51 protein-coding genes and 2 pseudogenes are annotated in these 51,637 nt (G+C 72.7%); 28 read left to right on the plus strand and 25 right to left on the minus strand.

Annotated elements, in window-relative coordinates; genetic code table 11:
• Positions 1–365 precede the first annotated feature (365 nt).
• On the minus strand, positions 366–788 hold the full coding sequence (locus tag ABT297_RS29165) for a hypothetical protein (RefSeq protein WP_350555369.1): 423 nt from the start codon (positions 786–788) through the stop codon (positions 366–368).
• 90 nt (positions 789–878) lie between these two features.
• On the opposite strand from ABT297_RS29165, the gene ABT297_RS29170 reads away from it, so the two are divergent.
• Positions 879–1,484 carry an MBL fold metallo-hydrolase gene (locus tag ABT297_RS29170; RefSeq protein ID WP_350555371.1) on the plus strand — a complete coding sequence of 202 codons (606 nt, stop codon included), beginning with the start codon at positions 879–881 and terminating at the stop codon, positions 1,482–1,484.
• 197 nt (positions 1,485–1,681) lie between these two features.
• Here ABT297_RS29170 and ABT297_RS29175 read toward each other — a convergent pair whose 3' ends face one another.
• A complete protein-coding gene (locus ABT297_RS29175; protein ID WP_502885662.1) occupies positions 1,682–2,947 on the minus strand; it encodes an RNA polymerase sigma factor in 1,266 nt (421 codons plus the stop codon).
• Positions 2,948–2,985: 38 nt separating this feature from the next.
• Positions 2,986–3,321, minus strand: coding sequence for a YciI family protein (locus ABT297_RS29180; RefSeq protein ID WP_350555375.1), 336 nt, complete (start codon positions 3,319–3,321; stop codon positions 2,986–2,988).
• A gap of 194 nt (positions 3,322–3,515) precedes the next feature.
• Between ABT297_RS29180 and ABT297_RS29185 the strand changes: the two genes are divergently transcribed.
• From ABT297_RS29185 to ABT297_RS29200, 4 genes are all read left to right on the plus strand, one after another.
• A complete protein-coding gene (locus ABT297_RS29185; RefSeq protein ID WP_350555377.1) occupies positions 3,516–3,944 on the plus strand; it encodes a DUF4247 domain-containing protein in 429 nt (142 codons plus the stop codon).
• Between the two features lie 29 nt (positions 3,945–3,973).
• Complete coding sequence (locus ABT297_RS29190; protein ID WP_350555379.1) at positions 3,974–4,741, plus strand: hypothetical protein; 768 nt, start codon at positions 3,974–3,976, stop codon at positions 4,739–4,741.
• A 105-nt stretch (positions 4,742–4,846) separates the two neighbouring features.
• Positions 4,847–5,722 (plus strand): hypothetical protein, encoded by an 876-nt coding sequence (locus ABT297_RS29195; protein WP_350555381.1) that lies wholly within the window; start codon positions 4,847–4,849, stop codon positions 5,720–5,722.
• Positions 5,723–5,794: 72 nt separating this feature from the next.
• Positions 5,795–6,412, plus strand: a complete 618-nt coding sequence (locus ABT297_RS29200; RefSeq protein ID WP_350555383.1) for an L-threonylcarbamoyladenylate synthase — start codon at positions 5,795–5,797, stop codon at positions 6,410–6,412.
• Positions 6,413–6,435: 23 nt separating this feature from the next.
• Here ABT297_RS29200 and ABT297_RS29205 read toward each other — a convergent pair whose 3' ends face one another.
• The 3 genes from ABT297_RS29205 to ABT297_RS29215 form a co-directional block, all read right to left on the minus strand.
• Entirely contained in the window at positions 6,436–8,916 is a 2,481-nt protein-coding gene (locus tag ABT297_RS29205; RefSeq protein WP_350555385.1) for a glycoside hydrolase family 2 protein, read from the minus strand.
• Positions 8,917–8,953: 37 nt separating this feature from the next.
• Positions 8,954–9,781: an ATP-grasp domain-containing protein gene (locus ABT297_RS29210; RefSeq protein WP_350555387.1), complete on the minus strand. Its 828-nt coding sequence runs from the start codon at positions 9,779–9,781 to the stop codon at positions 8,954–8,956.
• A gap of 185 nt (positions 9,782–9,966) precedes the next feature.
• A complete protein-coding gene (locus ABT297_RS29215; RefSeq protein ID WP_350555389.1) occupies positions 9,967–12,408 on the minus strand; it encodes a GcvT family protein in 2,442 nt (813 codons plus the stop codon).
• Between the two features lie 349 nt (positions 12,409–12,757).
• Between ABT297_RS29215 and ABT297_RS29220 the strand changes: the two genes are divergently transcribed.
• Positions 12,758–13,051, plus strand: coding sequence for a DUF4193 domain-containing protein (locus ABT297_RS29220; protein WP_350555462.1), 294 nt, complete (start codon positions 12,758–12,760; stop codon positions 13,049–13,051).
• Here ABT297_RS29220 and ABT297_RS29225 read toward each other — a convergent pair.
• From ABT297_RS29225 to ABT297_RS29240, 4 genes are all read right to left on the minus strand, one after another.
• Positions 13,048–13,944 carry a ribonuclease Z gene (locus ABT297_RS29225; protein WP_350555464.1) on the minus strand — a complete coding sequence of 299 codons (897 nt, stop codon included), beginning with the start codon at positions 13,942–13,944 and terminating at the stop codon, positions 13,048–13,050. The two genes, ABT297_RS29220 and ABT297_RS29225, sit on opposite strands and share 4 nt — an antisense overlap.
• Before the next feature lie 83 nt (positions 13,945–14,027).
• A complete protein-coding gene (locus tag ABT297_RS29230) occupies positions 14,028–14,660 on the minus strand; it encodes an HNH endonuclease family protein (protein WP_502885663.1) in 633 nt (210 codons plus the stop codon).
• A 182-nt stretch (positions 14,661–14,842) separates the two neighbouring features.
• Positions 14,843–16,069 (minus strand): phosphoglycerate dehydrogenase, encoded by a 1,227-nt coding sequence (gene serA / locus ABT297_RS29235; RefSeq protein ID WP_350555391.1) that lies wholly within the window; start codon positions 16,067–16,069, stop codon positions 14,843–14,845.
• 4 nt (positions 16,070–16,073) lie between these two features.
• Positions 16,074–16,280, minus strand: coding sequence for a hypothetical protein (locus ABT297_RS29240; protein ID WP_350555393.1), 207 nt, complete (start codon positions 16,278–16,280; stop codon positions 16,074–16,076).
• A 20-nt stretch (positions 16,281–16,300) separates the two neighbouring features.
• Between ABT297_RS29240 and ABT297_RS29245 the strand changes: the two genes are divergently transcribed.
• From ABT297_RS29245 to ABT297_RS29260, 4 genes are all read left to right on the plus strand, one after another.
• Positions 16,301–16,939 carry a hypothetical protein gene (locus tag ABT297_RS29245; RefSeq protein WP_350555395.1) on the plus strand — a complete coding sequence of 213 codons (639 nt, stop codon included), beginning with the start codon at positions 16,301–16,303 and terminating at the stop codon, positions 16,937–16,939.
• Positions 16,940–17,037: 98 nt separating this feature from the next.
• Complete coding sequence (locus ABT297_RS29250; RefSeq protein WP_350555397.1) at positions 17,038–17,574, plus strand: hypothetical protein; 537 nt, start codon at positions 17,038–17,040, stop codon at positions 17,572–17,574.
• Between the two features lie 10 nt (positions 17,575–17,584).
• Positions 17,585–18,259: a GNAT family N-acetyltransferase gene (locus ABT297_RS29255; protein WP_350555398.1), complete on the plus strand. Its 675-nt coding sequence runs from the start codon at positions 17,585–17,587 to the stop codon at positions 18,257–18,259.
• Between the two features lie 53 nt (positions 18,260–18,312).
• Positions 18,313–19,509 carry an EAL and HDOD domain-containing protein gene (locus ABT297_RS29260; protein ID WP_350555400.1) on the plus strand — a complete coding sequence of 399 codons (1,197 nt, stop codon included), beginning with the start codon at positions 18,313–18,315 and terminating at the stop codon, positions 19,507–19,509.
• A gap of 60 nt (positions 19,510–19,569) precedes the next feature.
• On the opposite strand, the gene ABT297_RS29265 is transcribed toward ABT297_RS29260, so the two are convergent.
• The gene (locus ABT297_RS29265; RefSeq protein ID WP_350555468.1) at positions 19,570–19,773 is read right to left on the minus strand and encodes a hypothetical protein; all 204 of its coding nucleotides are present in this window, start codon (positions 19,771–19,773) and stop codon (positions 19,570–19,572) included.
• A gap of 125 nt (positions 19,774–19,898) precedes the next feature.
• Positions 19,899–20,210, minus strand: a pseudogene (locus ABT297_RS29270) (MFS transporter); the annotation flags it as partial.
• Between the two features lie 113 nt (positions 20,211–20,323).
• Between ABT297_RS29270 and ABT297_RS29275 the strand changes: the two are divergent.
• The gene (locus tag ABT297_RS29275; RefSeq protein WP_350555402.1) at positions 20,324–21,265 is read left to right on the plus strand and encodes a phosphatase PAP2 family protein; all 942 of its coding nucleotides are present in this window, start codon (positions 20,324–20,326) and stop codon (positions 21,263–21,265) included.
• Between the two features lie 71 nt (positions 21,266–21,336).
• Entirely contained in the window at positions 21,337–21,540 is a 204-nt protein-coding gene (locus ABT297_RS29280; protein WP_350555404.1) for a hypothetical protein, read from the plus strand.
• 147 nt (positions 21,541–21,687) lie between these two features.
• Here ABT297_RS29280 and ABT297_RS29285 read toward each other — a convergent pair whose 3' ends face one another.
• Positions 21,688–22,278, minus strand: a complete 591-nt coding sequence (locus tag ABT297_RS29285) for a TetR/AcrR family transcriptional regulator (RefSeq protein ID WP_350555406.1) — start codon at positions 22,276–22,278, stop codon at positions 21,688–21,690.
• A gap of 68 nt (positions 22,279–22,346) precedes the next feature.
• Between ABT297_RS29285 and ABT297_RS29290 the strand changes: the two genes are divergently transcribed.
• The gene (locus ABT297_RS29290; RefSeq protein WP_350555408.1) at positions 22,347–23,300 is read left to right on the plus strand and encodes an NADP-dependent oxidoreductase; all 954 of its coding nucleotides are present in this window, start codon (positions 22,347–22,349) and stop codon (positions 23,298–23,300) included.
• Positions 23,301–23,375: 75 nt separating this feature from the next.
• Here ABT297_RS29290 and ABT297_RS29295 read toward each other — a convergent pair whose 3' ends face one another.
• Together ABT297_RS29295 and ABT297_RS29300 are read right to left on the minus strand one after the other, a co-directional pair.
• Positions 23,376–24,431, minus strand: a complete 1,056-nt coding sequence (locus tag ABT297_RS29295) for a hypothetical protein (RefSeq protein WP_350555410.1) — start codon at positions 24,429–24,431, stop codon at positions 23,376–23,378.
• A gap of 355 nt (positions 24,432–24,786) precedes the next feature.
• Complete coding sequence (locus ABT297_RS29300; protein ID WP_350555412.1) at positions 24,787–25,698, minus strand: septum formation family protein; 912 nt, start codon at positions 25,696–25,698, stop codon at positions 24,787–24,789.
• Between the two features lie 55 nt (positions 25,699–25,753).
• Between ABT297_RS29300 and ABT297_RS29305 the strand changes: the two genes are divergently transcribed.
• The 3 genes from ABT297_RS29305 to ABT297_RS29315 all read left to right on the plus strand — a co-directional run bounded on the left by ABT297_RS29305 (position 25,754) and on the right by ABT297_RS29315 (position 27,106).
• Positions 25,754–26,047 (plus strand): tyrosine-protein phosphatase, encoded by a 294-nt coding sequence (locus tag ABT297_RS29305; RefSeq protein ID WP_350555414.1) that lies wholly within the window; start codon positions 25,754–25,756, stop codon positions 26,045–26,047.
• Positions 26,047–26,748: an HAD family hydrolase gene (locus tag ABT297_RS29310; protein WP_350555416.1), complete on the plus strand. Its 702-nt coding sequence runs from the start codon at positions 26,047–26,049 to the stop codon at positions 26,746–26,748. The genes ABT297_RS29305 and ABT297_RS29310 overlap by 1 nt, the downstream gene beginning before the upstream one ends.
• Before the next feature lie 196 nt (positions 26,749–26,944).
• Positions 26,945–27,106, plus strand: coding sequence for a hypothetical protein (locus ABT297_RS29315; RefSeq protein WP_350555418.1), 162 nt, complete (start codon positions 26,945–26,947; stop codon positions 27,104–27,106).
• Positions 27,107–27,331: 225 nt separating this feature from the next.
• Here ABT297_RS29315 and ABT297_RS29320 read toward each other — a convergent pair whose 3' ends face one another.
• From ABT297_RS29320 to ABT297_RS29330, 3 genes are read right to left on the minus strand one after another with little or no spacing between them, the layout of a single operon-like run.
• Complete coding sequence (locus ABT297_RS29320; protein WP_350555420.1) at positions 27,332–29,743, minus strand: ABC transporter permease; 2,412 nt, start codon at positions 29,741–29,743, stop codon at positions 27,332–27,334.
• Entirely contained in the window at positions 29,740–30,417 is a 678-nt protein-coding gene (locus ABT297_RS29325; protein ID WP_350555422.1) for an ABC transporter ATP-binding protein, read from the minus strand. Before ABT297_RS29325 ends, ABT297_RS29320 begins: the two co-directional genes overlap by 4 nt.
• Positions 30,414–30,938 carry a PadR family transcriptional regulator gene (locus ABT297_RS29330; protein ID WP_350555424.1) on the minus strand — a complete coding sequence of 175 codons (525 nt, stop codon included), beginning with the start codon at positions 30,936–30,938 and terminating at the stop codon, positions 30,414–30,416. Before ABT297_RS29330 ends, ABT297_RS29325 begins: the two co-directional genes overlap by 4 nt.
• A 350-nt stretch (positions 30,939–31,288) precedes the next feature.
• Here ABT297_RS29330 and ABT297_RS29335 point away from each other — a divergent pair, with 350 nt between their 5' ends.
• Positions 31,289–33,061: a glycoside hydrolase family 9 protein gene (locus tag ABT297_RS29335; RefSeq protein ID WP_502885661.1), complete on the plus strand. Its 1,773-nt coding sequence runs from the start codon at positions 31,289–31,291 to the stop codon at positions 33,059–33,061.
• Here the strand turns inward: ABT297_RS29335 and ABT297_RS29340 are convergent.
• Together ABT297_RS29340 and ABT297_RS29345 are read right to left on the minus strand one after the other, a co-directional pair.
• Positions 33,052–34,029, minus strand: a complete 978-nt coding sequence (locus tag ABT297_RS29340) for a small ribosomal subunit Rsm22 family protein (RefSeq protein WP_350555426.1) — start codon at positions 34,027–34,029, stop codon at positions 33,052–33,054. The two genes, ABT297_RS29335 and ABT297_RS29340, sit on opposite strands and share 10 nt — an antisense overlap.
• 53 nt (positions 34,030–34,082) lie before the next feature.
• Positions 34,083–35,816 carry a GTP-binding protein gene (locus tag ABT297_RS29345; protein WP_350555428.1) on the minus strand — a complete coding sequence of 578 codons (1,734 nt, stop codon included), beginning with the start codon at positions 35,814–35,816 and terminating at the stop codon, positions 34,083–34,085.
• A 181-nt stretch (positions 35,817–35,997) separates the two neighbouring features.
• On the opposite strand from ABT297_RS29345, the gene ABT297_RS29350 reads away from it, so the two are divergent.
• Together ABT297_RS29350 and ABT297_RS29355 are read left to right on the plus strand one after the other, a co-directional pair.
• Positions 35,998–37,419 carry a WGR domain-containing protein gene (locus ABT297_RS29350; RefSeq protein WP_350555430.1) on the plus strand — a complete coding sequence of 474 codons (1,422 nt, stop codon included), beginning with the start codon at positions 35,998–36,000 and terminating at the stop codon, positions 37,417–37,419.
• A gap of 130 nt (positions 37,420–37,549) precedes the next feature.
• Positions 37,550–37,744 carry a hypothetical protein gene (locus ABT297_RS29355; RefSeq protein WP_350555432.1) on the plus strand — a complete coding sequence of 65 codons (195 nt, stop codon included), beginning with the start codon at positions 37,550–37,552 and terminating at the stop codon, positions 37,742–37,744.
• Positions 37,745–37,762: 18 nt separating this feature from the next.
• Here the strand turns inward: ABT297_RS29355 and ABT297_RS29360 are convergent, their stop codons facing one another.
• Positions 37,763–37,897, minus strand: a complete 135-nt coding sequence (locus ABT297_RS29360) for a hypothetical protein (RefSeq protein WP_350555434.1) — start codon at positions 37,895–37,897, stop codon at positions 37,763–37,765.
• 91 nt (positions 37,898–37,988) lie between these two features.
• Complete coding sequence (locus ABT297_RS29365; RefSeq protein WP_350555436.1) at positions 37,989–38,393, minus strand: DUF2203 domain-containing protein; 405 nt, start codon at positions 38,391–38,393, stop codon at positions 37,989–37,991.
• A gap of 97 nt (positions 38,394–38,490) precedes the next feature.
• Between ABT297_RS29365 and ABT297_RS29370 the strand changes: the two genes are divergently transcribed.
• From ABT297_RS29370 to ABT297_RS29380, 3 genes are all read left to right on the plus strand, one after another.
• Positions 38,491–38,817 carry an STAS domain-containing protein gene (locus ABT297_RS29370; RefSeq protein ID WP_350555438.1) on the plus strand — a complete coding sequence of 109 codons (327 nt, stop codon included), beginning with the start codon at positions 38,491–38,493 and terminating at the stop codon, positions 38,815–38,817.
• Positions 38,810–39,202, plus strand: a complete 393-nt coding sequence (locus ABT297_RS29375; RefSeq protein ID WP_350555440.1) for an ATP-binding protein — start codon at positions 38,810–38,812, stop codon at positions 39,200–39,202. The genes ABT297_RS29370 and ABT297_RS29375 overlap by 8 nt, the downstream gene beginning before the upstream one ends.
• 197 nt (positions 39,203–39,399) lie before the next feature.
• Positions 39,400–40,404 carry a LacI family DNA-binding transcriptional regulator gene (locus ABT297_RS29380; protein ID WP_350555442.1) on the plus strand — a complete coding sequence of 335 codons (1,005 nt, stop codon included), beginning with the start codon at positions 39,400–39,402 and terminating at the stop codon, positions 40,402–40,404.
• 159 nt (positions 40,405–40,563) lie between these two features.
• On the opposite strand, the gene ABT297_RS29385 is transcribed toward ABT297_RS29380, so the two are convergent.
• Positions 40,564–41,664, minus strand: a complete 1,101-nt coding sequence (locus ABT297_RS29385) for a carboxylate-amine ligase (RefSeq protein ID WP_350555444.1) — start codon at positions 41,662–41,664, stop codon at positions 40,564–40,566.
• A gap of 302 nt (positions 41,665–41,966) precedes the next feature.
• Between ABT297_RS29385 and ABT297_RS29390 the strand changes: the two genes are divergently transcribed.
• A complete protein-coding gene (locus ABT297_RS29390) occupies positions 41,967–42,803 on the plus strand; it encodes a class II glutamine amidotransferase (RefSeq protein ID WP_350555446.1) in 837 nt (278 codons plus the stop codon).
• On the opposite strand, the gene ABT297_RS29395 is transcribed toward ABT297_RS29390, so the two are convergent.
• On the minus strand, positions 42,743–44,305 hold the full coding sequence (locus ABT297_RS29395; protein ID WP_350555448.1) for an acyltransferase family protein: 1,563 nt from the start codon (positions 44,303–44,305) through the stop codon (positions 42,743–42,745). The two genes, ABT297_RS29390 and ABT297_RS29395, sit on opposite strands and share 61 nt — an antisense overlap.
• Positions 44,306–44,499: 194 nt before the next feature.
• Here ABT297_RS29395 and ABT297_RS29400 point away from each other — a divergent pair, with 194 nt between their 5' ends.
• The 3 genes from ABT297_RS29400 to ligA all read left to right on the plus strand — a co-directional run bounded on the left by ABT297_RS29400 (position 44,500) and on the right by ligA (position 47,857).
• Positions 44,500–44,808: a PadR family transcriptional regulator gene (locus ABT297_RS29400; protein ID WP_350555450.1), complete on the plus strand. Its 309-nt coding sequence runs from the start codon at positions 44,500–44,502 to the stop codon at positions 44,806–44,808.
• On the plus strand, positions 44,805–45,635 hold the full coding sequence (locus ABT297_RS29405; protein ID WP_350555452.1) for a hypothetical protein: 831 nt from the start codon (positions 44,805–44,807) through the stop codon (positions 45,633–45,635). Before ABT297_RS29400 ends, ABT297_RS29405 begins: the two co-directional genes overlap by 4 nt.
• 149 nt (positions 45,636–45,784) lie before the next feature.
• Positions 45,785–47,857: an NAD-dependent DNA ligase LigA gene (gene ligA / locus ABT297_RS29410; RefSeq protein ID WP_350555454.1), complete on the plus strand. Its 2,073-nt coding sequence runs from the start codon at positions 45,785–45,787 to the stop codon at positions 47,855–47,857.
• Positions 47,858–47,955: 98 nt separating this feature from the next.
• On the opposite strand, the gene ABT297_RS29415 is transcribed toward ligA, so the two are convergent.
• Entirely contained in the window at positions 47,956–49,905 is a 1,950-nt protein-coding gene (locus ABT297_RS29415) for a DUF6311 domain-containing protein (protein ID WP_350555456.1), read from the minus strand.
• 179 nt (positions 49,906–50,084) lie between these two features.
• Between ABT297_RS29415 and ABT297_RS29420 the strand changes: the two genes are divergently transcribed.
• The gene (locus ABT297_RS29420) at positions 50,085–50,744 is read left to right on the plus strand and encodes a methyltransferase (RefSeq protein ID WP_350555458.1); all 660 of its coding nucleotides are present in this window, start codon (positions 50,085–50,087) and stop codon (positions 50,742–50,744) included.
• A gap of 154 nt (positions 50,745–50,898) precedes the next feature.
• Positions 50,899–51,637: pseudogene (locus ABT297_RS29425) on the plus strand (hypothetical protein); the annotation flags it as partial.

Raw genomic sequence — 51,637 nt, forward strand, 5'->3', positions numbered from 1 at the left:
CGAGGACGTGGTGACCTCGGGGCCAGGTTGCGCTGTCGGGGCGCCGAGATTGCGGGCCGCCGGGTCGTGTTCGTCGAGGACGTGGTGACCTCGGGGCCAGGTTGCGCTGTCGGGGCGCCGAGATTGCGGGCCGCCGGGTCGTGTTCGTCGAGGACGTGGTGACCTCGGGGTAATGGGGGTAACGGGCCAGGTTGCGCTGTCGGAGCGCCGAGCTGTGCGCGCTCGGCGCGCGGGTCGAGCACGCGCTGTGCGTGATCGACCGCCAGGAGGGCGGCGCTGAGGCGCTCGCCGCCGACGGCATCGCCCCTGCACGCCCTGCTCACCCGCGAAGAACCTCGACGCCGCGGGCTGAGCGGCCGGGGGCCTCAGTCGGTGAGGCGGATCCGCAGGTATCCGAGGTCGAGTTCGCCTTGGCGCAGGCGGTCCAGGTCGGTGCGGTAGGCGTCGACCGGGATCAGCAGCGCGTGCCGGGTCGACTCCGGGCGGACCTCGGGCCGGCGCTTCGGCGGTGGCCCGGACGGCGTCCGCGCGCCGTGCGGCTCCGGGCGGCCCGAGCCGAGGCGCTGCCGTACGTCCGACCAGCGCGCGGCCGGGAAGCGCAGCGACTCGTCGGCGAGGACCAGGTCGTACGGGATGCCCTTCTCGTCGCGCAGCGGGAACGCGACCAGGGTGCGGTCGCCGACGAGCTCGGCCAGGCCGAGCATGCGCAGGCCGTCGCGGCGGGTGACGACGAGTTCCTGCGCCCGGGTGAGCACCGCGCCGCGCAGCGGGCGCGCCGGGCGCAACACGCGGTAGGCATACGAGCCGACCTGCACGTCGTCGCGGCGCGTCGGGCGTTGGCGAGCCTGGCCGCGCGCTGCCGAATAGGCTTTGGACCCATGGTGCGCATCGAGCGGTTGGTCACGTCGGGCACGTTCTCGCTCGACGGTGAGACCTTTGACGTCGACAACAACGTCTGGATCGTCGGGGACGGCGCGGAAGCGCTCGTCATCGACGCCGCGCACGACGCCGGGGCGATCGTGGAGGCGCTCGGCGGCCGCCGCGCCGTGGCCATCGTGTGCACCCATGGTCACGACGACCACATCGATGCCGCGCCCGAGCTCGCGCTGCGCACCGGCGCGCCGATCCTGCTCCATCCGGACGATCTGCCGCTGTGGCACATGAGGCACCCCGATCTCGAACCGAACACGCACCTTACCGATGGCCAGACGATCGGGGTAGCCGGCACCGAGCTGCGCGTGCTGCACACGCCGGGGCACAGCCCGGGTGCAGTGTGCCTGCACGCGCCGGAGCTGGGCGTGGTCTTCTCCGGCGACACGCTGTTCCAGGGCGGCCCGGGCGCGACCGGCCGATCGTTCTCGGACCGGCCGACGATCCTGCGCTCGATCCGCGAGCGACTGCTGCCCTTGCCGCCGGAGACGGTCGTGCACACCGGCCACGGCCCGGACACCACGATCGGCGCCGAGGCCGGCTCGATCGAGTAGGCCGCCGGCACCCCGGCCCCGGCCCGCGTCCTGGCACCCCGGCCCGCACCCGGCCCCGGCCCCGGCCCGCACCCGGCCCCGGCCCCGGCCCGCACCCGGCCCCGGCCCCGGCCCGCACCCGGCCCCGGCCCCGGCCGCACCCGGCCCGCATCCGGCCCCGGCCCGCACCCTGACCCGTGGCGGCCCGCGTGGAAGGGTCAGGGCGCGTTCTCGGCGGCCCGTTCCAGCAGGGCGTCGCGCTCGGCCGGGCTGTGCGCCAGGTCCGCGGCGCGGCGGAACAGGTCGGCGGCGTGCTCCCGGTCGCCGGCCCGCGCGATCAGGCCGGCCTCGGCGGCGAGCGCCAGCGGGTAGTCGTCGAGCGCGCCGCCGGCCCGGGCCTCGGCGAGCAGGGCGAGGCCGGCGCGCGGGCCGCGGGCGTAGCCGTGCGCCACCGCGCGGTTGAGCGCGATCACCGGCGTCGGCTGTCGCAGCCACAACTCGTCGTAGCAGTGCGCGATGCGCGGCCAGTCGGTCGCGGCGACGGACTCGGCGGTGGCGTGGCAGGCTGCGATGCGGGCTTGCAGCGCGTATGGGCCGTCGCGATGGGCCGGTTCCGCGTCCAGGGCGGTGAGGATCGCGACGCCCTCCGCGATCGCCGCGCGGTCCCAGTGCGAGCGGTCCTGCTGCTCCAGGGTGCGCAGCCGCCCGTCGTCGTCGCGCCGCGCGTCACGGCGGGAGTGCTGGAAGAGGAACAACGCGAGCAGCCCCGAGATCTCCGAGGAGTCGGGCCGCGGCCGCAGGGTGGGCAGCAGGTCGGCCAGCAGGCGGGCCAGGCGGATCGCCTCGTCGGCGAAGGCGGGGGAACCGTCGGCGTTGTAGCCCGTCGTGAACAGCACGTACAGCACGCCGAGCACGCCCGGCAGGCGCTCGGGCAGGGTGGTGCCCTCGGGGACGCGATACGGGATGCCGGCCTGGGCGATCTTCGTCTTCGCGCGGGTCAGGCGCCTGGTCATGGTGGCCTCGCCGACCAGGAACGCCCGGGCGATGTCGGCCGTGCGCACGCCGCAGATGGTGCGCAGGGTCAGCGCGACGCGCGCCTCCAGCGGCAGGGCCGGGTGGCAGCAGGTGAAGATGAGGCGCAGCCGGTCGTCGGGGAAGCCACCGGACTCGGGCGGGGCCGGGTCGCCCCGCTCCAGCACGGCCAGCTCGCGCAGCTTGGTGCGCTCGACCGTGGCGCGGCGCAGGACGTCGATCGCGCGGTTGCGGGCCGCGGTCATCAGCCACGCCGCCGGGTTGTCGGGGACGCCCGCCGACGGCCACCGCTGCAGCGCCGTGGCCAGGGCCTCCTGGGCGCAGTCCTCGGCCAGGTCCCAGTCCCCGGTGATGCGGATCAGGGCGCCGACGATGCGCGGGTACGCCTCGGCCGCCGCGGCGGAGGCAGCCGCGGCGGTGGCCGAGGCCGCCCCGGACGTGGCAGCGGCCACGTCCGGGGCGGGGGAGCTCACGCCGTGGGTGTGGGCGGTCACTGCTCGAAATCGGCGAACGGGCGGATCTCGAGGCGGCCGTCGCGAGCCATCGGGTGGGCGCGGGCGACCGCGATCGCCTCGTCGAGGTCGGCGCACTCGAGCAGGTCGAAGCCGACGATGACCTCCTTGGTCTCGGTGAACGGGCCGTCGGTGACGAGCAGCTCGCCGTTGCGGACGCGGACCGTCGTGGCCGCCGAGGGCGGGGCCAGCACCGCGCCGCGCACCCGGCGGCCCGCGGCGTCGTTCTCCGCCACCCAGACGTTGATGTCCGGCTCGTCGGTCTTGTCGGTGTCGGGCTCCTGGTCGCTGCAGACGAACATCATGTACTTCATCGGGACTCTCCTCTGCTGATGGTCTCGACCCTAGTGACGAAGGGGTCCGCCGGATCCGGACAGCCCGATACGGTCCGTTGTCCGACGAAACAGGGCCGGCGCGTCCGGGGATTGCTACGTTCATCGGCCAGTCCCCCAGAAGGACCCCCGCGGACCGGCGAGCTGGTCCTGACCGAGACGACGGTGACGCTTCCATGCGACGCATCTGCTACCTCGTGGCCGGCTGCCTGGCAGCGGTGGGCCTGGTCATCGGCGGCATCGCGGCGTTCTCCGGCAGCTTCTCGCCCCGCTCCTACGTGGACAAGCACTATCAGCGCGCGGCGTCGCGCGACATCGGTACCGACGCGCGCGCCTACCTCAGCGCCAAGCCCCCGTCCCGGGTCGCGGACGAGATCTCCCGGGCCTGGTCGCCCGCCGGCCGCCACGCCGACGGCTCCGGCGTCTACCTGCGGTACTCCACCGACTCCGTCGTGCTCAAGCCCAACGACACCGGCACGCTGATCCTGGTCGAGGCGTTGCGGACCGCGTACAGCCGCTACTCCGGCACGCTCGGCGGCAACGGCTGGGCCGGGTACGGCGAGGGCAACAGCGGCCGCCGCGGCGGCCCCGGCAGCGGAAAGTAGCCCCCAATGCTCAAACTGGTCACGGACTGATGCCGGGCGGCAGCCCGCGGGTCAAGGCGCCCGCGGTATCGCAGCGGAACAGGAAGCGGCTGATCGACGCGATCTGGCTCGGCGTCCTCGCCGTGGTGACGCTGTTCGCGGTCACGTACTGCTCGCAGGACTCCGGCGACGCCGTGGCCGTCGACGAGGCCGGCGCGCAGACCGTCGCCGCCGACCTCGCCCGCGCCTCGGCCGTGCACGGCATCTGCTACGGCTGGCAGCTGCTGGACTCGACCACCCCGGTGAGCTCCGGCTCGAACCTCGGCGTCGGCGTGCGGGTGACCGACAGCCCCGAGCGGTGCCCCAAGTTCGTCGAGGTCCGCGGGACGTACCACTACTACCCGAACAGCAGCGACTTGGAGGACTACGCGCAGTACAACATCGTCAGCAACATCGGGCGCTCGACCCGGATCGATCCGGCGGGCCTGGAGCGGCTCGGCGTCGGCGCGAATCGGCTGCTGGACGACCCGGCGGCGGTGATCCTCGATGCCGCCGAGGCGCTGCCGCTGCTGGCGCTGGAGGCCGGCGCGGCCGAGGGCCCGGTGCCGGGGCCGAGCGCGACCGGCACCCCGCTGCCGGTCCGGGAGGGCGGCAGCGACTTCCTGCGGGACCGCTGGGTGCTGCTGGTGATCAGCGGCTCGTTCCTGCTGGCCGCCGCCCTGACCGTGGTCCTCGGCCTGCTCGTCGCGCGCATGCTGGACAAGGTGGACAAATCAGATAAGGCGAAGAAACGTCAGAAGTCGGGCAAGCCGGCGTGACGGCGTGGTGAATCCGATCCGAACAGCCGGGTGGATCGGCCGTTGCGGCGCAGGCGGCGGCGCGGTCGCGGGGACTAGACTAACGATCTTGTGTCGATGCCTTGTGTGACGTGTGGTGCTTCCGGACACGACACCGGCGGGACGTTCCTCTGCATCCGGCACGGCGGGGTGCCGTCCGCGGCGTTCGTGGCCGCCCTCGTCGGCGGGGCGGACGCCGGCGGCCAGCGGCGGGCACCGGGCCGCACGCCGGCGGAGCCGGGCGAGCCCGACGTGGGCGGCCCGTGGCTGCCGGACCTGCCCGATGGGGCTCTGCCGCGGTGGCCGGACGCGCGGGTCGACGAGGCGCCCGGTGTCGCCGGCCGGGCGGCGATCGGCCCGGGCGCCGGCGAACCGGACGGCGTCGCGGAGGAGATCGAGGAGATCGAGGACCGGCCGCCGGCCGGGATGCGGGTGTACACCTGGCTGTTCGTCGCCGTCACCGCCCTGCACGCGGTGCTGCTCGTCGTCGCCGTGCTGGTGCTGCGGCGGGAGGACGAGGTGCTGCGACGGTACGCCGCCGAGCCCGCCTCCATCGACCGGCCCTCGGCCGCGGCCGTGTTCGAGCTCGTCGACCGGGTGGCCGGGGCGGTGACGGTCGCGCTGTGGGTGACGCTGCTGATGTTCGCCGTCTGGTTCGGGATCGTCGGGCGGGTCGCAGACCGGCAGGGACGCGACCGGCGGGCGTTGCTGCGGCACTGGACCTACCTCGGGTGGCGGCTCGCGCTCGTGCCGCTGGTCGTGTACCTGTTCGTGGAGGCGGCGCGGGACGAGACCGGGCCCGCCGACCGCACGGCGTTCGTGGCCGAGGCGCTGACGGCCAACCACACCGCCGCCGTGTTCGCCTGGCTGCGGATCGTGATGCTGGCGCTGCTCACCGCGTTTGTCGTGGTCGTCTGGCGGCGGCTCAACCCGCGCGAATCGGCCATGCCGCCGCGATATTAGCCGCTGTGCCCCACCCGGCGGGTCACCGCCTCCAGATCCGTCACGGGCTATCCCTACACGTAGGCTTTGTCTGTGGCGAGGTACTTCGACGTGCACCCGGACAACCCGCAGCCCCGGCTGCTCCACCAGATCGTGGCGCTGCTGCGCGGGGACGGCCTGGTCGCCTACCCGACCGACTCCTGCTACGCGCTCGGCTGCCAGCTCGGCAGCCGCCCCGGGCTGGAGCGCATCCGGGAGGTCCGCCGCCTGGACGACCGGCACCACTTCACGCTCATGTGCCGCGACTTCGCGCAGCTCGGGCAGTTCGTGCAGATCTCCAACGCGGTGTTCCGGCTGGTCAAGGCGGCGACGCCGGGCAGCTACACGTTCATCCTGCCGGCCAGCCCGGAGGTGCCGCGGCGGCTGCTGCACCCGAAGAAGCGCACCGTCGGCGTGCGCATCCCGCAGCACACGGTGACGCAGGCGCTGCTGGCCGAGCTGGGGGAGCCGCTGCTGTCCAGCACGCTGCTGCTGCCCGGGCAGGACGAGCCGATGACGCAGGGCTGGGAGATCAAGGAGGCGCTCGACCACCAGCTCGACGCGGTCGTCGACGGCGAGTGCGGCACCGAGCCGACCACCGTGGTCGACCTGTCCGACGACGAGCCGGAGATCCTCCGCGTCGGCGCGGGAGACCCCAGCCGCTTCGAGTGAGCGCGCGGCCCCGCCGACGGCCGTCAGCGGGTGACGAGGTCGTTCGCGCTGCGGAGCACCGGGGCCGACGACCACGCGGCCGGGTCGGCCTCGGCGGCGCCACGCACGCGCAGCGTCACCGACTCGCCCGGCAGCAGGGTCACCAACAGGTCGTCCACGGTCGCGGCCGGGTCGAGGCGGTCCGGGAACACCGCCAGGTCGCGCACCAGCGTCCGGGCTGTGACCTCCAGCTCGACGCCGCCCTGGGGGCCACGGACCGGCCGCGCGACGACATCGGTGACCGCGCGCGGGTAGGCCAGGTCGACGTCCTCGGCGAAGAACCACACCGCGCGCCCGCCGTCGCCGTCGGCCACGATCAGCTCGGCCGTGCCGTTGTCCGGCGTCGCGACGTCGGGCGGCAGCGGTACCGTCACCGCGGACAGCGCCGGCACCCGCACCGTCAGCGTCGCCTCGGCCCGCGCGCCGCCGTCGAACGACACCCGCCGCACCCGCAGCTCGGCCCGCCACGGCCCGGGGGTGTCGTTGACGGCGACGAGCGCGGGCGCGCCGTCGCGGGGCTGGATGGTGACGAGCCGTTCGGCGAAGGCGCGGCGCAGCGCATACCACAGCGGCTTGCGCCGGCCGTCGCCGTCGACCGCCGACCACGAGGTGACCGGCCAGTTGTCGTTGAGCTGCCACATGATGGTGCCCATGCACAGCGGCTTGAGCGAGCGGAAGTGCTCGATGCCGTACGCGATGGCGCGGGCCTGGTTGAGCTGCGTGGCCCAGTGCCAGTCGTCGAAGCCGGCCGGGGCGGGGAAGTGCCCGTGCAGGCCGCGGAGGAGCTTGTCGTTGCCGCCGGTGGCCTTCTGGTGGTGCAGCACGCCGGGGGAGTCCGGGGTGAGCGGATCGTCGCCGACGGCGCGGCGCAGCGTGGCGTATGCCGGGGGCGCCTGGAAGCCGAACTCCGCGACGAACCGGGGCCGGTACGTGCCGTAGTGGCGGTAGTCGTGGGTGTTCCACACGTCCCAGATGTGCGTCGTGCCGTGCGCCGGGTCGTTCGGGTGCAGGGCTCGGCCAGAGGAATCGACACCGCCGGAGTAGGGGCTGCCGGGCCAGTACGGGCGGGTCGGGTCCAGCTCGCCCACGATCCGGGGCAGAACGTCCAGGTAGTAGCCCTCGCCCCAGGTGCGCCCGGCCAGCTCCTCCCGCCAGCCCCAGTCGTGGTAGCCCCAGATGTTCTCGTTGTTGCCGACCCACATGACCAGGCTGGGGTGCGGCATGAGCCGGGCGACCTGCTCGCGCGCCTCGGCGGCGACCTCGGTGGCGAGGGGCTCCTCCTCGGGGTAGGCGGCGCAGGCGAAGGGGAAGTCCTGGCCGACGAGCACGCCGAGCTCGTCGGCCAGGTCGTAGAGGTCGTCGCTCTCGTACCGCCCGCCACCCCAGACGCGCAGGTAGTTGACGCCGGCGGCGACGGCCTGGCCGATGCGGTCGGCGTAGCGGTCACGGCCGACGCGGGTGACGAACGCGTCGTCGGGGATCCAGTTGACCCCGCGCACGAACACCGCGGTTCCGTTGACCTTGAGCACGAACCGGCTGCCGTCCTCGTCGCGCCCGGTGTCCAGCTCCACGCCGCGGAACCCGATCATCCGCCGCCAGGTGTCCAGCGCCGTCCCGTCGGCGGCGCGCAGGGTGAGCTCAACCTCGTAGCGGTGTGGGTCGCCGTGCCCGCGCGGCCACCACCGCCGCACCCCGGGCACCTCGACGAGCACGGTGACCCGGGTCGCGCCCGCCGGCACGCCGACGGTCGCCTCGCGGCCGTCGACGACGGCGGTGACCGTCACCGGTGCGTCGGTGGCGCGCTCCAGCACGATCCGCAGCTCGACCCGGCCGGTGTCCCCGGCGGTGCCGTCCCCGGAGACGGTCACGAGGGGCCGGACCTCGGCCAGCCGCGCCCGCGACCAGGCGTGCAGCCCGATCGGCCGCCAGATTCCCGCCGTGACGACGGTCGGTCCCCAGTCCCAGCCGAAGTTGGCCGCCATCTTCCGGATGTACTGAAACGGTTCGTCGTACGCGTTCGGCCGCGCCCCGAGCTCGTCCCGGACGCGCTCCGCGTATCCGTACGCCGAGTCGAACCGCACGGCGAGCTCGTTTCCGGCCGGGCGCAGCAGCGCCGTCACGTCGAAGCGGTACCCCCGGTGCATGTTCGCCGTCCGCCCGACCTCGACGCCGTTGAGCACGACGGTCGCGACCGTGTCGAGCCCGTCGGCGACGAGGTCCACCCGGTCACCGCCGAGCCCGTCCGCGTCGAACGTCGTCTCGTACCGCCATGCGGTGCGCCCGATCCAGTGCAGCCGCGTCTCGTTGTCGTCGAGGAACGGGTCCGGGATGGCCCCGGCGGCGAGCAGGTCGGTGTGCACGCATCCCGGCACGGTGGCGGGGAACTCCCGCCCGGCGACGACCTCGGCGGCCGGCTCGACGGCACGCACGCTCCAGCCGCTGTGGAGGGGACGCAGAACATGCATGCGTCAGGTATACCCGGAATCAGGCGTATGCCCGGCCTCAGGCGCCGAGCGCCGGGGCCGGCTGCCAGCGCCAGCGCGGGTCGCAGTCGGGGTCGTTGGCCGCGAGCACGGCGTGCAGCACGCCGTCGGGGTCGCAGCTGTACAGCCCGGAGCTCCACACGTTGTTGACCTCGAGGACCGCGAACTGCCCCGAGTCGGTCCGCCCCACGTCGATCACGGCCGTGGGGGGCACGTCCGCGGCGGGCAGGTCGGCGAGCATCAGCGAGATGAAGGCGGCCGCCTCGTCGTGCCACGACGCGCGGTGCGTGCGCAGCGAGGGGCTCCACTCCTCGCCCTCCACCAGATACGGCGACCACGCCACCGGCTGCCGTCCCATGGTGAACACGCGATACTCCGAGGCGAGGTCGAGCCAGTGGTCCATGATGATCAGCGTGCTGTCCGCGGGCAGCCGGGCGGTGCGCAGCCGGTTGCGCAGGTCGTCGGCGTTTCGCACCCAGGCGGCGGAGAACGCGGGATGCTTCTCCTGGGCGAGCTTGGCCACCGCCGGGCGCGGCCCGACGACGTCCGGCGCCTCGCCGACGCTGACGAGCCGGATGTCGCGGCCGGTGACGTCCTTGGGCAGGGCGGCGAACCACGACGGGGACGCGCCGAAGAGGCGGATGTCGGCGCCGCCCGCGATGAGCATGGTGAGATATCCGCCGGCGGCCCGCCAGGCCACGCGTTCGGCGGAGTTCAGCCAGGTCACCTCGGCCGGGTCGCCCGGCAGTTGCACCACCGGCAGGCCGATGCGGTGGGCGGCGTGCGTCAGCGCCGCGCTTGCCTGGGGGGAGCGCACGCGCATTGCCAGGGTCCGGAACTGACGCACCCTCATATCCTGCCAGCGAGCTTCGTCAGTGTCGTTGGCGGAGCCCGCAGACGGCACATCGCCCGGGGCCGGCGTTCACCGAGGGTAATCGGGGAAACGCCTTAGTGGACATTAACGTCGACCAAAAGTCACAAATCGTGCACGGTGTGTCCTTGGCCACCGGTGTTCCGGCACGGTCCGAGCGGTCAGAGGCGCACGCGCTCGCCGGACGGGTCGTACAGGGGGCGCAGGGAGGCGCGCGCCGGGTACGTCGCGCCGGCGATCTGCACGGTCAGCTCGCCGGCGTCCAGCCAGGCCTGGTCGAGCGGGTCGGTGCCGGTGTCGAGCATGGCCAGGCCGACCGCGCCGCCGAGCGTGTGCCCGTAGGAGGCGGCCCGGACGTACCCGACGTCCCGGCCGTCGCGGCGCACGATCTCGCCGTGGAACATCACCGCCTTCGGGTCGGTGACGAGCACCTGGACCAGCCGCCGGGTGAGCGGGCCGCGGGCGCGGCGGGCCAGCACCGCCTCGCGGCCGATGAAGTGCTCCTTGTCCAGCGCGACGGCGAAGCCCAGCCCGGCCTCGAGGACGTCGTCGGTGTTGTCGATGTCGTGGCCGTAGTCGCGGTACCCCTTCTCCATGCGCAGGCTGGCGAGCGCCTTGAGCCCGGCGTGGCGCAGCCCGTGCTCGAGGGTCCGCGAGCCGGCGGCGACGAGCCGGTCGTACACGTGCACGGCCTGATCGGCGGGGACGTAGAGTTCGTAGCCCAGCTCGCCGACGTACGTGATGCGCAGGCACAGCGCCCGGGCGTAGCCGATCTCGATCTCCGCGGCGCCGCGGAACGGCAGCGTGATCTCGGCCCCGGCCGCGGCCGACAGCACCGCCCGCGACCGTGGGCCCTGGAGGTTGATCTGCGCCCAGCCGGAGGTGACGTCGGTGACGAAGGCGTGGCGCTGGGGAGCGCGGCCGAGGTGCCGGCGCAGCCGGGTCAGCACGTGCCGGTGCGCGGTGTCGGAGGCGACGACCCAGAACCGGTCCTCGTCGAGCTGGGTGACGGTCAGGTCGGCCTCGATCGTGCCGCCCTCGTTGAGCCACTGGGTGTAGGTGACCCGCCCCGGGTGGCACACGCGGTTGGCGGACAGCTCCTCCAGCACCGCCCCGGCCTCGCGCCCCTGGACCAGGAACTTGGCCATGAACGACATGTCCATGAGGATCGCGTCCTCGCGGGCCGCCCGGTGCTCCGCCGCCCAGGTGCCGAACCAGTCCGGCTTTCCCCACGAAGGCGTGAAATGTCCCGAAAAGTCGTAGAAATCCGGCATCTCCCAGCCCGACACGTCCCGCCGGTACGGCCGCAGCGGCTCCAGGCGATCGTGCAGCGGCGAGCGCCGCGCGTCCCGGGCCGAGGTGAGCGCCTTGTCCGGGTAGTGCGCGGCGTAGACCCGCCCGAGCGCCTCGACCGTCCGGGCGGCGCGGTAGTCGCGATTGCGCTGGTACGGCTGCAGCCGGTCGATGTGCATCCCGGTCACGTCGACGTCGGGCCGCCCCTCGGCGATCCACGCGGCGAGGGCCCGGCCGATCCCGCCCCCGGTCAGGATGCCGATCGAGTTCATCCCCGCCGCGACGAAGTAGTTGCGCAGCTCCGGCGACTCCCCGAAGATGGGCGCCAGGTCGGGGGTGAAGCTCTCCGGCCCGCAGAAGAAGGTGCGCACGCCCGCGGTCGCGGTCACCGGGATGCGGGTCATCGCCGCCTCCAGGTATGGCGCCATGCGGTCCCAGTCGGGCGGGAGCGTGCCGAAGGAGAAGCCGTCGGGCACCCGGTCGACGCTCCACGGCGCGGCCGCGCCCTCGAACAGCCCGACCATCAGGCCGCCGGTCTCCTCGCGGAAGTACCCGTAGGCGCCCGGGTCCTCCAGCACCGGCAGGTCCGCGCTCACCCCGTCGATCGGCTCGGTGATGAGGTAGTAGTGCTCGGCGGCCTGCAGCGGGATGCTGACCCCGGCCTCCTCGCCCAGCTGGCGGGCCCACATGCCGGCGCAGTTGACGACGACCTCCGCCTCGACGTCGCCGAACGGCGTGCGCACGCCGGTGACCGTGTCCCCGCGGCGCAGGGTGCCGGTCACCGGTACCCCTTCGAGGATCTTGGCACCCCGCAGCCGGGCCCCCTTGGCGAGGGACATCGTCACGTCCACGGGGTTGGCCCGCCCGTCCTCGGCGACGTAGAAGCCGGCCAGCACGTCGTCGGTGCGGGCGAGGGGGAACAGGTCGCGCACCTCGGCGGGGGAGATCTCGTGCACGTCGACGCCGAGGTGCCGGTTGAAGGCGGCCACCCGGCGGTACTCCTCCAGGCGCCCCTCGTCGGCGGCCAGCTCGATGAAGCCGCACTGCCGCAGGCCGGTGGACAGGCCGGTTTCGGCCTCCAGCCCGGCGTACAGGTCGCGGGTGTACTGGCGCAGCCGGGTCGACGTCTCCGACAGCGAACCGAACGTGACGATCAGCCCGGCCGCGTGCCACGTGGTCCCGGCCGTGAGCCGGTCCCGCTCCAGCAGCAGTACGTCGCGGACGCCCATCTTCGCCAGGTGGTACGCGACGGAGGTGCCGATGACGCCGCCGCCCACGACCACGACGCGGGCCCGTTCGGGGAGGTCCATGCGGAGCACTGTAGTTCGCCCGGAGCGAGGCGCCCGGCAACCGCCGCCGCGGCGCTCGTCCGATCGGCCACCTGGCCGTAACGACCGGTGGCTGCCGCCGCGCCGGGGGTGATCCGGGAACATATCCGCCGAGAATGGCAAAAGTCCGCGCACGGGCGACCCGGCGAGGTAGCCTCGTTGGCGCTGCCGCTGTTGATATGTCCACAGTGGACCGAATCGCGCCGGATCCCCCGGGATCCGGCATGAGGCGGGACACACCTGCATTCATTCATGTCGGTCGGGAACACATCCGAGGCCGGCGGCGTTCGTTACACAACCAAGTCACCAAGAGAGGGTGAACGCCATGGCCATCAGCACCGACTACGACGCGCCACGCCACCCGGTCAGCAGCGACCTCGCCGAGGACAGCCTCGAGGAGCTCACCGCACGCCGGGCCGCGGGCCAGTCGTCATCGGTCGACGTCGACGACAGCGAGACGGGCTTCGAGCTACCGGGCGCGGAGCTGCCCGACGAAGAACTGACCGTCCCGGTCGTCCCGATGCGCGGCGATGAGTTCCGCTGCTCCAGCTGCTTCCTCGTGCACCACCGCAGCCAGCTGGCCAGGGAGCGCAACGGCGCGCCGATCTGCACCGAATGTGACTAGCCGCGGATCTTGACCCTGGTCAGGTCCTCGGCAACGACAACCTCGCCGTCGAAGACCGCTTCCGCCTCCCGCCGGAAGCGCGACGGGTCGTCGTAGCGCTGCGAGAAGTGGGTGAGCACGAGCGTGCCCACCCCGCATTCCGCGGCCACCCGCGCCGCCTGCCCGGCGGTCAGGTGCCCGTGCGCGACGGCCGGTCCCTCGTCCTCGGCCAGGTAGGTGGACTCGATCACCAGCACGTCGGCTCCGTCGGCCAGCCGCCCGACGCCGTCGCAGAGCCGCGTGTCCATCACGAATGCGAATTTCTGCCCCCTGCGGGGCTCGCTCACGTCCTCCAGCCGTACCCCCTTCAGCTCCCCGGCGCGCTGCAGCGCGGCGATGTCGGGGCCGGCGATGCCGTGCTCGCGCAGCCGGTCCGGCAGCATGCGCCGGCCGTCGCGTTCGACGAGCCGATAGCCGTACGTCTCCAGTCCGTGGTCGAGCCGGTGCGCCTCGAGCCGGAACTTCGGGGTCTGCGCGATCGTGCCATCCGCTTCGACGGGGTTCTTGGTGATGCTCGCGCGGTCGTGGAAGGGCGCCGCGTGGCGGAGGCGGTCGAAGTACTCCTCGCCGCCGGCCGGGAAGTAGGCCTGCACGTCGTGCGGCGAGGCGTCCAGGGAGATCCGCTGGATCACGCCCGGCAGGCCCAGGCAGTGGTCGCCGTGGAAGTGCGTGACGCAGATCCGGGTGACGTCGCTGGACGCGACCCCGGCGTGGACCATCTGCCGCTGCGTGCCCTCGCCCGGGTCGAACAGGATGCCCTCGCCGTCCCACGACAGGAAGTACCCGTTGTGGTTGCGCGACCGGGTCGGCACCTGGCTGGCGGTGCCCAGCACGACGAGCTCTCGAGACGACACCCCGGCGACTGTAGCGGCGGGCTCCTCGACGCGCACCGCGGATTCCATCGCCGCCCGGGCGGCGATGGAACCCACGGGCGCGATCAGCAGGAGTTGAGCATGCCCTGCAGCGCGGACTTCTCCGACGACTGCAGTTTCAGGCCCCAGGCGTACTTCACGGTGATCCACATCTTCGCGTAGGTGCACCGGTACGAGGCCAGGGGCGGCTGCCAGGTCGACGGGTCCTGGTCGCCCTTGGCCTGGTTGACGTTGTCGGTGACCGCGATGAGCTGCGGGTGGGTCAGGTCGTTGGCGAAGCTCTGCCGCTTCGACGTCGTCCACGAGCTCGCCCCCGAGCGCCACGCCTCGGCCAGCGGCACCACGTGGTCGATGTCCACGTCGGAGGCGGCCGTCCAGGTGGCCCCGTCGTACGGGCTGTACCACCGGCCCGACGTGGCCGAGCAGGAGCTGTTGGTGACCACGGACGTGCCGTCGCGCTTGAGCACGGTCTCGCGCGTGTCGCACGAGCCGCTGATGGTGATCCAGTGGGGGAACAGGCTGCGGGAGTAGCCGCTCATCGACCCCTCCGCCGCCACCGTCAGCGCGTCGAGCTGCGACTGCGCGGTGGCCTTCGACGGGATCCCGGGCGGCGTCGCCCCGGCGGACGCCGGCCAGGCCACGGTGACGCCGGCCCCGGCGACCACCATCGCGGCGACCAGCCGCCCGACCCGAACCATCGACATGCGTGTCTCCTTCCGATCCGTTGGGAGCACGCTGTCGTTCGGTCGTGAACGATATGGGACGGTGGCGTTACGGCTGATCGAAGCCTATGAATTAATATGGCGGCGCACGCCAAGCGGCCGGCGGCCCCGCCCGTACTGTCGGGCGAGGCCGCCGGCCGGAAGCCGTAACCGTGGTGTCAGGAGAGCACGCGCAGCTGGACGGTGGTGGCCATGCTGCCCAGCTGGGTCAGGATCTCCTGCGGGTAGTTGATCGCGATGTCGGTCAGCAGGTAGCCGTACTCACCGCGGGTGGCCAGGATCTGGCCCTCCACGTTGACCTTGTGGCTGGCGAGGACGCTGTTGACGTCGGCGAGCACGCCCGGCACGTTGTGGTGCAGCAGCGCGATGCGGTGCGTGTCCGGGGCCTGCAGCAGGTTGAGCGAGGGCAGGTTGACGCTGAGCGTCGTGGAGCCCTCCGAGACGTACTTGTGCAGCTTCTCGGCGACGAACGAGCCGATGTCGGACTGCGCCTCCTCGGTCGACCCGCCGATGTGCGGGGTGAGGATCACGTTGGGCAGGCCGCGCAGGGCCGACACGAACTCGTCGCCCTTCGCCTTCGGCTCCTTCGGGAACACGTCCACGGCGGCGCCGGCGAGGTGCCCGTTGTCGAGGTGCCGGCGCAGCGCGTCGTGGTCGATGACGAAGCCGCGGCTGAGGTTGAGGAAGATGCTGCGCGGACGCATCCTGGCGAACTGCTCCTCGCCGAAGAACCCGCTGTTGCCCGGGCGCCCGTCCACGTGCAGCGTGACGATGTCGGCGACCTCGAGCAGCTCGTCGAGGGAGTTGCAGCGCACGGCGTTGCCCAGCGCCAGCTTCTCCGACGTGTCGTAGAAATACACCCGCAGGCCGAGATTCTCGGCGAGGACAGACAGCTGCGTGCCGATGTTGCCGTAGCCGACGATGCCGATGGACCGGCCGCGGATCTCGTGGGAGCCCTCGGCGTCCTTGTTCCACACGCCGTTGTGCATATCGGCGTTCTTCTCGGTCAGCCGCCGGGTGAGCGCGATGATCTCGGCGATCGCGAGCTCCACCACGCTGCGGGTGTTGGAGAACGGCGCGTTGAACACGGCGATGCCGGACTCCGCCGCGCTGCGCAGGTCGATCTGGTCGGTGCCGATGCAGAACGCGCCGATGGCGCGCAGCTGCGGCGCGGAGGCCAGCGCGTTGGCGGTGACCTGGGTCTTGGACCGGATGCCCAGCAGGTGTACCCCGTCGAGCCTCGCGACCAGCTCGTCCTCGTCGAGCGCACGACCGACGGTGTCCACCTCGTATCCCTCGGAGCGCATCCGCTCGACCGCGATCGGGTGGATGTTTTCGAGGAAGAGGACCCGAACCGGGTCGGCCTGGGAAGTGTGTGGCTGCACATCCCTACCCTATGTGACCTCCGGTGTCACTGGTACGTGAGCCGCGACTCGTCCCGTCCTGTGCGATCGCGTGCCGCTGGCGCAGCCGGTCGCGGATCTCCTCGGGCGTGTATGCCCGGCGCCGCCGCTCCGCCCGTGCGACCAGCACGCCTGTGGCCGCCACGCCGACGACACCGGCCAGCCCCGCGACCTTCCACCACTTGATACGCATGAGGCCCTAGGGTAGTACCGGTGATGGTCGATCTCGACGAGGCCGTGCGGATGACACGCACCGGCGACCTGTGGGTGTTCCGCGGCCGCACGACCGCCGACCGCGCCATCCAGACCCTGACCAACAGCCCGGTCAACCACGTCGGCATGGCCGTCGTCCTCGACGACATGCCGCCCCTCATGTGGCACGCCGAGCTCGGACGGTCGCTGCCGGACATGTGGACGGGCACCCACCAGCGCGGCGTCCAGCTGCACGACCTGCGCGACGCGGTGCTGGTCTGGGGCGGCCGCTACGGCCAGCGCGCCTGGCTGCGGCAGCTGTTCCCGGAGGCCGGCGCGGCGATGGAGGACGCGGTCCTGCGCACGATCGCCCGTCTGGACGGCACCCCGTTCCCGTCCACCGCCCGGCTGGCCGGCCGCTGGTTCAGCGGCCGGGTTCGAGGCCGCCAGCCACGCCTGCGCGAGCCGGCCGCCGGCACCCTGGAGACGGCCTACTGTGCGGAGGTGGTCGCCGTGACCTATGAGGACATGGGCCTGCTTGCCAAGGGCAAGCGGGCGAACTGGTACGATCCGGGCAAGTTCTGGAGCGGCGACGACCTGCGGCTGCTCGGCGGGGCCACCCTCGGCGAGGAGATCGCCGTGTCGCTGCCCGCCACATGAGCCGGCCCGGGCTGGTGTGCCGATCTTGATGTGTCGTTGAGCAACTCTGGCCGTTCGGACATGCGCAGTCCGCGAACGGGCCGGGGTAGCTTTCTCGCGTGACCGAGAAGCCCCGCGAGCCCCTCGACCACCTGGATCCGCCGGCGCCCGATCCCGAAGCCACGCAGCCCCTGCCGCCCCCGCCGCCGCGGCAACACCCGGTCCACCGCCCGCCCGTGGCCCTCATCGCGTTCCTCGCGGCCGGGGTCGTCATCGCCGGGGCCGTGCTCGCGATCCTCCTCGGGCGGATCGGCCCGGACCCGGCCCCCGCGTCCGGGTCGCCGCCGCGGCGGTTCCTCTCGCCGCAGGCGCTGGTGGACTATCTCGACCGGCGCGGCCTGGGGTGCGACGGCTTCCAGGCGGTCGACGACGCGCGCAACGCCGTGGGCCGGGGTCGCTGCGTCGCCGCCGGGCAACCGGTCGCCGTCGGGGTGTACGAGGGGCACAGCGATGTCGAGGCCCAGTGGGTCGCCATGGCCGGCAGCCGCGAACCGCTGTTCATGGCCCTGGGCGAGAACTGGGCCGTGGACGGCCCGGCCGGCTGGACCAGGCGCGTCGCCGAGGTCATGAACGTTCAGTACCGGGCGCAACCCTAGGATGGCACGAGTGCTCGATCGGTTCCTTCGCGCCTGGCTCGGAAGCTGGCCGTCCCCGGGAGGCCTCGTCGTCGTCGGCAGCCCGCTGCGGGAGAAGCCGCGGTGGGACGGCGGTGAGCAGCGGGCGCTCGGCGTGACCGACGCGGCCGGCAACGGCGTGCTGTCCGTGCCGCCCGCCGCCCGCGACGCGGTCGCCCGGCTTGTCGCCGGGACCGCCCCGGGCGAGCTGGAGGCGGCGCTCGGTGCGGCGCTGCCCGCCCTCGTCGGCCGGCCCGAGCAGCACTGCTTCACGGGCGTGTTCCGCTGGAGCGAGGCGCCGGCGGACCTGCCGGACGCGGGGGAGTGGGAGCCGGCGGACCGCTCCGGCCTGCCCGACTGGCTGCGGCCGTTCCCCGGCGAGGTGCTCGTCGCGCGGGAGCCGGGCACGGGGGAGTACCTGGCCGGAGTCGGACTCAAGCCGCACGACGCGACCGGGATCGAGATCTCCGTCGGCACCGAGGAGCGCGCCCGCGGGCAGGGGCTGGCCCGGCGGCTGGTGGCCCGGGCGGCCCGGCGGATCGTGGGCGCCGGTGCGGTACCGATATATCTGCACGACCCGGCGAACACCGCGAGCGCCCACGTGGCGGTCGCGTCCGGCTTCCCCGATCCCGGCTGGAAGGTGCACGCCCTCGCGGAGAACGCGTGACGGCCGGGCGGGGCCGGGTCTACATTTCCGCACCGTCCGGCCGATAGGCAGGCGTGGACAGCACCCGCCCCGTGCACATCGGCCGCCAGGCGATCTACGACGCCCGGGGCCAGGTCGCGGCGTATGAGCTACTGTTCCGCGACGGCCCCGGCGCGAACCACGCGACCGTGCGCGACAGCGCCGCGACCAGCCGGGTCATCGTCGAGGCGTTCACCGCGTTCGGCATCGAGGAGCTCGTCGGCGACAAGCCGTGCTTCGTCAACCTCACCCGCGAGTTTCTCGTCGGCGGGCTTCCGCTGCCGTTCCCGCCCGGCCGGGTCGGCCTCGAGCTGATGCCCGGCATGCGCGTCGACGACGAGCTCGTCGCCGCCGCGGCCGCGCTCACCGAGCAGGGCCACCGGCTCGCGATCGACGGCTTCACCGGCGACCCGGCCACCTCCCGGCTGCTGCCGCACGTGCACTACGTCAAGGTCGACATGCTCACCGGTGACCGGCACACGATCGCCCGCCTCGTCGACCAGTGCCGGCGCATCCCGCGCATCCGGCTGGTCGCCCAGCGGGTCGAGTCCTGCGAGCTGCTCGAGCTCGCCAACCGGCTGCGCTTCGAGCTCTTCCAGGGCCACGTGCTCAGCCGGCCGCACCTCATCACCACGCACGCGCTCAATCCCACCCGCCTGGCCCGCATGCGGCTGCTGGCCGAGCTGGCCGCCGACGACGTCGACCTGGACCTCGCCGTGGCCGGCATCGAGCGCGACCCGGCCCTCGCGGTGCGCATCCTGCGCGGGGTCAACGCCGCCGCGAACGGCCTCAAGCAGCCCGTCTCGTCGATCGTGCAGGCGGTCGTACTGCTGGGCATCCCCCAGGTGCGGCAGTGGGCGACGCTCATGATGGTGGCGGACCTCGCCGACGGCGACGAGTCGCTGCTCACCGATGTCGTCGTGCGCGCCCGCATGTGCCAGACCGTGGCCGAGCGGCGCGGCTCGGCCGACGGCGCGACCGCGTTCACCGTCGGGCTGCTGTCGGGGATCGGCGACCTGCTCGGCGCCCCGGCCACCGCCCTCACCGACCAGCTGCCGCTCACCGCCGACGTCGCCGAGGCGGTCACGCACGGCCGCGGCGACCTCGGCGCCGTGCTCCGCGACGTGCGCGGTTACCAGCACGGCGGCGCCGGCGACCTCGGCGAGGACCTGCTCGCCGCGCTGCGCTGGACCAACGCCTCGCTCACCGCGCCCGAGCCCGCGGCTCGGTGAGGATGCCGCCGTCCCCGTAGACCGCGTGTCCCCGGCCGGCCCTGACCGGCGCGGGCTGGATCAGCGTGCCCGCAGCTCTCGCCGGCTGACCGCCAGGTAGACGCGGTGGTCGCGGTGGTCGATGCGCTCGACCGTGTTCACGTCCACCCTGAGCAGGGCGCCGTCGTCGCCGGCGACCAGCACCTGCCGGCCGTTGTACGTCCTGCGGTCGATCGCGCCGATCTCGCCGTCGGTCGCCTCGACGGTATAGCCGACGAGCACCATGTCCTCCTAATACCCGTCTGGGTATGGTTCCTCCCGTACCTTCCGGTCGGCTGGAGCATCATGCCAGATGCCGCGCTCAGCAGCAGCGTGTGCCCGGCGCCGAAGGCGGTCACGAGCGGCCCGCCGATCGCCGTGCCGAGCGGCACCGCGATCACCGTGACGGAGCCGAACGCGGCCAGCACCCGGGGCAGCCTGTCGGGCGGGGTGGTGCGCTGGAACAGCGCCATCACCGTGGACAGGTACGGCGCCCAGCACAGGCCCGCGACCGAGAACGCCGGCAGCGACACGGCGGCCGGGGCGCCCAGCCCGAGCGGGAGCATCGCGGCGCCGAACGCGACCACGATGCCGGCCATCGCCGGCCACAGGGGCAGGCGACACAGGAACGCGCTACCCAGGCCGCCGGCCACGGCGCCGACGCCGAACGCGGTGTAGTACACGCCGAGGAAGGTGGCCGGGGCGTGCAGCTCGTCGGCGACGTGGATCGCCGTACCGCGGAGACAAGAAACATCGCGGTGAGCGCAATTCGCGGCCGTGGGCTATCTTGCCTGCCATGCGTGGGTGGCCCATCGGGCTGACATTGTGGCTTCTCTTCGTGGCCGCCCTGGAGGCGGCCGGCGCCATCGCGGTCTGGTGGTTCTTCGTCCGCACCGAGCACGGCCAGCTGCTGGACTATGTCGCGATCACCGGCAACAGCATCGGCCGGGCCCACGTCGAGACCCTGGTGCGCGACATCCTCAACGGCATCTCCGCGGTGTCGCTGACCGCCGCAACGATCACGATCGGCTTCATCGCCCTGGCTCGCCGCCGGGTCGCGCTGGCCGCCGGCGCGGTTCTGCTCATCGGCGGCGCGAACGTAACCACCCAGGCGCTCAAGGCCCTCATCTACCGCCCCGAGCTGGGCGTCGACGCGGAGCGCGTCGCGGCCGGCAACAGCCTGCCGAGCGGCCACACCACCATCGCCGCCTCGGTGGCCGTGGCCCTGGTCCTGGTGGTACCCGCGAAGGCCCGCGGCCCGGCCGCACTCCTCGGCGCCGTCTTCGCCACCCTGGCCGGCGTGGCTACCCTCTCCGCGGGCTGGCACCGGCCCAGCGACGCCGTGGCCGCCCTGCTCGTCGTCGGCGTCTGGGCCGCGGCCGCCGGCCTCTTCATCGTGATTGCCCAGCGCCGCCACGGCGGCGTGAGCTACGGCCCGCCGAGCACCTACACCACCGTCTTCCTGACCGTGGTCGCGCTGGGCCTGCTGGCCGGCGCCGCCATCTGCATGCACCTCACCGACGACGTCATCACGCGCTCCGTCCACAACCTGAGCCGCGGCCGCCTCTTCGTCGCGTACGCGGGCGGCGCCCTCGGCATAGCCGGCATCACCGCCTCGGTGGTGGCCGCGGTCCTGTCGACGGTCCACCGGGTCGTACCTCGCCTGGTCCCGCCCGGCGACGCCGAATCCGATGCGGACGACGACGAGCCGACCACGCAGGTGATCCTCCCGGCCTGAGCGCTGGTGCCGGATCCGTCGAGTGTGGGTTGGGACGTTTGACGCGGTGCGGGGGCGGATAACGGACTCGTATGGCGAAGACGGATCTCACCGGAGTGCCACGGGTCGACGAGGCCATCGATCTTGCCACCATCCGGGACGAGGCGGAGCAGATCGCGGTGCCGGCGTTCGACTACATCGCGCAGCCGATCGAGGCGGTCGTCGACGGGGTCACCGGGCACACGCACGAGAAGGATCGCGACTCCGGGAACACCCAGGTCGACGAGGAGTTCTGAGCCGCGCCCACGGGCAGGACCACGGTCGCGCGGTCAGCGGCTGATGCGGGGTGCTGCCCGGCCGCAGCGCTGATTGCCTCGCCGGCGATCATGGCGTCGCGGCGGCCAGCGAGCGGTTCGGCGCGGGCCGCCTCGGTCGGCCGGGGGTCACGGGCTCGGTGCCGGATGCGGGAGCGGATGGGCGCCCTGTGGCCGCAGGCCGTCGAAGATGATCGCCAGATAGCGGCGCCACAGGTCGGGCGGGGCGCCCGGAGCGTAGCCGGCGACATAGTTCGGCGCGCACATGAGCAGGAAGAGGTCCGTGCCCGTGATGTCGTCGCGGACGGCGCCGTGGTCGCGGGCGCGGTCGACCAGCGCGTCGATGGTCGCCCGCAGTCGCTCCTGGACCTGCGACACCTCCGTGTTGCCGGAGCTCGCACCGTGCAGGAAGGACAGGTCGCGCTGTTGCCGCTGCTCGGCGGCCACTTCGAGGAACCCCAGCAGCGCCTGGCCCGGGTCGTCGGCCTCCAGCAGGTGGTCGCCGGTCTCGATCAGCACCTCGACGCGATCGAGCACGATCGCCGCGATCAGGTCCTCCTTCGTCGCGAAGTGGCGGAACACGGTGCCCTTGCCGATGCCGGCGCGCCGGGCGATGTCGGCGATCGACGCCTCGAGACCGCGCTCGGCGAACTCGTCGGCGGCGGCCGCGAGCAGCAGGCGACGGTTGCGCGCGGCGTCGGCGCGCAGTGGTCGGGTCACGTGCGTTAGCCTACCAAGTTGACCGCCCGGTCCGCTTTCGATAACATGACCGCATGGTCCGTTTAGGCATGCGAGCAGTGGTGGCCCATCGATACGGCCCGCCGGAGGAATACGAGATAGCCGAGGTCTCGGTGCCCGAGCCCGGACCCGGGCAGATCCAGGTGCGCGTCGCCGCCGTGTCGATCAATCCCCTCGACGTCCGGCTGCCCGCCGGTGACCTCCGCGGGGCCGTCGACCTGCCGTTCCCGCATGTGCCGGGCAACGACTTCGCGGGCACGGTGAGCGCGGTCGGGGAGGGCGTCACCGGATACGCGGTGGGGGATGAGATCTTCGGTTTCGCCGCACCCCGCGCGATTGGCCACATGGGCAGTTCGTCGGTGAGCACCGGCGCACTCGCGGAATACGCGGTGTTCGAGGCCGACACGCCGTTCCTCGCGCAACGGCCGGACGCGCTCGACGCCGAGCAGGCGGCGGCCCTGCCCACCGTGGGGCTCGCGGTCCGATCGATCATGGCGTCCGCCGACATCAAGCCGGAAGCCAGAGTTCTGGTCGTCGGCGCCACAGGAGGAGTTGGCACCGCGCTGCTGCCCGTCCTCGCCAGCGCCGGCGCACACGTCGTGGCGACCGCGCACGAGGCCGACGCCGACCTGGTGCGCTCGCTGGGCGCCGCCGAGGTCGCCGGATACGACGACTATCCCGGCGGCAACGACCTGGCGCTCAACCTGGTGCTGCCCAGCGACCGGCTCGAGCGGCTGGTCGCGGCGGTGCGGCCGGGTGGGCAGCTGCTGACGATCACGTTCCCGCCGCCGGCGCCCCACGACGAGGTCGACGTGCGGCTGGTGCTCGACATGGAGGGGCGGTTCGGCGGCATGGCCGAGGTCGCCGCGGACGCGGTCGCGGGGAAGCTCCAGGCCCGGATCGCCGCGCGATACGAGTTCGACGACGCCGTGCGGGCGCTGTCCGACTTCGCCACGCGGCACAAGACCGGGAAGCTGGTGGTGCGGGTGCGCTCCCGGCCGTGAAAACCGCCGCGGACGTCCTCGCCGGCCCAGTCGTCGCCGGAGCGGCCGCTGATCGTGAGCCTGACGTGTGACCGCTTAACGAAGGTCGACCGACTTCCAGGCCGTGGGGTTGGCGGGGCGGTCGGCCCACCAGACGACGCCGGCTCGGGCGGTGGTCACGCCGATGTCGGTGCCGAGCGGGTGGATGGTGCCGGCGTCGACGTCGTAGGCGACCAGGCGCACCGTCGCGCCCTGGGCCTCGGTGAAGATCTCGTAGCGCCCGGCGAGCGCGTTGTCGATGGTGACGGCGGTCAGCTCGCCGGGGACGCGGCGGCGGGCGGTGCCATCTGGGCGGAGCACGTCGTAGATGTGCCGGTCGCCGAGCTGGACCATGGAGCGGCACCACACCGGGGTGCAGGCGATGGACTCGGCGGCGGCGCGGGTGATGGTGCGCCGCTCGCGGGTCTGCGGGTTCGCGAGCACGAGCGGCGCCTGGTCGTCGACGCTGAGCAGCCACGGCCAGCCGGTGTGCCGGAACCGGCCTTCGAACGAGGCCGTGGTGACCGGGCCGCCGGTGATCGCGATGCTGCGCAGCTCGGTGCGGACCCCGTCGTCGGGCGGGGCGGCGACCCAGTGGAGGCGGCCGTCGGCGACGACGAGGTCGTATTCGGAGTCGAAGAACACCGCGGCTCCGGTGTCGGCGGTGAGGGACGCCGGTGGGGAGGAGCCGTCCAGCGGTGCGCGCCACATACGAGTCTCGTAGGTGCCGTCCGGGTCGGCGGCCGACTCGGCCCAGTAGAGCGCGCCGTCCGCCGCGGTCAAGCCGAGGAACTGCGCGAACCGGTCCCTGGGCAGGCGGCGCAGTTCGCGGTCGCCGCCGCGGTCGCGCAGGACGAGCCGGTCCGCCGAGCCGTCCGGCGTGGGTGCGGTGCCGATGGAGGCGGCCGCGGAGGCGTAGAACAGCGGCGTGTATTCCGCGCCGTCGGACAGCCGCGCGGAGAACACCACGGGCGCGGGCGCGGAGGCGAGGGCGGCGGCGGCCGGCGTCGCCGAGGGCGGCGGAGTGCTGGGCCCCGACTCGACCGCGGCCACCAGCCAACCGCCGGCGGCGAGCGCGACGGCTAGGGCGATCAACGGCCGGGCCTTCCTCACCGGGGCAACCTAGCCGGAGTTGAACACCATTTCCAACTCTGCCGCGCCGCAGCGGCGGGTTTGAGGGACCCGCTCGACCGGCCGGCCCGCCGGGGCCCGCGTCAGGTCCTGGTCAGCGACGGCGGTGAAGAGGCACGCCAGCGAGACCAGGGCCATCCCGATGGCCGAGGAGACCGCGGTGAGTAGACAGCGCGGGCCCGTTCGTCGCCGGGCCGGTTCGGCGTCCGGCGCAGGCTCACCACAGCGTGCCCCCTCGCGGTCGGCCCGCTCGACGAGTCGCGAGAAGAGCTCCCCGGACGTCCCGCGCTCGCCGATCGCGCTCTTGCCGTTGGCGTGGCAATCCGAGTCCTGCGCTTCAGACTGGCAGCGGCCCGGTGCCGATCCCCTTCAGCGACCCGCGGACCGGATGGGTGCTGGCCACGACGGCGTAGCAGATGCTGACGTGCTCGCCGGCCACCCACTCGGTCTCGTCGTTCAGGTAGGTGAACTCCACCTCCACGTCGCCGCGTCGGCGCAGCGCCGCCTCGGACAGGCCGAACAGCGCGGCGACGGCCTCTACGCAGCGGGGGAAGACGTAGTCCTGCTGGGCCGCCCAGCTCGGGTACGGGCCTGGTGGCAGCTCGATGGCGCCGGCGAACTCGGCGTCGTGCGGGGTTGCGCAGTCGATGCGACGCTGGCCGTGGATGTCTTTGTAGAAACCTCGTGCGTCCGTCACGACGCCGTTGAGTTTCGCGCACCGCCGGATGACGGGCGAGGTGCCGGCAGCCAGGGCGCCCTTCAGGCTGCCGGTGCGCTCCACCGCCGGGGTGTATGCATTGGTCGACCCGCCCTCGACGAGCCCGCACACGTATGTCCGGGCACCGCCCGCCCACGCCGCGGTGGAGGGCCGGCCGATGTGGACGAACAGCCAGCCGGTGTGCCAGTCCGCGCTGGTGTACTCGCTGGCGGCCTTGCCGCAGTCGGCGTACGCGGCCTGCATCGCCTTGTCGCCCCACCCGGGCGGCGAGATGTCGTCCGGGAACCGGCCGGTCTTGACCACCTCGAGTTTGTGCGGCGTGGCGCAGTCCACCGCGATCGCCACCGGGTCGCCCTTGTCCGCGTACACCACGTTGCCGCTCGCGGTGAGGCACGACCCGGCCGCGGGCACCGGCTCGGACGGTGCCGGCTGGGCTCCCCAGCCGTTGGTGAGGTCACCATCGGTACCGCTGGGTGTCGAACATCCAGCGAGCAGCGCCGCAACGGCGGCGAGCAGAGCGATGCGGCGCACGAGCGCACTGTAGAACAACGTCCGGCGCCGCGTTGTCCCTCGATATGCTGCCGGCATGCTGACCCTGGAGCGGCACCGCCCGCACCGGCCCGACTGCCGCAACCTGCGCGACCCCGGTCGCCCGGCCACGGCGGGCGTCGGCGCGCTGCGCGAGCGGGCGTCGGCGCGCTCCGACTCGCCGCACCGGCTCACCGCCGAGGGCCTCGCGGCGTCGCGCGCCTACGGGGTGCGCCGGGCGATCGACCCGCGCGGCGCCGACGAGCGCTTCGGCGGCGCCGGGCCGTATCCGCGCGCGCACGGCCTGACCGACGCCCAGCCGCACGCCCTGCGCACCCGGCCGCGCGCCTGATGCGGGCGGTCGTCTTCGACTTCTTCGGCACGCTGACCGACCCGGGCGTCGAGGCGGGCCGCCAGGGCGCGGCCTCCGTCACCGCCGCCGCGCTCGGCGTGCCCGCGGAGCAGTTCTGGCGGGCGATGCGTGAGACGTTCACCGATCGCATCACCGGCGTGTACGGCGACACCCGCGGCATGCTGCGCGCGATCGCCGAGCGCTGCGGGGCCGAGCCGACCGCCGCGCAGCTCGACGCGGCCGTCGAGGCGCACCACGCCGGCGCGGTACCGCTGTGGCGCCCGCGCCCCGGTGTCCTGGACGTCCTCGCCGGGCTGCGCGCCGCGGGCCTGCGCCTCGGGGTGCTCAGCGACTGCGGCGCCGAGCTGTGCCAGGGCTGGCCCGGCACCGTCTACGCGCCCTACCTCGACGCCACCGTCTTCTCCTGGCAGGAGGGCACCCGCAAGCCGGACCCGCGCCTGTACGCCACCGCGGCGCGGCGCCTGGGCGTCGCCGCGGCCGAGTGCTGGTACGTCGGCGACGGCGGTAGCCGCGAGCACCAGGGCGCCCTCGCCGCGGGCATGCGACCGGTCCTCGTCACGAACGCCGGCTACCCGGGCGCCGCCCGCCACCGCGACGACCCCGACCCGTTCATCCCGCCCCGCACGATCGAGGATCTCTCCGAGCTGTACGCCATGACGGCCCCGGGCGCCGAAACGTGAGCGTTCCGTTCTTCCGCGCCGCACCTGGGCCGACCGCGAGCCCGGCTGATCGAGGCCGGTCGGTTTCCGTTCGCGGCACGTGGTGCGGCTTCCGGCCGGATCCGCTGTGGCCGTTTCGGCCTCGGTCATGGCCCGGCGGAGTTAGGTTGGTGGTCGATACACCAATTTATTCCGCGGAGCAAGGTCAACAAGGTCAATGACGCTGAAAAAGACACTGACGTGGGCCGCCGGCGTCTTCATCGTGTGGTTCGTGGCGTTCCGCCCGGACTCCGCGGCGAAGGTCGTCCAGGGTATCGGCACGATGATCGGCCAGGTCGGCACCGGGTTCGGCGATTTCTTCACCCGCGTGATCGGCTAGACATTTCATTTCCTCACGGTGGCGATTGCGGCGGATCCGGGCGCGATATGCCGGATCCGCCGGCCCGTTCGTGCGTACCGACGACGGGATGCCTGCCGAGTCGGCCCGCCGCATCGCGGACCGGGTCAAGAGCCGGATCCGTTGACGATGCGGGGCCAGGCGCCCGCGTGCCCGGCTCGCCGCGGAGGCGGTGGGCCGGGCACACGACGCTGAGCAGCGCCGGGGCTACTCGAAGCGCAGCCCGTCCGGGCGCATCAGCCGGAACAGCGGCGGCAGGCTGGCGGCGGTCACCAGCAGCACCACGCCGGCGGCGATGGCGCTGACCACGCCCACGCTCGGCCAGTCGATGCGGACGTCGACCGCGACGACGCGCAGCAGCGTGACGCCGAGCGTCAGCCCGAGCGCGGCCGCCACGACCAGGCCCAGCGCGACCGGCACGGCGGTCTGCCACAGGATCGACAGCGCTATCGTGCGCCGGCGGGTGCCGAACGCCACCAGCGCCGCGAGGGTCCGGCGCCGCTCCCGCAGCTGTTCCAGGGTGCCGACCAGCAGGCTCAGGCCGACCAGGACGAGGACCACCGTCGCGCCGGCGAACAGGCCGCGGCGGATGCTCGCGAACGTGCGGTCGACGCTGTGCCACTGCAGGATGCTCACGGAGGTGGTGAGCCCGAGGCGCATGGCGGCGTTACGCAGGTGCTCCTGGGCGTCCGGGTTCGCCTGGTCGAGGCCGATGTAGCTGTAGATGTGCTGGCCGGCCCTGACCGGCGGGGCCGCGCCGGGGGTGAGCAGCAGGCCGTCGTGGTGCATCCCGTACGCGTCGCGGCGCTCGCGGGCGGTCCGCAGGTGCTGTGGCACGGTCCAGCGGTCGGCGTCGTCGCGGTAGCCGAGGATCACCGTGCGTCCCGCGGTGCCGGTTGCGTCCTGGCTGCCAGGCTGCGTGAACGAGGCCGGGTCGACCGCGAACGCGTCGCCGTCGGCGCAGTCGGGCAGGTCGGCGAGCCGGTGCAGGGTCTCGCAGTCGGCGACGACGACCTCGAACGACTTGCCGTCGAGCCCGTCCTCGCCCCTGACCCAGGTCCGCCGGTACGAATACAGGCCGGTCACGCCGGGGGTCGCGCGCAGCACGGCGTCGACGTCGGCGGTGCCGCGCGCCGCGGCCTGCGGCGAGATCGTCAGGGTCGTCACCGCCTGGGCCCAGTTGACGTCCTGCTTACTCTCCGTCGTGCTCCTGGCCTCGGCCGCGGCGAAGAGCATCTGCAGGGCGATCGTGCCGGCCGCGGCGACCGCGATGGCGTTCACGGCCCGCAGCGCGCTGTCGGAGGACAGCTGCAGCCGGCGCACCGCGATCTGCCACGACACCGTGCCGCCGGCCCCGAGGTGGGCGACGAGCCGGTCGAACAGCCACGGCAGCAGGGTGGCGACGCCGAGCAGCAGCAGGGCGACGCCGCCCGCGGCCTGCCAGACGTTGAGGCGGATCGCCTCGCCGCCGAAGAGCGGGACGAGCAGGCCCAGGCCGGCCAGCGGCAGCAGGATCCGCCACCAGATCCGCCGCCGGGTGCGCGAGACGGCCCTGCGTACCACCCCGAGCGGCTCGACGACGACCCGGCGCAGGGCCAGCAGCGTCATGGCCAGCGCGGCCAGCGGCACGGCGACGACGATCAGCGCGGCCAGGACGGGCGAGGGGCGTATATCCGAGGCGAACACGCTGGTCCCGGACAGCTCGAGCCGCTCCGCGAACTGCCGGCCGACGAGGAAGAACCCGACGCCGAGCAGCACCCCGAGCGCGGCGCTGACGACCGCCTCGCCGGAGGCGACGCGGCGGGTCATCCACGTGTCGGCGCCGACGAGCCGGACCGCGGCGAGCCGCCGGTCGCGCTGCTCGCCGCCGAAGCGGGTGGCCGCCGCGACGAACATGGCCACCGGCATCAGCAGCGCCACGAAGATGACGATGACGAGCAGCAGCAGGACGGGGGAGAGCGGATCGTTCGTGCTGTGCGAGCCATACCAGGCCACCCGCATCACGCCGTTCTGGCCGTAGGCGAGGTCGCCGCGAGTGCCGTAGAAATACAGCTCGCCGGGGCCCGAGAGGCCCTCCTTGGCGATGGTGCCGGCGATCGGCTGCGGGAACCGCTGGCGCAGCAGCGCACCCTCGGGCGCGGCGAGCAGGTCCCGCAGCGCCGGCGAGACCACGATCGTGCCGTCCGGCGGCAGCGCGGAAACCCCCGGCGGCAGCACCGGGTGCGAGCCCTCGGCGCGCAGGAACCGGCCGGTGACCATGCGGTCGCGATAGAGGCTGGTGATCGGCAGCGACAGGACGGTCGCGTCGCTCTTCGGCCGTGGGTCGCTGAAGTGCAGGTCGTCGCGGGCGTCGCCACGGGTGTGCCGGCCGTCGAGGATGCCGGGGACGGACACCGCGAGGAGCAGCACCGCCACGCCGAGTCCGACGCCGAGCGCGGTTAGCCCGGTGCGCAGCAGCCCCTCCCGGCCGCCGCTGAGCGCCAGCCGGGCGCCGAGGCCGATCTCGGCGAGCCAGCGCCGCAGGACGCCGGTGCGCCCGTGCGGCCGCGGCGGCCCGGCTGTGGGGTCGGCTGGGGGGCCGGTGTCCGCCGTCGCGGAGCCGGCCGGGAGCGCGGTCATCGGGCGCGCTCCAGGTCCAGCGCACGGCCGTCGCGGACCACGACCTCGCGGTCGGAGTAGGCGGCGACCCGCGGCTCGTGCGTGACCAGGACGACGGCGGCGCCGCTGTCGCGGGCCGCGGCGGTGAACAGCCGCATGACGCGCTCGCCGTTGATTGAGTCGAGCGCCCCCGTCGGCTCGTCGGCGAACACCACCCGCGCCCCGGTCGCCAGCGCCCGGGCGACCGCGACCCGCTGGCCCTGGCCGCCGGAGACCTCACCGGGCCGCTTGCCTGCCACGTCGTCGATCTCCAGCCGGGTCAGCCACTCGGCGGCGCGCCGCTCGGCGTCGCGGCGGCGCACGCCGTCCAGCCGCAGCGGCAGCGCGACGTTCTCCAAGCACGTCAGCTCGGGCACCAGCTGCCCGAACTGGAACACGAACCCGAACTCGCCGCGGCGCAGCGCGCTGCGCCGCACGTCGGAGAGGGCGGACAGCTCCTGGTCGCGATACACCACCCGGCCCGAGTCCGGCGTGACGATCCCGGCCAGGCAGTGCAGCAGCGTGGACTTGCCCGAGCCCGAGGGCCCCATCACGGCCACGACCTCGCCGGCCGCGACCGACATCGACGCGCCGGCCAGCGCCGGCGTCGCCCCGAACGACTTGTGCAGATTCTCGGCAGACAACAACGCGGTCATCGGCGCACCAGCCCGGCGAGCTCGTCGAGGCGGGCCGCGGTGAGCTCCAGCCAGCGCAGGTCGGCCTCCAGGTGGAACAGCGCGTGGTCGCAGATGAGCTGGTCGGACAGGTCACCGCCGAGCTTGCGGCGGGTCAGCTCGCGCATCATGCGCAGGTGCTCGGCGCGCTGGATGTCCAGCACCTCGGCGGCCGGGCGGCCGGTGGACAGGGCGAGCACGACCTTCATGTAGAGGGTGCTCTGCAGGTAGGGCTCGGGCTTCTCCGGCTGTGTGAGCCAGCGCTCGACGTCGGCGACCCCCGCGTCGGTGATCGCATAGCGCTTGCGGTCGGGCCCCCCGCCCGGCTCGACGCCGTCGACGGTGACCAGGCCGTGCTTGAGCAGGCGGGACAGGGTCGCGTAGACCTGCCCGTAGGCGAGCGGACGATCGGTGCCGAAGCGCTCGTCATAGGCGCGCTTCAGGTCATAGCCGTGGCGCGGTTGGGCCTCGAGCAGCCCCAGGAACGCTTGACCGATGGACATGCCGGTCACTCTACACGGCAGGTATACATGCTGTGTATACCTGTCGTGTAGAGGGCGTGAGCAGCCGTCCTCAATACCAAATGGACTCCTGCAGTTGTAGGAGTTTTTGTGCCAAACAGTGGCGCATTGTGTGGGCTGGATCACATTGGTGGCTTTTGGCCCTTTTCCGGTGGCTTGTCGGCCGCTAGGTTCCTCGGAACGCGCCGCAATCACCCGGTAATCACCCGATTTCTGCGTATGGCGCGTGTCCCTGACCCCGACCGACGAGGAGAGCTGTGCGCCTGCCCGCATTTTTGCTTTCACGCAAAGCCCGCCTTGCCGCCGTCGCCGCGATCGTGGCGGTTCCCGCGGTGACCCTGCCGATCGTGTTCTCCGGCCGCGAGGGCGCCCTGCCCGTTGCCGGCGGCGCCGACAGCGCGTACGCGTTCCCGGCCACCCCCGACCAGATCCCGGACACCCCCGTGCGGGTCAACCAGGTCGGCTACCTGCCGGACGGTCCGAAGCGCGCCACCGTGATCTCGGATTCGACCAAGCCCCTGCCATGGCAGCTCAAGGACAAGGCCGGCAAGGTCGTCGCGTCCGGAGAGTCGGAGCCGAGGGGCATGGACGCCAGCTCGGGCCAGAACACGCACGTGGTCGACTTCAGCGAGTACCGCGGGACCGGACACACGTACACCCTGGAGGCCGACGGCAAGGCCAGCGTGCCCTTCGACCTGGACCCGAAGGCGTACAAACAGCTGAGCGTCGACTCGCTCTCGTTCTTCTACCCGCAGCGCAGCGGGATCGAGATCTCCGACAAGATCGCCCCGGGCTACGGCCGTGCGGCCGGCCACACCGCTGACACCCACAACGGCGGCGACACCAAGGTCCCGTGCCAGCCGGGCGTGTGCGACTACACCCTCGACGTGACCGGCGGCTGGTACGACGCCGGTGACCACGGCAAGTACGTCGTCAACGGCGGCATCTCCGTCGCCCAGCTCATGAGCCTCTACGAGCGCTCGCCGAAGGCCTCGAAGGCCCGCGCCCTGCGCCTGCCCGAGACCGGCGGCAAGACCCCCGACGTGCTCGCGGAGGCGCGCTGGGAGCTCGACTTCCTGACCAAGATGCAGGTCCCGGCCGGGCAGCCGCTGGCCGGCATGGCCCATCACAAGATCCACGACGACGCCTGGACCGGGCTGCCGACCGACCCGGCGGCCGACACCCAGCAGCGGGAGCTGCACGCCCCGTCGACGGCGGCCACGCTCAACCTGGCCGCCGCGGCCGCGCAGGGCGCCCGGGTGTTCGAGCCGTACGACAGTGCCTACGCCGAGAAGCTGCTCAAGGTGGCGAAGACCGCGTACGCGGCGGCGCTGGAGCACCCGACGATGTACGCGCCGGACTCGGACTCCACCGGCGGTGGCGCCTACGGCGACAGTGACGTCAGCGACGAGTTCTACTGGGCCGCGGCCGAGCTGTACATCACCACCGGCGACAAGCGCTACGCCACCGACGTGACGGCCTCGCCGCTGCACAAGGCCGACGTGTTCTCCCGGGCCTTCGACTGGCAGAACACCGCGGCGCTCGGCCGGCTCGACCTCGCGACCGTGGACAACAAGCTGCCCGACCGCGACCGGGTGCGCCAGTCCGTCGTCGAGGGTGCCGACCGCTTCCTGAAGACCATGGACGAGCAGGCCTACGGCCAGCCGTACGCGCCCGAGGGCGGGTACGACTGGGCCTCCAACAGCCAGATCCTCAACAACCTGGCCGTCGTCGCCACCGCATTCGAGATCACCGGCAAGGACCGTTACCGCGACGGCGTGGTGTCCGGCATGGACTACATCCTCGGTCGCAACGCGCTGAACCAGTCCTACGTCACCGGCTACGGCGAGAAGGCGTCGAAGAACCAGCACAGCCGCTGGTACGCCCACCAGCTCGACCCGAAGTTGCCGAACCCGCCGCGCGGCACCCTCGCCGGCGGCCCGAACTCGCAGCTGCAGGACGAGGTCGCGAGCGCGGCGCTGAAGGGCTGCAAGCCGCAGCTGTGCTACATGGACGACATCCAGTCATGGTCGACGAACGAGCTGACCATCAACTGGAACGCCTCGCTGGCGTGGGTCTCGTCGTTCGTGGCGGATCAGACCTGATCCGAGGGCAGGTCTGAGTACGGGGAATGGGGCGGCCACCGGTCGCCCCATTCCGCGTCCCGGGCCGCCCTGTACAGCGGGCCCTCCCGCTTGGACACCAGCGCCGGGCCGACGGCGGTGTCGCGCCCGCACACCTGCAGGGTGACCAGGCCCTTACGGAACGCGGGATGCCGAACGACCCGGCCCCCGGCGGCGGGCTCGCGGGTCGCCGTCACGAGCTCCCGGGTGGCCGCGACGAACGCGAACTTCTCGTCCTCGTAGCCCAGGCTCGCGTCCTTGAGCCGGCGGTGCAGCGCGGAACGGTTGACCCGGGCGGCGAAGTGGCACCAGTCCTTTTCCCGCATGCCGCAGCCGGCCTGGTGCGGGCAGGGCGCGGCGATGTGCCAGCCATCGGCCAGCAGCGCATCGCGGGCGGCCAGGATCCGGCGGTACCCCGGCGGCGTCCCGGGCTCGACGAGCACCACGGCGACGGCGGCGGCCGCGCTCGCCCGCGCGACGAGGTCGCGCTGCTGCTCCTCATCCAGCTCGGTGAGCACGTAGGACGCGGTGACGAGGTCGGCCGCGGGCACGTCCTCGCCGAGCCGCCACTGCTGCCAGGCGATCTCCTGGCCCTTCGCGATCCGCGCGCCGAGCTTCAGCGCCTCCGGCACCTGGTCCAGCACCGTGGCCGCGATCGGGCCGTAGACGTCGCGGGCAGCCCACGCCGCCGCGCCGGTGCCGCCGCCGAGGTCGACGACGCTGCGCGGGGCGATCGGCGGCAGCTGCCGCAGGGCCGCCGTGACCGCGGTGTGCGTGGCCGGCATGCGGTAGGCGGCGTACGCGGTGGCGTCGACCATGTCGCGCAGCAGCGGCTCGCCCGCCGGCAGGCCGCTGCGGTAGTCGGTGATGAGCCGGCGCACCGAGTCGGCCAGGCGGGCCGGTGCGACGTCCTGCAGTACCGTGTCCAGGGCTTCCCGCAGCTCAGGCACGGCGCCACAGCCGGACGACCCTCAGATGTACAGAAGCCATGGTGTCCACCGCGTCACGCTACCCGGTAGCCGTCGAACGTGGCCTCGAGCGTCCCCTCGCCGTGGGTGAGGCCGGGCAGGGCGCGCTCCAGGGCTGTCGTCCGTGCCGCCGGGACCAGGCCGCCGACCGTGAACCGGGGCCCCTCGACCGCCGGCGGATCCGGGATCGCGGCAAACCTGGGCAGCGCGCCGAGCGTCGCGGCGAGAGCGTCGGCCGGTCCCTCGATCGCGAAGCGGCTCACCGGCTCGCACACCACCGTCCCGGCCTCGCGCAGCGCCCGTGCGAGCAGCTCCGGCACGAGCCGCTTGAAGTCACCGGCGGTGCTGATCGGCGAGACGTACCCGCACCGGGTCACGGTCACCCGCGCGTCGCCGACGTCCCAGCCGTGCCGGCCGCCGCGGGTGAACGCGTCGCGGACGTAGCGCGTGACGGCGTCCTGGAAGGCGGCGACGGTCTTGTAGACGTACATCGGGATGTGCTCGACCGGCACGGCGAGCGCGACCTCCAGCCCCTCGCCGGGCTCGACGAGCAGCTCGAGGGTGGCCTGGTGCGGGTTGCCGTCACGGCCGATGACCGCGCCCGCGCGGCCGGTGCCCGCCGGGTGCTCCCGGTGGATCGTGACGGTTTCGCCGAAGGTGACCGCGATGTCGTACTCCTCGGCGAGGGTCGACTCGATGACCTCCTTCTGCACCTCGCCGTACAGCGAAACGGAGAGTTGCCTGCTCTCGGCGTCCAGGCGCAGGTTGATGAGCGGGTCCTGCTCGGCGAGCCGGGTGAGCGCCGCGTGCAGCTCGTGGCGCTGCTCGTGCCGCACCGGCTCGACCGTGGTCTCCATCGTGGGCGGCGCGAACACGGCGGCGCTCGTCTCGTGCTCCGCGCCGATCGTGTCGCCGATCCGCAGCCCCCGCACGCCGTGCAGGCGGCCGATCTCGCCCGCGCGGACGCGGTCCCGGCGGCCGTCGTCGATGGCCGTCACCTTCGCGTCGTCGATGCGGTCGCGGACCCGGACGGTGCCGCTGAACATCCGGACATATGCCGCGTGATCGCGGTCGATCTTGAAGACGGTGCCGCGCAGCGGCCCGCCGGGGTCCCCGGCCGCCCTCGGCAGGTGCGCGGCGATGCCCGCGGTCAGCTCGGCGATGCCCGCGCCGGTGATCGCCGATCCCCGGTACGCGGGTCGTATCCGCGCCTCCGCCGTGAGCCGGCCGAGGACCCCGGCCGGGACGGGCTCGCCGGCGAGGTAGGCGGCGAGGGCCTCGTCGTCGTGCTCGGCGAGCGCCTCGCCATGGTCGCGCCACATGGCCACCGCGGCCGGGATCGGGGCGATCGCCCGGTCGGGGTCGGCGCCGGTGCGGTCGGTCTTGTTGACGAAGAGCAGCGTCGGCACCCGCAGCCGGTCGAGGGTGCGCAGCAGGACGCGGGTCTGCGCCTGGACGCCCTCGACGGCCGAGATCACCAGGACCGCCCCGTCGAGCACGCGCAGGGCACGCTCGACCTCGGCGATGAAGTCCGGGTGACCGGGCGTGTCGATGAGGTTGACGGTCAGCGCGCCGATGCCGAACGTGGCGACGGCGGTCTTGATGGTGATGCCGCGGCGGCGCTCCAGATCCAGCGTGTCGGTCTGGGTGCTGCCGGCGTCGACGCTGCCGAGGCGGTCGATGACACCGGCGTCGAACAGGAGGCGCTCGGTCAGGCTGGTCTTACCGGCGTCGACGTGCGCGACGATGCCGAGATTGAGGATGCTCAACGCGTGTCAGGTCCTTCGCGGGCGAGGTGGACTGCGGCCGGGACGTGACACGTGCTCGCATGGATCCCCCTCGTTCGCGACGACCTGCTGCTTCGAATGTACCCGGGCGGTCATCCGATTTTTTTGTCGTACCCCGTCGCTAGGCTGTCGCCGACCCCCTCAACGGAGAAAGGCCCGGCCGATGCCGCAGACGACATACCTGGAGCTGTCCGAGGACACCGGGAGCGCGCACAAGTTCTACGAGGTCACCGTCGACGGCAACCAGATGTCGGTCCGTTACGGGCGCATCGGCGACACGGGCCAGACGAAGACGACGAGCTATGCCGACGAGGCGAAGGCGCTGGCCGACGCCGCGAAGAAGATCGGCGAGAAGGTGCGCAAGGGTTACGCGCCGGCCGTTGTGGGGCAGCGCGCGCCCCGCTCGGTGACCCGGCGCCAGATCGTCAGCCAGCGCTCGACGGCAAAGACGGCACCGGTGCTGTGGAAATACCGTTCGGGAGCCCCCGCGTTCGGCATCTTCATCGACGACGACGGGTGCATGGTCGGCAACGAGAGCGGCACGATCACGGTCCTGCGCCACGACGCCACGGTCGAGCGGCAGTTCCAGCTTCCCGACGGCGTCAAGTGCATCGTCGCCGACGACGCCTGGATCTACGCCGGCTGCGACGACGGCAACGTCTACGACCTGTCCGGCAAGGTGCCGCGGCTGGCCTACGCGATCGCGCCCGACATCGACATCTACTGGTTGGACATCCACGACGGCATCCTCGGCGTCTCCGACGCCCATGGCGGCGTGTGCAGCATCGACCACGAGGACGAGTTCCTGTGGCGGCGCCAGGGCCGCGGCAGCTCCGGCTGGATGGTCCGCTGCGACGCCACCGCCGTGCATCACGGCCACAGCAGGGGCGTGACCAGCTACGACTGGCGCACCGGCGAGGAGCGCTGGCACCAGAGCACCACCGGGGCGGTGCTGTTCGGCTGGCAGGAGCGCGACAAGGTCTACGCGGGCATGTCGTCCAACTCGGTGCTGGAGTTCACCAAGGACGGCCGCCCCGGGGTCACCTACCGCTGCGACAACACGGTCTTCTCCAACGCCACCGCCCCCGACGGCCGTTACGTCTTCGCCGGCGACCACCGCTCGTCGGTCTACTGCTTCGCCGCCGACGGCCAGCGCCTGTGGAAGCTGGGCACGGGCTGCGGCAGCGCCTATTCGATGCAGTATCACGACGAGAAGCTCTACATCGTCACCACCGACGGCTCGCTGGCCTGCATCGACGCGAGCGAGGAGGCGGTGCGCGCCGCCGAGCAGGGCGTCGTGCCGCAATACGTGGACGTGAAGGCCCCGCCGCGCATGGACCGCGTGGCCCCGTCGACCACGGTCGAGGTCGTCACCGACCCGGCGGAGGGCATCGTCGTCGAGTGCGTCGAGGACGGCGGCCGGCTTCGGATCCGGGTGGTGAGCGCCGGCTACCACAGCGACTGGCAGGTCCAGTTCCCGAAGGGCATCCGCGAGGCCAACGCCCGCTACGTGGTCACCGAAATCCGCGAGGCCACCCGCGGCGGCTTCTACCGGGCACTGGGCGACATCCGCCGCCTGGCCTGAGCTCGGCGGCCGTGCCGGGAGGCATGGACGCTGTGGAGTCCGTGCTGGTCACGGTCTACGGCGCCTACCTGGCGCGGACCTCGACGACCGGGCGGCGAGCACGGTTGCGGGCGGGTGGTGTACTTGGCCGATGACGTGGGCGCGGCCGGTGGGCATCGGGTTTCTCGTGTTGGCGGTGCTCGCCGGGATCGCCGTGCGGGTGGAGATCGGGCACGAGTCGACCTCCTGGCTGCTCATCACCGTCTACGCGGTGCTCGGGGCGGCCGCCGCGCTCGTCGGGGCCGGGCTGATGGTCGTCGCGGGGCGGCTCGCCGGGCGGCGGTGAGCACGGGCAGCCCTCCGCTCACGGCGGCGGCTCGACCACCCCTGCGGCGGGTTCGGTAGGCGCGGTGCAGCCGGCCAGCGCGCCGGCCGGGTCGAGATAGGCGGCGGCGACTAGGGTGATCCACTGGTACACGGCCGAGCGCGAGCGGATCATCACCGCCGACGGCGAGCTGCGGGCCGGGGAGCACCGGGTTGGTGCGGCCAGGAGGCCAGGTCGCCGTCCTGGAAGATCCAGGTGAACGGGGTCAGGACGGCAGGGGGCGGCGACCGGCGAAGCCGAGGTCGGCCCGGTGGTACCAGGCCAGCTCGTCGTCGCCCTCCAGCCAGCACAGCAGCACCTCGTCGCCGTGCAGCTCGGCCGGGAAGTCCAGCAGCAGCGGGGCGAGGCCCTTGAGGTGGGCGCCGGTGTCGCGGATCGCGGTGATGAGCTCGTCCAGCTGCGCCTCGGCGGCCTTGAGCTCCGGCATCCCGCCCAGCGCGGTCGGCGGCCCGCCGGGGCTCAGCGCAGCGGCCAGCTCGGCGGCGTCGGCGCGCACGGCGACGAGCCGGTCGAGGGCCGGGCGGATCCGGGCCAGCTCCGCGCGTGCCTGCGGGACGGTGAACAGCGCCATGCCGACCAGCGTGCCACCGAGGCTCGCCGGGCCGAGCACCGGGGATCAATCCGGCGGCGGGGCAGCCCAATCACGTCCGCGGATGCCATGATGTTTTTCGGTGGTCGGCAACCGGGGGAGGAAGGGCCGCTGACCCATGACGCGGTTCGAGGTGGGGACGTCGGTCGACGGGCAGCGGGCGGACGTCGTGGTGTGCGGCGACCGCGACCTCGCGGCACGCGACGAATGCACGGCGGCGCTTATGACCGCGGTGCGGGTCGCGCCGACCGTGGCCGTCGACCTCGCCCGGCTGACGTTCCAGGACTCCAGGGACGTGCACGCGCTGGTCACGGCCCATCGCCCGGCCCTGGAGCGCGGCGGCCGGCTCCGCGTTGTCAATGTCGGCGGGAAGGTCGGGCAGGTGCCGGAGGTCAGCGGTGTCGGCGAGCTGCCGCGGCCGCGCGACGGCGGGCGCGATGGCTGAGCGGGCGCCCGGTCGCGGCGAGTCGATCGTCTACACACTGGTGTCCGACCTAGCGGCGGTGCGCGCGTTCGTGGCCGCCCGGGCGATCGCGCTGGGGCTGCCGCAGGCCCGGGCCGATCTGCTGACGCTCGCGGTGAACGAGCTCGCGACCAACACGCTGCAACACACGGAGGAGGGCGGTCAGGTCCACCTGTGGGCCGAGTCCGGCCAGATCGTCTGCGACGTCGTGGACCAGGGGCCGATGCGCTCGTTCGGCCGCGAGATGCCACCCGCCGACTCGCAGCGCGGTCGCGGCCTGGCCATCGTCGAGCTGGTGTGCGACCACGTCGCGGCGTTCGCCGGAGCGCACGGCACCGTCGTACGGCTGCGCCTCGGACTTACCTGATCGGAAAACAACGGTGACCACGTCGGGCGAGGGGCGTACGGCATCGCCACCCGGTCCCCCTTTCGGCGGTCTGGGTGGTGGGTGGTTGTGCTTGGCTCAGCCGGTGGGTTGCAGGGTGACGGTGTGGCCGAGCTTCCGTGCGGCCGCCATGATCGCGTCGGCGTCGTCTTCCCACGCCCGCAGTTTATTGTGCCCTCGTGAAACCCAGTTCCCGAGTCACCATCCGTGACGTCGCCGCAACGGCCGGTGTCTCGGTCGCGACGGTGTCCAAGGTCCTCAACGCCCGTTACGGCGTCTCCGCGGCCACGAGCGCACACGTCCAGGCGGTGATCCGTGCGCTGGGCTATGAGGCGAGCCTGGTCGCGCAGAGTCTGCGCAACCACAAGACCAACGTGATCGGCATCCTGGTCGCCGACCTTGAGCCGTTCTCGACGGAGCTGCTCAAGGGCGCGGCGAAGGCGATCAAGGGCACCGGGTACGAGCTGGTCGTCTACTCGGCCGGCGGTCGCACCGTCGACAACGCGGGGTGGGAGCAGCGGTACCTCTCGCGCCTGTCCGGCACCCTCGTGGACGGCGCGGTGCTGGTCACGCCCACCGTCGTCGAGCCGGACTTCGGTTCGGCGGTGGTCGCCGTCGACCCGCACAACGGGCCGACCGGACTACCCACGGTGGACTCCGACAACCTGCTCGGCGCGCGCACCGGCGTGCGGCACCTGATCGAGCTGGGGCACCGGCGCATCGCACTCATCGGGGGGCGTCCGGACCTCGAGTCGGCCAGGCTGCGTGAGCAGGGCTACCGCGAGGAGCTGTGCGCGGCAGGGATCCCGGTCGACCCGGAACTCATCCAGCCCGGTAACTACGACCCGGACGACTCGGCCGCGGCGGCGCGGCGGCTGCTGGAGTCGCCGGACCGGCCCACGGCGCTGTTCGCCGCGAACGACATCTCGGCGATCGCGGCGGTCGAGGGCGCGGTCGCGATGGGGCTGCGGGTGCCGCAGGACCTGTCGGTCGTGGGCTTCGACAACCTGCCCGAGGCCGCCCTGGCCAGCCCGGCGCTGACCACCGTGGAGCAGCCGATCCACGAGATGGGGCACCGCGCGATCGACCTGCTCATCCAGGTGATCCGCGGCGAGCAACTGGACAACCCCCACATCCGGCTCGCGACGCGGCTCGTGGTGCGGCAGTCGACCGCCGCCGTGTGACGACCTCGGTGACGATGCGACTCGCGCGTTTGTGGGCGGGCGAACCGGCGTGACCGTCCACGCTGTGCCATGCTTTGCCGCGCGGCGGCACCACCACGCGGTTCGGCGCCCCGGCCCGGCGCGCGGGTCGGTGTTTATCGAATTGCGGATAATCGGTAATCAATAAAGGCGGCTCGGGTGGGGCACGGTGTGGCCGGCGAGGGCGGCCACGAAGGCGTCCGGCCGCGGATCGTGGCGCAGCAGCGAGCGCTGCCGCTCAGCGCCGGTGCCGTGGCGGCCCAGCCAGCCGAGCCGGCTGTGCACGGCGACCGCGTCGCCGGACTCGCCGAGGGCCGGCGTCACCTTGCGCAGCAGCACGCGCAGCTGGTCGGCGATGGCGACCGAGGGCCGGCCGGGCCGCGGCCCACGCCCCACCAGCCCGTGACGCGCCGCGGCGGCCAGGTCGTCCTCGACCTCGAGCGCCGACGGCGTCGTCTCGGCGATCCGGCCACGCCGGATGTCGTCGATGAGGGTGGCGACGAGCGCCCGCACGATGCCGGCGAGCAGTACGGTGTCGTGCACGCTCAGGCAGGTGTCGGCGATGCGGACCTCGATCGTGGGGTATCGCCCCGAAAGGCGCGCCAGCAGGTGCACGCCGCCGATGTCGAGCGCGGTGCCGCCGGAGATGAGCGCCTCGATCGCTCGATCGTAGTCCCGGGCATCGGTCCAGACCTCCGGGGCGCGAAACGTCGGCCAGTGGCGGCGCGCCTCGTAGCGGAAGCTGCCGTACCCGCTGTCGGCGCCGTCCGCGCACGGTGAGTTCGCGGTGAGCGCGAGCAGCGGCGCCAGCCAGGGTCGAAGGCGGCCCAGGACGCCGACCGCCAGGTCGCGGTCGGCCACGCCGACGTGGACGTGGCAGCCGCAGGTCCCGGCGGCGGCCGCGGTCGCGCCGGGAAAACGGTCGGCGAGCCGCCGGTACCGTGGATCGTCGGTCAGCGTCTCCAGCGGCCCGCGCCGGAAGGGCGGCGCCCCGGCCGCGACGAGTCGTGCCCCGGCCAGCTCGGCGGCGCGCGCGGCGGTCCGCCGGAGCTCGGCGAGCTCGTCGTGAAGGCGGTCGAGGCGGGTGTGCACGCCGCTGACGGTTTCGAGCTGATAAGCCGTGTACTCGTGCCTGACCCGGTCGTCGCCGCTGGTGACACCGAGCACGCCGGCAGACACCGGCGCCACGGCGCCGTCAGGCTCCAGGAGCAGGAACTCCTCTTCGACTCCTACGGTGAGCATCGCCGCCTCCCTCCACGGAATTTGCCTGGACGGGTGAAGCGTCACCCCGCGCCGCGTCGCCGCACGTCATCCCGGACGGGTGACCGCCCGCACGCACGGTGCGCCGGTAACTGCGCCGGGTCACCGCTCCGCTCCGCCTCCCTCGAGGCCGCTGCCGGTCACCGTGCGTCTCGCCGGGCCGGCCGTCGTGCCGGCTGCCGGGCACGGACGGGTCGCAGGTCATCCCCGCCTGGCGACGTCATCCCTTGTGGGTGAGTGGTCACGGCTCACCGGGCGCCGACCATCGGGTGAGGAGGTGCGACATGTGCCGATGGCTCGCGTATTCCGGGTCGCCGATTCTGCTCGAGGAACTGCTCTACAAGCCCGAGCACTCGCTGATCGACCAGAGCATGCACTCGAAACTCGGGGTGGGCACGACGAACGGCGACGGGTTCGGCGTCGGGTGGTACACGCCGGACGGGCCGGCCGAGCCGACGCTGTTTCGCGGCACGGGCCCGGCGTGGGGGGACGAGAACCTGCGCGAGATCGCCCGCTCGGTGCGGTCCGGGCTGTTCCTCGCCCACATCCGGGCGAGCACGGGCACGCCGGTGCAGCAGACGAACTGCCATCCGTTCCGGCATGGCCGCTGGCTGTGGCTGCACAACGGCCGGATCCGCGGATTCTCCCAGCTCAAGCGCGCGCTCACGCTCGCCGTCGATCCGGAGCTGTTCAACTGCATCGGCGGGTCCACCGACTCCGAGCTGATGTTCTATCTCGCGCTCACGTACGGCCTGGAGAAGGACGCCGTCGCCGCCGTGGAGCGCATGGTCGGCTACGTCGAGCAGGTGGGCCGGCAGCACGGGATCGACAATCCGATGCAGATGACGGTGGCGCTCTCCGACGGCGAGCGGCTCTGGTCGTTCCGCTACTCCAGCGAGCGACGGAGCCGATCCCTGTACTGCAGCACGGCCGTCGACACGCTGCGCACCATGTACCCGGACAACCCGGTGTTGCAGCACGTGTCGGAGGAGACGCGCATCGTGGTCTCCGAGCCGCTCGGCGGGCTGGTCGGGGCCTGGCAGCCGGTCGCCGAGTCGAGCTACGAACTGGTGAAGCCCGGCGTCGACGTGGTCGGCGAGTTCCAGCCCGAATCGTGCTGACGAGCGGGGGCCGCGGAGGCCGCCTGAGTCCACTGTGGACCGCGGCCCGCCCGATCGCCGACCCGGAATTCGACCGTGCTGTCCGGATCGAACTCGCCCGCGCTCCGATTGCCGGCAGCACCCGCGCCGGGAGCTTCGACGTCCGCTCCGTCAGGAGGGCCGGCGGTGGCCACGCCGCGACCGTCGACGGTGGCTACGCCGCGGCCGTCGACGGTGGCTACGCCGCGGCCGTCGACGGTGGCCACGCCGCGACCGTCGGTGGCGACCGCTACGTGACCGTCCGCAGTCGTCGCGCTGCGGCCGTAGGCGATGGCCGCGCCGCGACCGTCCGCAGTCGTCAGGCTGTGGCCGCAGGCGATGTCTGCTGCACGACCGTCTGTAGCCGTCACGCTGTGGTCGGAGGCGATGGCCGCGCCGCCACCGTCGGTAGCTGCCGCATCATGAGGTGCGGAGGTGACGTGCCGTGGTCGAGCGGCGCCGAGCGGTAGCAGCCTCGGCCGACGCTTCGCCGCCACGTCCTCCACCCAGCCGAGGAGGACCGCGACCACCGTGAGCAACACCAGCGCGACCCCGAAGTACCCGAGCCGCACCAGCGCGGGGTTGAGCCGCCATACCTCCAGGCGGTCGCCGATCGGGAAGCACACCGCGATGGCCGCGTTGTGCCACAGGTAGATCGTCACGGCGCGGGCGTTGAGCAGCGTGACGAGCGCGTCCAGCGGCCGGAACCGGCGTAGCCAGGCCATCGACGGGGACAGGCGCAGGACCGGCAGCACGAAGCCGAGGGAGTACAAGGCCTGGGCGAGCGGAATGTCGTTGAGGTTCGCCGAGCCTCCCTCGGCGGGGTGGGTGAGCGCCCAGCCCGCGCCCGCCGCGAGGCCGGCCGCCGAGAGCGCGAGCAGCAGCGGGAGGGACATGCGACGCAGGGCGCCGGTGCGGTGCGCGAAGCCGGCGATCCAGCACGCGGCGAACGTGGCGACGTTGACCAGTACGGCGCCGGCGCGGCCCTCCAGGGAGATCGGGCCGAGCTGGGTGACGGCCAGCAGGGCCAGCGGCAGCAGCACGGCGACGAGCGGCAGGCGCCGGAACAGCCACCAGGCGGCGGGGGACAGCAGCACCAGCCACAGGTACGTCGCCAGGTACCACAGCACGACCGTCGCGTCCGCGGCCCATTCGGCGCCGGGCGGGTCGGCGATCGGTACCGCCCACAGGAGCAGCTCGGCCGCGTCGCCGGTCCAGCCGCGCCACAGCATGACGGGTACCAGGATCAGGCCCATCGCCCAAAGTGCCGGGAGCAGCCGGCGGAGCCGGCCCTGGATGGCGCGGGTCGCGGAGCGTCGCATCGAAGCGGCCATGAGCGAGCCGCCGAGGGCGAACATCACGCCCATTGCCGGGAAGGCGTAGCTCAGCCAGGCGAAGCCGAACATGTGGAACACCACGACCCGGGCGATGGCGACCGCGCGAAGTGTGTCGAGGTAGCGGTCGCGGCCGCCTGCGTGCGTCACGCGGGCATCATTGCGGCCCCGGGCGGCGGGCGCGGGAGATTCGGCGAGGTTCGATCCGAGTGGGCGACCCCGCCAGGACGAGCTTGGGTCGACCGTGCTGGGCCGGCTCCCGCCGTTTGCCATCGTGTCGCATCGGGGCGGGCTATGCAGAACTAGGACTAGCTATATAGAGTATGTGCATGGCTGGATTACGCATGACCACACCTCGATTGCTGGTGCTACGCGCATTCCTGGATGATCCGACGCGGGAGCGGTACGGGCTCGACCTGGCCAACGCGGCCGGTCTGGAGCCCGGCACCATCTATCCCATCCTGGTGGCCTTCGAGAACGCCGGCTGGCTGCGCAGCTGGCAGGAGCAGGTCGATCCGCACCTGGAGGGCCGGCCTCGCCGCCGGTATTACGCGCTGACCGCGGAAGGGGCCAGCGCGGCCCACGACGCGCTGGCCGACAACGCCCGGCGACGTGGCCGGCGGGCCAACCCGACCGGGACGTTGGCGTGGTGACCGCCGGCCTGGCGGGCCGCACCGGCGACCTGACCGGCATCGAGCGGGTGCTGATGGCCGCGTTCGGCACGGCCCTGCCGGCGCATTTCCGCGCCCGCCAGCGGGCGGAGTGGGCCGCGGACCTGGCCGACCTGGCCCGCGAAGGCCGGCCGACCGATCGCTGGCGGTACCTGCTCGCCGCCGCCTGGACGTTGCCCTCCCTGCGCGCCGTCGCCCGCCGCGCCCAGGTCGACGGCCCCCGCAGTGTGTCGTCACCGGCTTTGCCCACGACCCGGATGCTGGCCTGGGTCGTCGCGATCAGCCTCGGCTGGACGGTGCTGAGCTGGCTGCTCGTGATGGCCGGCCCGTACACCTTCGAAGTTCCGGCGCGCCAGGCCGCCGGCATTGACAGCGACCCGAAGACGATGTGGCCGGGTGGCGACCCGTCGCTACCGTTGCCGCTGCGTGTAGCGCTGGTGTTGGGCGCTTACGCCGCCATCGGCTTGGACCCCCTGCTGGTGGCTGTGGTCTGTGTGGTCACCGTCGGTTTCCTGCTGCGCTCACGCGGCCAGGCTTGGCGGGACCGGTTGCGCACGCTGGCCCGGGGCGCGTTCCTCGGGCTCATGATGCTGGCATTGGCTGCCGTCGACCTATTCGCCTTGACGATGTTCACCGGCGGTGTGGCGCTGTCGGTCACCGGGATCGTCGCGACCGGGTTGGCGATGAGCCGGTTCGGACTGCCCAGACGCTGGCGAGTCGCGCTGGGTCTGCTGGCAGTGGCCGGCTTCGCCGTGGTCATCATCGACAACACCTTCGGCTGGGCGATGGTCGTCTGGTTCCGCGACTGAGAACGAGGCGGCGCGGCCGGGACGCCGATTCCCCAGCCCGCTTCCGGGCGGAGGCCGACGCGTTGTGGCCGGCCTCCGCGAAAAGTGCGAATCCGACATTTCGCCGGGCTCCCCGGTTTTTGTCGTACCCCATGACTAGGCTCCCGGTCATGACCGAGCCATTCGACACCGCAGCCGAGTATCGCACCGCGATCTCGCAGATCAGGGAAGCCGCCGCCGCGTATTACAGCGGCCCCGATCTCGCGATCGACGACGCGGACTATGACGCGCTCATGGCGCGGGTGGCGGCGACGGAGGACCGGCACCCGGACTGGAAGGTCGAGGACTCGCCTACCGAGGTCGTCGCGGCCGGCGGCGGGGTCGTCGGCGACGTCGTGCACAGTGAGCCGATGCTGAGCCTCGACAACGTGTTCAACGAGGAGACGCTGCGCAAGTGGGCGGCGCGGCTGGAGCGGCTGCTCGGGCGGCCCGCCGCCGCGTACACCGTCGAGCCGAAGATCGACGGGCTGGCGATCGCGGCGCGATACGAGGACGGCAAGCTCGTGCAGGTCGCGACCCGTGGTGACGGGCGGGCCGGCGAGGACGTGACGGGGCAGGCGCGGCGGGCCGCGGGCCTGCCGGAGCGGCTCGCCGAGCCCGTCACGATCGAGGTGCGCGGCGAGGTCTTCATGACCGACGCCGACTTCGAGGTGGCCAACGGCATGCGCACCGCCACCGGTGAGCCGCCGTTCGCGCACCCGCGCAGCGCTGCGGCCGGCACGCTGCGGGCGCAGGACCGGACCTATGACGCGCCGCTGTCGTTCCTGGCGTATGGGGTGCGCGGCCTCGGCGACGGGCCGCACTCGGCCGCCATGGCGGAGCTCGCCGGCCTCGGCGTGTCCTGCACCGCCGGCATGCCGGTGTGCGCGAGCGTCGATGACGTCCTCGCAGCCGTCCACGCGCTCAACGCGGGCCGGGGCGCGCTCGGCTACGGCATCGACGGCGCCGTCATCAAGGCCGACCAGCCAGCCGACCGCGAGCTCGCCGGCTCGTCCAGCCGAGCGCCGCGGTGGGGAATCGCGTACAAGTTCCCGGCGGACACCCGCACCACGCGGCTCAAGGCGATCGAGGTGCAGGTCGGGCGCACCGGCGTCATCACGCCCGTCGCGGTCCTCGAGCCGGTCCAGATCAGCGGCGTCATCGTCACCTCCGCGACCCTGCACAACTTCGGCGACCTCGTCCGGCGCAACGTCCGCCCGGGCGACACCGTGTTCGTGCGCCGCGCCGGCGACGTCATCCCCGAGATCACCGGCGCGAAGCTCGACGAGCGCCCGCCCGGCTCCGAGCCGTTCGAACCGCCGGTCCGCTGCCCACGCTGCGACGGCGAGATCGACCGCACCCAGAAGCGCTGGCGCTGCACGCGCGGCCGTGCCTGCGGGGCGCGCGAGGCACTGGCGTATTACGCCGCCCGCGACTCCATGGACATCGAGGGTCTCGGCGGCAAGCTCATCGACATGGTCGTCGCCGCCGGCCTCGTCACCGACCCGGCCGACCTCTACGACCTTCAGGTGCCCACCCTGGCCGCGTTCGACCGCATGGGGGAGGTCTCCGCGACGAAGCTCGTCACCGCCGTCCAGGCCTCCAAGACCCAGCCGCTGTCGCGCGTGCTGACCGGCCTGGGCGTGCGCATGACGGGCCGCTCGATGTCGCGCCGCCTGGCCACCCACTTCGGCACGATGGACGCGCTGCTGTCCGCCTCGGTCGCCGACCTGCAAGAGGTCGAGGGCGTCGGCCCGGAGCGCGCGGTGACGATCGCCGCCGAGCTGGTGGAGCTGGGGCCGGTCATCGCCCGCCTGGTGTCCCGCGGCGTGAACATGACCGAGCCCAACTTCCGTCCCCGTCCCGCTGCCGCGACCTCCATCGACGGCTCGAGCGACGCCTCGGATGTCGGCGGGGCCGCGGACGTGGACGGCGAGCCCCCGGCGCCGCTCCCGCTGCGGAAGGAGGACGGCAGCCCGATGACGGTCGTCGTGACGGGCTCGGTGCCAGGCCTGACCCGCAACGAGGGCAACGAGGCAGTGGAGCGCCTCGGCGGCCGCTCATCCGGTTCGGTGTCGAAGAAGACCGACCTGGTGGTCGTGGGAGACGGCGCCGGCTCGAAGGCCGCGAAGGCCGAGGAGCTGGGCATCCGCATCATGCCGGCCGAGGAGTTCGCCGAACTGCTCCGCGCGACCGGCGCCTGACCCATCCGGAGCGGGGAGCGGAGGCGATCCCGATCCCACGGCGTCAGTGTCGCGCCTCCCGGCGGGTCGCCGGGAGGCACGCACCTGCGACGGGTAGGTCAGACCTTCCAGATCCAGACGTCCGAGACGTGGCGGCCGGGGCCGAAGAGCAGCTCGGCGGTCTGGCGGATCGCCTCGCTGTTGCCGTGCTGGTCCGGCAGGACCAGGAAGTCGGCGCGCCAGAACGCGAGGTCGGCCTTCGCCTGGGCCTGCTGGTCGGGGGTGACCTGCGGTATCGTGCCGTCGCTGCCCGCGGTGTTGATGATCTCCATCGTCGGGCGGGTCCGGGTCCCGAACATCGCCGTCTTCTCCGGGTCGTACGGGTCGGGTGCCAGGAAGTAGCCGCCGGCGACGCGGAACTCGAGGTTCGCCTGAGTCCCCCAGCGCATCGCGTCCAGGCTCGTCCACCAATTCAGCGGGAGCGGCACGATCGTCGAGTTCTCGGGGATCGTCTCGCGCCAGGTGCCGCTGCTGAAGAACGCGGGGACCGGGGAGCGCTCGGACGCTGGCTGCGGGGTCGGGATGAGCGGGACCAGGGCGACCAGCAGCGCCGCGGCCCACAGCCAGCGGGCCGCCGGCGTGGTCTCCTCCAGCTCCAGGGCCGGCCTGGTTTCCGTCCCGGCCCTCGCCGCCCCTTCCGGCCTCTCCAGCATTCCGGACTCGCCCGGCACGCCGCTGGAAAGGCCGCGGTCATCGGCGGCCGAGGCCATCGCGGAGCCGCCGGTGGAGGCCAACGCGGGGGCAGCCGGGGTCGTGGCGGAGGCCGTCGGGGCCAGGACGGGGGAGGCGGCGTCGGGCTCCGGGGCGGGACTGACGCCGACCACGTAGCGGTCGATCAGCATCGCCAGCAGCACGCCGACGAGCGGCGCGATGCCCAGGGCCAGGCGGGTCGGCACGACGGAGTCGAACAGTGGCAGCTGGTGCACCCACTCCCACGGTCCGTGCCAGCCGGTCGGCTCGCCCTTGTACTTGATCTCCGGGCCCAGCGACAGCAGCCCGAAGACCAGCGCTGTGATGAACAGCGCGCGGGCCGCGCGCCGGTGCCACAGGGCCGCCGTGGCGGTGAGCAGCAGGCCCAGCAGCGGCCAGCCGAAGAATGTGTTCTCCTCGGTCGGGCCGCCCATCTTGTCGATGGCGGTGACGTCCGGGTCGAGGATCGAGCGGCGGCTGAATTCCTTGAATGAGGCCAGGTCGCTGCTGTAGCTGTGCACGTAATCGGGCAGCCCGTGATATGCCTGCGGGCCGAAGAACTGGTGGTACAGCGGATATGCGAGGAATACGCCCGCGAACAGGGCGCCGACGCCGATGGCGGGCAGGGCCGAGCGGGCGACCCGGAGGTATTCCCGGGGGTGGAGGTACGCCAGGAGGAAGACCAACAGGGCGATCGCCGTGAGGAAGAGGATCTCCTCGTTGATGAAGCACTGGTACAGCACCACCGCGCCGAGCCCCAGGCCGCGCCGCAGCGTGGGGCCGGGTCGTCCCAGCCGCAGCACGTTCCAGACGACGAAGGGGATCAGGAACTGGCCGGCGATGTTGGGGTGCCCGGTGCTCTGCGAGATCATCGAAGGCGCGAATCCGCAGAACAGCCCCCCGACGAATGCGGCCGTCCGGGACGAGACGACGTGCCGGGAAAGGATGAAATACCACGCGGCCGCGGTTCCGGCGAGCGCGATCGTGTCGATGAGCGCGAACGTGACGCCGACGCCGAACAGCAGAGTGATCGGTGCCAATGGCAGCGCGAGGCCGAGAACGGATGTGTTCGCCATGAGATTGACGCCGAGCGGCGCATTCAGCTGGTCGGTGAAAAATGGGTTGTCACCATGGGTGAACACGCGTGCCCCATGCGTCAGCACCCACTCGAAGAAGATCTGATCCTGGCCGTTGTCCGTGAGCATCCGGCCCTGTGGATCGGCCCAGAGGTGCTGCAGGACCGTGACGGCGCACGCGACATAACTGAGCAGCGCGATCGCCGCAGCGCGGACTTCGTGTGTCCTCTCCCCGAATTTCACGGGTGACACGATAGTTGGCGGTCGAGGTGCGCCCAAGGGGGGTGGTGAGGCAGTATCAACGCCGATACACTACGCCAGTTCTGACCGAAAATTCACGTAGGGGTGCTAGAGTGCCGAATCCGGACGCGGCAATACTGGGCGACCAGGCTGTCCAATCGGAAGTGCTCGAAGGCCTGGCCATGGCCAAGAACCATCGTAAGTGGTTCGTGGCCTTCGCGACGCCGTATCTCGGCGACCATCCCATCGAGGTGAGTGCCGGTCTTGGGGACTACGCCGCGGAGTGGCTCGAGCACGCCTCGACCATGACGCTGACCGAGGCCGACTCGGGCCGGATCGTCGCGCTCAAGGAGCGGTTCGCCGACCACCCCGGCGTGACGGTTCGCGAGCTGCTGCTGCCCAGCGACGTCACCGCCGAGCACAGCGCCGCGATCTCGTACAACGTGCTCGAGCACATCGACGACGACATCGGCGGCCTGCGCACCATGCGCTCGCTCGTGCGCCCCGGCGGGCACGTCGTCATCGTCGTCCCGGCGTTCCCGTTCGCGATGGGCCCGGCCGACATCGCCACCGGCCACGTGCGCCGCTACACGAAGAAGACGATGCGCGCGGCGCTCGACGCGGCCGATCTCGAGATCGTCAAGCTGCACTACGCCAACTCGCTGGGCCTGATCGGGTATTACGTCTCGACCTGCCTGCTCAAGCAGATGCCCGGCCCCGGCCCGATGGTGAAGTTCTACGACATGGCCGTGGCCCCGCTGACCCGCCTCATCGAGCGCGGCATCCGGCCGCCCTTCGGTCAGTCGGTTGTCGCGATCGCCCGCCGCCCGCAGGAGAGCTGACCAGCCGCGGCGGCGCCTCCGGCGAGCTTCACGCGCGCCGGAGGCGCTCACGGGGCGCCCACCGACCGGGTGAATCGGGGTCCTGCCCGCCGGCTGTCCTGGCTGCCCAGGGCCGGCGCGGACTAGGCGTGCCCGGCGGGGGTACCTCCATGGCGTGATGAGTGCAGACCGCAGGCCGGGCGAGGACCCCCGGCACCGCGTGACCGTCGCCGCGCAGGCCCAGCCGGACCGGTGCTGGTTCGGCTTCGGGGAGCCGACGCAGCCCATCGGGCCCGGCGGCGGGTGCGCCGAGGGCGGGACACCACAGACGACGCAGCAGTACATCTGGGCGCTCACCGCCGACGACCGGCAGCGCAGCGTCTGGTGGGGTACCGTCGCCAACGCCACCGCCGCCGGGATCGCCACCGTGACGCCGGACTTCGTCGCGGCCGGGATGGCGCCGCTCAACCGGCCGTTTCACGACCCGGACAACGTCACCGTCGAGTTCGAGGGCTCCTACAACGCCGTGCACGGGGTCCCGCCGAACCGGGGCATCGTCGGCGACGCGGTGCCGGCGCAGGTGTGGCAGTACGACATCGAGACCGGCGAGACCGTCGAGCGCACCCCGACGCGGGAGCAGTTCCCGGGCATCGACGACGTTGTCGGGCTGCGGGCGGCCGGGTCGCTCGGTGACGTGGTGTTCGTCGGCGGCATCGAGACCGCGCTCGACCAGGGCGCGCAGGCCGGCGGGACCGTGGTGCTGCTGGCCTACCGGGCCAGCGACGCGCGCTTCCTGGGCTGGAAGCGGTTCCCGGAGTGGGACAACATCAAGAACTTCGTCGTGGCCGAGGGCCGGCTGTACTTCGGCGTCGGCCTGGCCGGCTCGGCCGGCCAGGCCCGCGCGGGCACCGGCA

Source organism: Dactylosporangium sp. NPDC000555, assembly GCF_040300025.1.
GTDB lineage: Bacteria > Actinomycetota > Actinomycetes > Mycobacteriales > Micromonosporaceae > Dactylosporangium.

Excerpts from the sequence above, each read along its gene's own strand:
- ABT297_RS29390 (WP_350555446.1), top strand. The coding sequence starts at position 41,967 with ATGTGCCGATGGCTCGCGTATTCCGGGTCGCCGATTCTGCTCGAGGAA.
- ABT297_RS29190 (WP_350555379.1), top strand. The coding sequence starts at position 3,974 with ATGCCGGGCGGCAGCCCGCGGGTCAAGGCGCCCGCGGTATCGCAGCGG.
- ABT297_RS29215 (WP_350555389.1), bottom strand. The coding sequence starts at position 12,408 with ATGGACCTCCCCGAACGGGCCCGCGTCGTGGTCGTGGGCGGCGGCGTC.
- ABT297_RS29355 (WP_350555432.1), top strand. The coding sequence starts at position 37,550 with ATGACGTGGGCGCGGCCGGTGGGCATCGGGTTTCTCGTGTTGGCGGTG.
- ligA (WP_350555454.1), top strand. The coding sequence starts at position 45,785 with ATGACCGAGCCATTCGACACCGCAGCCGAGTATCGCACCGCGATCTCG.
- ABT297_RS29240 (WP_350555393.1), bottom strand. The coding sequence starts at position 16,280 with ATGCGTATCAAGTGGTGGAAGGTCGCGGGGCTGGCCGGTGTCGTCGGC.
- ABT297_RS29230 (WP_502885663.1), bottom strand. The coding sequence starts at position 14,660 with ATGGTTCGGGTCGGGCGGCTGGTCGCCGCGATGGTGGTCGCCGGGGCC.
- ABT297_RS29370 (WP_350555438.1), top strand. The coding sequence starts at position 38,491 with ATGACGCGGTTCGAGGTGGGGACGTCGGTCGACGGGCAGCGGGCGGAC.
- ABT297_RS29330 (WP_350555424.1), bottom strand. The coding sequence starts at position 30,938 with ATGTCCATCGGTCAAGCGTTCCTGGGGCTGCTCGAGGCCCAACCGCGC.
- ABT297_RS29170 (WP_350555371.1), top strand. The coding sequence starts at position 879 with ATGGTGCGCATCGAGCGGTTGGTCACGTCGGGCACGTTCTCGCTCGAC.
- ABT297_RS29265 (WP_350555468.1), bottom strand. The coding sequence starts at position 19,773 with ATGGTGCTCGTCGGCTATACCGTCGAGGCGACCGACGGCGAGATCGGC.
- ABT297_RS29310 (WP_350555416.1), top strand. The coding sequence starts at position 26,047 with ATGCGGGCGGTCGTCTTCGACTTCTTCGGCACGCTGACCGACCCGGGC.
- ABT297_RS29275 (WP_350555402.1), top strand. The coding sequence starts at position 20,324 with ATGCGTGGGTGGCCCATCGGGCTGACATTGTGGCTTCTCTTCGTGGCC.
- ABT297_RS29360 (WP_350555434.1), bottom strand. The coding sequence starts at position 37,897 with ATGATCCGCTCGCGCTCGGCCGTGTACCAGTGGATCACCCTAGTCGCC.
- ABT297_RS29290 (WP_350555408.1), top strand. The coding sequence starts at position 22,347 with ATGCGAGCAGTGGTGGCCCATCGATACGGCCCGCCGGAGGAATACGAG.
- ABT297_RS29205 (WP_350555385.1), bottom strand. The coding sequence starts at position 8,916 with ATGCATGTTCTGCGTCCCCTCCACAGCGGCTGGAGCGTGCGTGCCGTC.
- ABT297_RS29280 (WP_350555404.1), top strand. The coding sequence starts at position 21,337 with ATGGCGAAGACGGATCTCACCGGAGTGCCACGGGTCGACGAGGCCATC.
- ABT297_RS29400 (WP_350555450.1), top strand. The coding sequence starts at position 44,500 with ATGACCACACCTCGATTGCTGGTGCTACGCGCATTCCTGGATGATCCG.
- ABT297_RS29315 (WP_350555418.1), top strand. The coding sequence starts at position 26,945 with ATGACGCTGAAAAAGACACTGACGTGGGCCGCCGGCGTCTTCATCGTG.
- ABT297_RS29320 (WP_350555420.1), bottom strand. The coding sequence starts at position 29,743 with ATGACCGCGCTCCCGGCCGGCTCCGCGACGGCGGACACCGGCCCCCCA.
- ABT297_RS29180 (WP_350555375.1), bottom strand. The coding sequence starts at position 3,321 with ATGAAGTACATGATGTTCGTCTGCAGCGACCAGGAGCCCGACACCGAC.
- ABT297_RS29305 (WP_350555414.1), top strand. The coding sequence starts at position 25,754 with ATGCTGACCCTGGAGCGGCACCGCCCGCACCGGCCCGACTGCCGCAAC.
- ABT297_RS29350 (WP_350555430.1), top strand. The coding sequence starts at position 35,998 with ATGCCGCAGACGACATACCTGGAGCTGTCCGAGGACACCGGGAGCGCG.
- ABT297_RS29420 (WP_350555458.1), top strand. The coding sequence starts at position 50,085 with ATGGCCAAGAACCATCGTAAGTGGTTCGTGGCCTTCGCGACGCCGTAT.
- ABT297_RS29385 (WP_350555444.1), bottom strand. The coding sequence starts at position 41,664 with ATGCTCACCGTAGGAGTCGAAGAGGAGTTCCTGCTCCTGGAGCCTGAC.
- ABT297_RS29325 (WP_350555422.1), bottom strand. The coding sequence starts at position 30,417 with ATGACCGCGTTGTTGTCTGCCGAGAATCTGCACAAGTCGTTCGGGGCG.
- ABT297_RS29185 (WP_350555377.1), top strand. The coding sequence starts at position 3,516 with ATGCGACGCATCTGCTACCTCGTGGCCGGCTGCCTGGCAGCGGTGGGC.
- ABT297_RS29375 (WP_350555440.1), top strand. The coding sequence starts at position 38,810 with ATGGCTGAGCGGGCGCCCGGTCGCGGCGAGTCGATCGTCTACACACTG.